This window comes from Stenotrophomonas maltophilia group sp. RNC7 (assembly GCF_030910085.1).
In the GTDB taxonomy this organism is placed as follows: Bacteria; Pseudomonadota; Gammaproteobacteria; order Xanthomonadales; family Xanthomonadaceae; genus Stenotrophomonas; species Stenotrophomonas sepilia.
Map to the genome: position 1 here is coordinate 1 of NZ_JAVFVN010000533.1, position 53047 is coordinate 53047.

Consider the following 53047-nt stretch of genomic DNA (forward strand, 5'->3'; position numbering starts at 1 on the left):
TCGCCCTGCCTCTGTAGCGGCGAGCCCCTGCTCGGCGGGGCCCGGCAAGCCGAGCGGGGGGGCGGCGCGCCCGGAAGCACAAAACCAGAAACCCCGCCGTCGCGGGGGGGGGGGTTTTCCGCCGCCAGGCGGCGCTCCGGCGCCCCCGGGCGCGGCTGCGCCTGCAACGCGGGGGGTGGGCGCGGCGCTACAGGAAGCAAAACACAAGAAACCCCGCATTCGCGGGGTTTCTTGTTTACCGCATCAAGCAGGCGATCAGTCGCCCAGGGTCAGCAGCGAGGCGTTGCCGCCGGCGGCGGTGGTGTTCACCGTCACCGTCTTTTCGGTGGCAAAGCGCAGCAGGTAGTGCGGGCCGCCGGCCTTCGGGCCGGTGCCGGACAGGCCCTGGCCGCCGAACGGCTGCACGCCGACCACTGCACCGATCTGGTTGCGGTTGACGTACACGTTGCCGACGTGGACGCCGTTGCTGATGCGGTCAACGGTTTCGTCGATGCGCGAATGCACGCCCAGGGTCAGGCCGTAGCCGGTGGCGTTGATCTGGTCGATCACCGCGTCGAGCTGGTCGCCCTTCCAGCGGATCACGTGCAGGACCGGACCGAACACTTCCTTCTGCAGCTGGCCCAGGTCCTTCAGCTCGTACGCGCGCGGTGCGAAGAAGGTGCCGTGGGCGGTTTCGGCGGACAGCTCGGCGGCGGCGATCAGGCGCGCTTCGCGGTCCATGCGCTCGGCGTGGTCCTGCAGGATCTTCAGCGCGTCGGCATCGATCACCGGGCCGACGTCGGTGGACAGCAGGCCCGGGTTGCCAACCTTCAGCTCCTTCATCGCGCCGGCCAGCATGGTCATCACCTTGTCGGCGATGTCGTCCTGCACGAACAGCACGCGCGCGGCCGAGCAGCGCTGGCCAGCGGAGGTGAAGGCCGAACCGATCGCGTCCTTGACCAGCTGTTCCGGAAGTGCCGAGGAGTCGGCGATGAAGGCGTTCTGGCCACCGGTCTCGGCGATCAGCACGCCGATGGCGGCGTCACGCGCGGCCATCGCACGGTTGATCGCACGGGCGGTCTCGGTGGAGCCGGTGAAGGCCACGCCGGCCACGCGCGGGTCGGCGGTCAGCGCCGCACCCACGGTGGCGCCGTCGCCCGGCAGGAACTGCACCACCTCGGCCGGCACGCCGGCATCGTGCAGCAGCTTCACCGCGTAGTAGCCGATCAGGTTGGTCTGCTCGGCCGGCTTGGCGATGACGCTGTTGCCGGCGGCCAGAGCAGCGGCGACCTGGCCCAGGAAGATCGCCAGTGGGAAGTTCCACGGGCTGATGCAGACGAACACGCCGCGGCCGTGCAGCTGCAGCTCGTTGGACTCACCGGTCGGGCTCGGCAGCTTCTCGGCGTGGCTGAACTGCTCGCGCGCCTGCTTGGCGTAGTAGCGCAGGAAATCCACGGCTTCGCGCACTTCGGCGATGCTGTCGGGCAGGCTCTTGCCGGCTTCCTTCACGCACAGCGCCATGAACTCCGGCATGCGCGCTTCCAGCTGGTCGGCGGCGTGTTCGAGGATGGCGGCGCGGCTGGCGGCCGGGGTGCGGTTCCAGGCCGGCTGTGCGGCCACGGCGTTGGCCAGGGCCTTCTGCACGGTAGCGGCATCGGCGGCCAGCCACTGGCCGACCACTTCGCGGGTGTCGGCCGGGTTGGTCACCGGCAGTGCGGCGCCGGCCGGGTTGGCACCCGGTACCAGCGGCGAGGCCTGCCACGGCTTCACGGCGGCGTTGAGCTGCTCGGCCAGGGCGCGCAGTTCGTTGTCGTTGGCGAGGTTGGCGCCCATGGAGTTCTTCCTGTCGTGGTTCTGGCTGCGCAGCAGGTCAACCGGCAGCGGGATCTTGGGATGCGGAATCGATTCGAACGAGGCGACCATCTCGACCGGATCGCGGATCAGGTCGGCGATCGGCACGCGCTCATCGGTGATGCGGTTGACGAAGCTGGAGTTGGCGCCGTTTTCCAACAGGCGGCGCACCAGGTACGGCAGCAGGTCTTCGTGCGAACCGACCGGGGCGTACACGCGGCAGGGCAGGTTCAAGCGGTCGGCCGGCACCACTTCGGCGTACAGGTCGTCGCCCATGCCGTGCAGCTTCTGGTGCTCGTACACGCCGCCGTTGGCGATGCTGCGCACGGCCGCGATGGTGTGCGCGTTGTGCGTGGCGAACATCGGGTAGATCGCATCGGCATGGGTGAACAGCCGCTTGGCGCAGGCCAGGTAGGACACGTCGGTGTTCTGCTTGCGGGTGAACACCGGGTAGCCCGGATAGCCTTCGATCTGCGCGCGCTTGATCTCGGCATCCCAGTAGGCGCCCTTGACCAGGCGCACCTGCAGGCGGCGGCCGGCGCGGCGCGCCATGTCGGCCAGGTGGTCGATCGTGTAGGGCGTGCGCTTCTGGTAGGCCTGCACGACCACGCCGAAGCCATCCCAGCCAGCCAGCGAGGCGTCGGAGAACACCTGCTCGATGATGTCCAGCGACAGTTCCAGGCGATCGGACTCTTCGGCGTCGACGGTGCAGCCGATGCCGTAGCTCTTGGCCAGCTGTGCCAGTTCCAGCACGCCCGGCACCAGGTCCTTCAGCACGCGCTCGCGCTTGGCGTGCTCGTAGCGCGGGTACAGCGCCGACAGCTTGATCGAGATGCCCGGCGCGTTGTTGACGTCGCCGTCCGGGCGGCCGCCGCGGGCCTTGTGATCACCGCCGATGGCGTGGATCGCACGACGGTAGTCTTCCAGGTAGCGCAGCGCGTCCTTCATGGTCAGCGCGCCTTCGCCCAGCATGTCGAAGGAGTAGCGGTAGTTCGCGTTGTCGCCCTTGTGCGAGCGCGACAGCGCTTCGCTGATGGTGCGGCCCATCACGAACTGGTGGCCCATGATCTTCATCGCCTGGCGTACGGCCAGGCGCACCACCGGCTCACCGACGCGGCCGACCAGGCGCTTGAATGCGCTGGGCGCATCGGCGCGCGTGGCGTCGTTCATCTGCACCAGCTTGCCGGTCAGCATCAGGCCCCAGGTGGAGGCGTTGACCAGCACCGAGTCGCTGCCACCCAAGTGCTTTTCCCAGTCGGCATCGGCCAGCTTGTCGCGGATCAGCTTGTCGGCAGTGTCCTGGTCCGGAATGCGCAGCAGGGCCTCTGCCACACACATCAGCAGCACGCCTTCTTCGCTGCCCAGGTCGTACTGGCGCATGAAGGCTTCGATCGCGCCCTGGTCCTTGGCACGCACGCGCACGCGGCCGACCAGGTCGGCGGCCAGCGCCTGCACCCTGGCCTGTTCTTCGGCGGGCAGGCGCGCCTGCGCCAGCAGCTCACGCACGTGGCTGGCCTCGTCCTTCAACCAGGCATCGGTGATGGCCTGGCGGAACGGGTTGGGGGGCGCCGGCAGTTCCGGCGACAGCAGCGCGCCCGGACGCGGGGCGTCGTGGGCGGCAGGGGAGGAGGAAGGTGCGTTCATGCCGGTCCGGCCAGTGGAAAACTTGGCGATTTTAATCATTTTTGCGGCCTTCGGAAGTGCCCTGCAGACACCTTCATGAAGGGCTGATAGCTACTAACGGTGGTGGATTCGGCGTGTTCAGCAAACCCGGCAAGATTTGTGCTGAATTCGTCATTCGTGCCGCCGACCTCATGCTGTGTTGCAGCATCGGAAAAAGTGTGAATGCACCCTTGCTACCGGCGAGAGGGCGGGGCTACCATCGAGACGTTTCCCGCGGCAGGAACGCGGTTGCGACATGATCGAGGTGCTTCCAGCTCCGGATGGGTCAGGTACGCAGCTGCGGCTGCGTCCCCCACGGGCGCTCGATGCCCGGCAGTTCGTCCTGTTGTTCACCGTGTTGTCGGGTGCGATGTGGCTGGTGTCCGCCCTCGGGTGGTGGGCCGGCAATGCATTCGCCCCCCTGTTCGCGCTGCTGTACAGCCTGGTGCTGGCAGCGGCGCTGCGTGCCTTGTGGCGCAGCGGTGAACGGCAGGAGGAGATCCGGGTAGTGCCGGCGTACGTGGAGGTCATCCCCGTACCCGGTGGATCGCCGGTGTTCCGGGCCCACCCGCACTGGGTGCGCCTGCTCACCGACGATGAGAGGGTCCGGCTGGCATCCAGCGGCCGGCAGGTGGAGGTGGGGAGTTTCCTCGCGCCGGCCGAACGCCAGACGCTCGCAGAGACACTTGAAAGCTTGCTCGCCGCCAGCGATGGCGGCAACCGACGACGCTAAGGGTCTAGGCAATGAAGCAAAGCAGCAGGTGGGGCACGAAGTGCGTGAACGCGGTCGCCGCGATGCTGGCGACCGGGGGACTGATTCCGGCGTCGGCCTGGGCCCAGGCGGCCGATCCCAAGCCGTGGCAGCTGAACATGGGCAAGGGGGTGACCCAGACCTCGCGCCTGGCCTGGGAATCGAACAACCTGTCGTTGATCATCTGCACGGTGATCGGCGTCATCGTGTTCGGGGCGATGGCCTACGCCATCTTCAAGTTCCGCAAATCCAAGGGCGCAGTCGCCGCCACCTTCAGCCACAACACCAAGGCCGAGATCATCTGGACGGTGATCCCGGTGATCATCCTGGTCGTGATGGCGTGGCCGGCCACGGCCAACCTGATCAAGATGTACGACACCCGCGATGCCGAGATGACGGTCAAGGTCACCGGCTACCAGTGGATGTGGAAGTACGAATACCTCGGCGAGAACGTCACCTTCACCAGCCGCCTGGATCGCGAGTCCGACCGCGTGCGGCAGAGTGGCATCGTGCCGACCCGCGAAAGCCATCCGCATTACCTGCTGGACGTCGACAACCGGCTGGTGTTGCCGGTCGATACCAAGGTCCGCTTCGTCATCACTTCCGATGATGTGATCCACGCCTGGTGGGTGCCGGCGCTGGGCTGGAAGCAGGACGCGATCCCCGGTTTCATCAATGAAGCCTGGACCAGCATCGAGCAGCCCGGGGTGTATCGCGGGCAATGCGCCGAGCTGTGCGGCAAGGACCACGGCTTCATGCCGATCGTGGTCGAGGCGGTGTCCAAGGAGGACTTCAAGCAGTGGCTGGCGCAGCGCAAGCCTGCACCGCCGGCCGAGCCCGCCCCCCCTGCGGCACCTGCAGAACCGGCTGCCCCTGCGGGCGAAGCACCGGCGGCACCTGCTGCTGCCGAAGCCGGCAACGCACCTGCGGTTGCGGCCAGCGGCGCGTGATGTAAAGCCCGCGGCCGCTCGCGGCCGTGGTGACAACCGATTCTGAGAGGTGTTTTGCAATGGCGCACTCGGCAGTTGGGCACGACGATCACCATCACCAGCAGAGTTTCTTCGAGCGTTGGTTCTTCTCGACCAACCACAAGGACATCGGCACGCTGTACCTGGGTTTCAGCTTCATCATGTTCATCATCGGTGCGGCGATGAGCGTGGTGATCCGCGCCGAGCTGGCGCAGCCGGGCCTGCAGTTCGTCAAGCCCGAGTTCTTCAACCAGATGACGACCGTGCATGCGCTGGTGATGATCTTCGGCGGCGTGATGCCGGCGTTCGTCGGCCTTGCCAACTGGATGATCCCGCTGCAGATCGGTGCGCCGGACATGGCGCTGCCGCGCATGAACAACTGGTCGTTCTGGTTGCTGCCGGTGGCTTTCAGCCTGCTGCTGCTGACGCTGTTCCTGCCCGGTGGTGCACCGGCCGGTGGCTGGACGCTGTATCCGCCGCTGTCGCTGCAGGGCGGCTACAACGTGGCCTTCAGCGTGTTCGCCATTCACGTGGCCGGCATCAGCTCGATCATGGGTGCGATCAACATCATCGCCACCGTGCTGAACATGCGCGCGCCGGGCATCGACCTGCTGAAGATGCCGATCTTCTGCTGGGCCTGGCTGATCACCGCCTTCCTGCTGATCGCGGTGATGCCGGTGCTGGCCGGTGCGGTGACCATGCTGCTGACCGACAAGTTCTTCGGCACCAGTTTCTTCAACGCCGCCGGTGGCGGTGACCCGGTGATGTACCAGCACATCTTCTGGTTCTTCGGCCATCCCGAGGTCTACATCATGATCCTGCCCGCCTTCGGCGTGGTCAGCGAGATCATCCCGACCTTCAGCCGCAAGCCGCTGTTCGGCTACCAGGCGATGGTGTACGCCACCGCCGCGATCGCGTTCCTGTCGTTCATTGTCTGGGCCCACCACATGTTCACCGTGGGCATGCCGCTGGGCGGCGAGATCTACTTCATGTTCGCCACCATGCTGATCTCGATCCCGACCGGGGTGAAGGTGTTCAACTGGGTCAGCACCATGTGGCGGGGGTCGCTGACGTTCGAGGCGCCGATGCTGTGGTCGGTGGCCTTCGTCATCCTGTTCACCATCGGTGGCTTCTCCGGTCTGATGCTGGCCATCGTGGCGGCCGACTTCCAGTACCACGACACCTACTTCGTGGTTGCGCATTTCCACTACGTGCTGGTGACCGGCGCGGTGTTCGCGCTGATCGCGGCGGTGTATTACTGGTGGCCGAAGTGGACCGGGCGCATGTACAGCGAGAAGTGGGCCAAGGTGCACTTCTGGTGGTCAATCGTGTTCGTCAACCTGCTGTTCTTCCCGCAGCATTTCCTCGGCCTGGCCGGCATGCCGCGCCGCATTCCCGATTACAGCGTGGCCTTCGCCGACTGGAACCTGATCAGCTCGATCGGTGCGTTCGGCATGTTCGTCACGCCGTTCATGATGGCCGCGATCCTGCTGTCCTCGCTGCGCAACGGCGAGAAGGCCGAAGCACGCAGCTGGGAAGGTGCACGCGGGCTGGAGTGGACGCTGCCATCGCCGGCACCGGCGCACACCTTCACCACGCCGCCGACCATCCGTCCGGGGGATCTGGCGCATGACGACATCACGCATTGAGGTGGGGCATGCATAACGAGAGCCCACTGCAGACCTGTAGAGCCGAGCCATGCTCGGCTGACGAAAAGCAGCCGAGCATGGCTCGGCTCTACAACAGCCCGGGCGACGCCCCGGAAAACGGCATCGAACAGCAGCGCCAGCGTGCCCGGCGGACGGCGATGTGGGTCGGCGCCATCGCGGTGCTGGTCTACGTCGGCTTCATCCTCAGCGGGGTGATCGGCCGATGAGCGAGGCTCCGGCCAGCACGCGGTCACCCAGTGCCGGGCTGCCGCGCCTGATCGGCGTGGCAGTGGCGGTGTTCCTGCTGACCTTCTCGCTGGTGCCGCTGTACCGCATTGCCTGCGAAAAGGTATTCGGCGTGCGCCTGGAGCGCGGCCCGGGTGGTGAAGCCAGTACGGGTGCTGCAGCTGGCAAGCGCACCGTGCGGGTGGAGTTCGATGGCGGCGTCAATTCGCGCCTGCCGTGGTCGTTCCATCCTGAGCAGCTGACCATGGATGTTGTGCCCGGCGAACTCAACGAGGCGCTGTACTTCGCACGCAACGACAGCCAGCAGGCAGTCGTTGGCAGCGCGGTGCCTTCGGTGGCGCCGGCACGCGCGTCGGGCTTCTTCAGCAAGACCGAGTGCTTCTGTTTCACCGCGCAGACGCTGCAGGCCGGCGAGAAGCGCGACATGCCGGTGCGCTTCATCGTCGATCCGGACCTGCCGCCGGAAATCAAGACGATCACCTTGTCCTACACCTTCTACCGCAACGACGCGTTGTCCGATCGGCTGCTCCCGGCCGCCACCTCGGACGGCGCGCACGCCGCACCCTGACCCGGATACCGACATGGCCCAGACACCGACCGACGCCAACGTGTACTTCGTCCCGGCCCAGAGCAAATGGCCGTTCGTGGGCTCCATCGCGATGATGGTGACCATGGTGGGTGTGGCCAGCTGGCTCAACGACGCCAGCTGGGGGCGCTGGACGTTCTATATCGGCATCGCGATGCTGGTGCTGACCCTGTTCTGGTGGTTCAGCGACGTGGTGCGTGAATCGCAGGCCGGCAACTACAACCACCAGGTCGATGGCTCGTTCCGGATGGGGATGATCTGGTTCATCTTCTCCGAGGTGATGTTCTTCGGTGCCTTCTTCGGCGCGCTGTTCTACACCCGCAACCTGGGCCTGTCGTGGCTGAGCGGCGAAGGCCGCGGGGTGATGACCAACGAGCTGCTCTGGCAGGGCTACTCCGCCGGATGGCCGACCAATGGCCCGGCGGCGATCGGTGGTGCCTTCCAGACCATCCCGGCCTGGGGCCTGCCGCTGATCAATACGCTGATCCTGCTCACCTCCGGCGTGACCCTGACCATCGCCCATCACGCACTGAAGGCCGGCAACCGCCGCCAGCTGCTGATCTGGCTGGGCCTGACCGTGGTGCTCGGCCTCGGTTTCCTGACCCTGCAGGCGGAAGAGTACATCCACGCCTACAAGGAGCTGAACCTGACGCTCGGTTCGGGTATCTACGGTTCGACATTCTTCATGCTGACCGGCTTCCACGGTGCGCACGTGCTGCTGGGCACGATCATGCTGATCGTGATGTGGCTGCGTTCGGCCAAAGGACACTTCACCCGCGACAACCATTTCGGTTTCGAAGCGGCCGCGTGGTACTGGCACTTCGTCGACGTGGTGTGGCTGATGCTGTTCCTGTTCGTCTACGTGCTTTGACCACGCACGCATCGGTGGCCTCAGCCGCCGACGCCGTGCGGCTTGATCCAGCCCATGTAGATGCTCACGATCACCAGTACGATCAACGCCACCGACACCGCGATGCGACGTGTCAGTGCGTTGACCGTGCGCTTGGTCTGGCCGCGGTCGACCAGCAGGTAATACAGGCCGGCGCCCAGGTTCCAGACGATGACGATCAGAAACGCGATTACCAGCAGGGTCTTCAGCGAATCACTCATGCGCGGCTCGAGGGCAGGGTGGGTGCGCCTATCTGACCGCGTTTGCGCGGACTTGTCATGATGCGCCAGCACACACGCGTGATCGGATGGTTGCTGGCCGTGCTGGCGATGGCCGGTTTCACTGCATTGGGGCTGTGGCAGCTGCAGCGCATGCATGCCAAACAGTCAATGTTGGATGCGCAGGGGCCAGCGGTGGCACAGGCGCTGCCGCTGGCGCAGGCCCTGGCAGCCCCCGGCGCGTTGCACGGTGTGGCCGATCACGGTCGCTTCCTGCCTGGCGTGGTGCTGCTGGACAACCAGACCCGGCATGGCCGTGCCGGCGTAAAGATCTATCGCCCGTTCCGCAGTGACGAAGGCAGCGTGCTGCTGGTCGATCTTGGCTGGCGCGCGCTGCCGCCGGATCGCACGCTGCCGGACATACCGGCGCCGCCTTCGCCGGTGGTGGTGCGCGGGTTGCTGGCGCCACCGCCTTCGGCGGGGCTGGTACTGGGCCCGGCGTTCTCCGCCACCGGTGAGGCCGGGCGCTGGCTGGCCAGCCGCTTGCCGGCCGAGGGCCTGGCCCGGGCGCTGGGGGTGCAGTCACTTCCCGATCGTGTACTGCGCCTGGACCCGGCGCTGCCCTTCGGCGACGAACGTGATCTGGACCTGTTGCCGAACACGCTGCCACCGCAGCGTCACCTGGGCTACGCCGTGCAGTGGTTCGGCCTGGCCCTGACCGTGCTCGTCGTTGCGCTGGTGTTGGAGTGGCGCAGGAGGCGCGCCGTGGCACGACCGGCATCCCGTACCCAACCATGAGAAAATGCCCCGCATGAACACTGCTACGTCCCCGCAGGCGCGCGGCTCCGGCCGCCGGACCCTGGTGCTGCTGTTTGCCGTGTTCTTCGGGGCGATGGCGCTGGCCGCGGTATTGCGCTTCTCCGGCTGGCAGCCCACCGGGCACCGCAATGCGGGACAGCTGCTGAAGCCGCCGGTCGATCTGCGCCAGCAGGCGCCGACCCTGGCCAGTGGCCAGCCCTATCCTTGGAACCCCGAGGCCCGCACCTGGCGCCTGCTGGTGGCACCACCGGCCGGTGCCTGCGACGCGCAGTGCGTCACTTTGTCGCAGGGGCTGGGCAAGGTGTGGCAGCTGTTCGGCCATAACGCCGATAATGTCGAGATCCTGTGGCTGGGTACGCCACCGGCGTCGATCGCCTCGCTGCCCGCGCTGCGGCCGCTGGCTCCGTCGCCAGCCCTGCGCGCGGCGTTGCCGGGCGTCGATGATCCGGCGGGACTGCCGGTCTACGTGATCGATCCGAACGGCTTCGTGATCATGCGCCATGCCCCGGGTTCCGACCTCGGTGGCCTGCGCAAGGACATGGCCACGTTGCTGAAACTGAAGTGAGTCCCGTTTGATGAGCCTTTCCGCGCGTCCGGCGCTGCACCGCAATTTCCACCGCCTGGCGTGGTTCGCCATGATCATGACCGCGAGCACGATCATGTTCGGCGCGTTCGTACGCCTGTCCGATGCCGGCCTGAGCTGCCCGGACTGGCCGACCTGCTATGGCCAGGCCACCTGGCCGCAGCACGTGGAAGAGACCATCGGCCACCCGGCGGCGGAGATCCGCCCGCTGGAGACCCACAAGGCCTGGCGTGAGCAGGTGCACCGCTTCCTGGCCGGCGCGCTGGGCATCGAGATCCTGACCCTGGCCCTGCTGGCCACGCGCAAGCGCCGCTTTGGAACCACGGCAGTGGTGACCGCCTGCGTGCTGGTGGCCGCTGGCATACCGCTGTACATGATGGGCTGGCATGGCACCGCCAGTGCATTGGCTCTGATCGGCGAGGCGATCCTGCTGATCGCCGCGCTGCGCTGGAGCAACATCGATCTGGCACGCGCTGCACTGCTGACCCTGGCGGTGGTGATCTTCCAGGCCCTGCTGGGCATGTGGACGGTGACCCTGCTGCTCAAGCCCATCGTGGTGATGGGCCACCTGCTGGGCGGCATGCTGATGTTCGCGCTGCTGGCCTGGATGGCCTGGCGTGCGACGCACATGCCGATCACCCTGGCCGAGGCACCGAAGCTGAAGTGGCTGCTGCGCATCGGCCTGGCGGTGCTGGTCACCCAGATCGCACTCGGCGGCTGGGTCAGTGCCAACTACGCGGCGCTGGCCTGCGGCGGCGGCAGTGCATCGCTGGACAACTTCCCGCGCTGTGCCAACCAGTGGTGGCCGCAGCACAACTTCGTCGAAGGCTTCACCCTGTGGCGTGGCATCGGCGTGGACTACGAAGGTGGCGTGCTGGATGGTGCTTCCCGTATCGCCATCCAGATGGCGCACCGCCTGTTCGCGGTGGTGGTGGCCATCTACCTGCTGTGGCTGGGCGTGCGCCTGTTCCGGTTGCCGAGCATGCGCGGCTGGGCCAGCGCGCTGATCGCGCTGCTGGTGCTGCAGGTCACCCTCGGCATCCTCAATGTGAAGCTGGCGCTGCCACTGGAAGTGGCCGTGGCCCACAACGGCGTGGCCGTTGCCCTGTTGTTCGTGCTGGTCAGCCTGCTGGCCCGCCTGCGCGCCCCGGACTGATTCCATGTTTTCCAACTACCGCCAGTACTGGGACCTGACCAAGCCCAAGGTCGTCGCCCTCATTGTCTTCACTGCCCTGGTCGGCATGGTCCTGGCTATTCCGGGCGTGCCCAGCTGGGAGCAGGTGCGCGCCGGCCTGCTCGGCTTCCTCGGCATCTGGCTGGCCGCTTCGGCGGCCGCCGCGATCAACCAGTTGCTGGATGCGCACATCGATGCGCAGATGGCACGCACGTCGTGGCGCCCGCTGGTGGTCGGCAAGGTCAAGCCATGGCAGGTGCTGGTGTTCGCCGGCGTGCTGATCGTGCTGTCGATGACCATCCTGGTGCTGTGGGTGAACCTGATCACTGCGGTGCTGACCTTCGCCTCGCTGATCGGCTACGCGGTGATCTACACCGTGTACCTCAAGCGCGCGACCTCGCAGAACATCGTCATCGGTGGCCTGGCCGGCGCGATGCCGCCGATGCTGGGCTGGGCTGCGGTCACCGGCATGCAGGGCTCGTCGGACTGGGCGTACTCGTCGCTGCTGGTGCTGATCATCTTCATCTGGACGCCGCCGCACTTCTGGGCGCTGGCGATCTTCCGCCGCGAAGACTATGCCAAGGCCGAGATCCCGATGCTGCCAGTGACCCACGGCGTGGTGCACACCCGCAAGCAGATCATGGTGTATTCGGTGGTGCTGGCGCTGGTCTGCCTGCTGCCGTACCTGGTGGGCATGAGTGGTGCGTTCTACCTGGGCGGCGCGATCGTGCTCAACGCCGTGTTCCTCTGGTATGCCTGGCGCATGCTGAACCCGCCGGACGAGCTGTTCTCGATGAAGATGTTCTACTACTCCATCGTCTACCTGATGGCGCTGTTCGCCTTCCTGCTGGTCGACCACTGGATCCTGCCCTGGTTGTGAAGCGCCACCTGTAGAGCCGAGCCCATGCTCGGCTGAGGGGGATGGAAGAGCAGCCGAGCGTGGGCTCGGCTCTACAACAGATCCACGCCATGCGTGGAGTGTTCAAGTAGATCCACGCCATGCGTGGATGTCTCCCGGTCGGGTCAGGGCTTGCGCCGCGCATACCGCTGCGCGATCACGCCGCAGACGATCAGCTGGATCTGGTGGTAGATCATCACCGGCAGCACGATGGCGCCGAGGCTGCCGCCGGCGAACAGCACCTTGGCGATCGGCACGCCCGTGGCCAGGCTCTTCTTCGAGCCGCAGAACACGATGGCGATCTCGTCCTCGCGGTTGAAGCGCAGGCGGCGGGCGATGAAGGTGATCAGCGGCATCGCGATGCCGAGCAGCACGGCGGCCACGACCGCCACGGCCAGCAGCGAGAGCAGCGGCGTCTTGCTCCACAGGCCTTCAGTCACCGCTTCACCGAACGCCGAATACACCACCAGCAGGATCGTGCCCTGGTCGGTGTAACGCAGCAGCGCGCGCTGCTTTTCCACCCAACCGGCAATCCAAGGCCGCAGCAGGTGGCCGGCCACGAACGGCACCAGCAGCTGCAGCATGATGCCGCCGATCGCATGCAGCGGGTCGTGCACGCCACCGGAGGTGCCCGCCAGCGCGGTCAGCAGCAGTGGAGTCAGGAATACGCCGAGGATGCTCGACAACGAAGCACTGCACACCGCTGCGGGCACGTTGCCATGCGCCATCGAGGTGAACGCGATGGACGACTGCACGGTGGAGGGCAGGGTGCACAGGAACAGCACGCCCAGGTACAGCTCCGGGGTCAGCAGCCAGCCCGATAGCGGCTTGAACATCAGCCCCAGCAGCGGGAACAGGAGGAAGGTGCAGGCGAGGATGGTCAGGTGCAGCCGCCAGTGCAGCATGCCGCCAATGATCGACTCGCGCGGCAGGCGCGCGCCGTGGAGGAAGAACAGCGCGGCGATGGCGACGGTGGTGACGTCATCAAGGACGATGGCGGCGGCGCCCTTCATTGGCAGCAGCGAGGCCAGGCCAACCGTGCACAGCAGGGCGAGGGTGAAGTTGTCCGGTCGCAGGCGCGACCACCAGCGGGTCATGGTGGGCAGAGTCCTTGGTGCGGAGAGTTCAGGGCGAGATGACCGGCGTGGCCAGGCGTTGGCGGGTGGCGGCTTCCAGCGAGGTCAGGCCAGCACGCTGGCCCAGCTGAAGGGCCTGTTCGGGGCTGGCATGTTCGTAGCGTGCGTTGACCAGGCCGAGCACGGCGCCAGCGCGGTTGCCGGACGCACAGTGCAGCAGCACCGGCCCCTGGCTCTGCCGCAGGGCCTGGTGCACGGCGTGCACGTTGGCGGCATCGAGCCCCTCGGCACCGGCCACCGGAATGCGCACGTAGCGCAGGCCCAATGATTCGGCAACGCGCGTTTCGTCGAAACCCCGGTCCTCGCCGGGCTGGCGCAGGTCGATCACGGTGCGCACGCCCTGCGCGGCAAGTTCGCGCAGTTGTGCGGCGGAGGGCTGGCCGCCGGCATACAGGCCCGGGCGGACTTCATTGAGCGGGCCATCTGCGGCCAGGGCCGCCAGTGGCAGGCAGAGCGACAACAACAGCAGGCAGGGCAGGCGCAGCAGCATGGTCTTCTCCGTGAAAACGTTCTGCCGCTACAGGCGCAGCCCGGCGCGGGCCTTCAGCAGCTCGCGCAGTTCGTATTTGTCAGTATCGTCCAGGCCCTGCTGGCGCTGCTTTGCCAACAACTCCTCCAGACGTTGCACCAGCAGCTGTTTCTCCAGCTGTGCCACCGCGTCGTGCAGTTCCTGGGTCCAGCTGGCCTCGGTGCCGGGCAGCGTCTGAGCGGCCAGCGTATGCAGCGACGCCTGTTCCTCGCGGCCGTCGAAGTGTTCCAGCAGGGCGCCGGTGCTGATGTCCGGGCGCTGTTCGACCAGCCCCAGCAGTTCCAGCAGCAGCTCCACGCCCGGTAGTCGCAGGCCCTGGAAGTGATGCTTTCCGCCCAGGGTCAGCGCCAGCGACGGCTGCTGCAGCAGCACGGCGATCGCGCCGCGCACCAGGCTGCGCTTGGCCACCGGCTGGATCGTCCGATGTGGCTGGCGTTGCGGCATCGGCGCGCGCGTGGCCTGGGCAGTGCCACCGAGGCCGGTCAGCTGCGCCAGCTGCTGCTTCATCAGGTCGCCGAAGGCACCGTCGGGAATCTGCGCCAGCATCGGCTTTGCACGTTCGGCCAGGCGCGCCTTGCCGTCCAGCGTGCCCAGGTTGATCTCGCGGGTCAGTTCATCGAAGAAGAACTGCGACAGCGGCGTGGCCTGCTTCAGGCGCTCGTTGAAGGCCTCGGCGCCTTCCTTGCGCACGATGGTGTCCGGGTCCTCGCCATCGGGCAGGAACAGGAAGAAGGCCTGGCGGCCATCCTTCATGCGCGGCAGCACCGACTCCAGCGCCTTCCAGCCGGCGCGGCGGCCTGCGGCGTCGCCGTCGAAGCAGAAGAACACGTCCGGTGCGTTGCGGAACAACAGCTCGGCGTGGTCCGGCGTGGTCGCCGTACCCAGCGTGGCCACCGCCTGGGTGACGCCGAACTGGAACAGCGAAACCACGTCCATGTAGCCCTCGACCACGATCAGCCGCTCGATCTTCTGGTTGGCCTGGCGCACCTGCCACAGGCCATACAGCTCGCGGCCCTTGTGGAACAGCGCGGTCTCGGGCGAGTTGAGGTACTTGGGGCCGTCGTCCTTCTCGAACACGCGGCCGCCAAAGGCGATCACCCGGCCACGGCGGTCGAAGATCGGGAACATCACCCGGTCGCGGAACTTGTCGTAGACGTGGCCGCGGTCGTTCTTCGAGAACAGGCCGGCGCGGTCGAGCAGCTTCATGCGGCGCTCGTCCTTGCCGAGCGCGTCGCGCAGGCCGCTGTAGCCGTCCGGCGCGTAGCCGATCTGGAAGCGCGCGCGGTTCTCTTCGTCCACGCCACGGCCATCGAGGTAACTGCGTGCCTTGTCGCTGCTTTCCAGGTTCTTCTGGAAGAACCGGGCGGCGGCATCCAGTGCCGAATACAGCTCGCGGCTGTCGTCCTGCTGCTGCGGGCTGCGCGGATTCTCGTTGCGCGGCACTTCCATGCCGGCGCGCTTGGCCAGTTCATCCACCGCGTCGAGGAACTCGAGGCGGTCGTAGTTCATCAGGAAGCTGATCGCGGTGCCGTGCGCGCCGCAGCCGAAGCAGTGATAGAACTGCTTGGTCGGCGAGACCGTGAACGAGGCCGAGCGCTCGTCATGAAACGGGCAGCGTGCGGCGTATTCCTTGCCCTGGCGCTTCAACGGCACGCGGCTGCCCACCACCTCGACGATGTCGGTGCGGGCGAGCAGGTCGTCGATGAAAGCGTCGGGGATACGGGCCATGGGCAACAGGGCAGGGCGCGGTGCAGGACCACGCGACGGAACCGGGGGCGGTCGGCCTAGTTTACCCCCTGTCGGGCACCTGGCTGGCGGTTGCCGGATCAATGCCGGCTGCGGCCAGGTGATGACGCGCGCGCAGGCGCTCATCGATCACCGCCGTCATCAGCGCGCCAACAAAGAAGACCACAGTCGCGTAATAGATCCAGACCAGCGAGATCACCAGCGCGCCCATCGAGCCGTAGGCACTGCCGGGGGCCACGGTGGCGATGTAGACGCCGATGCCGTAGCGGCCCAGTGCGAACAGTGCCGAGGTGATGACGCCGCCGATGAAGGCCTGGCGCCACGCCACGCGACGGTCGGGCAGGTAGTGGTACATGAAGGCGAAGCCGACTGCATACAGCAGCAGGCTCGTGACGTACCCCAGCGCGGGGAGGATCGAGGGCAGTTGCGCGAAGGCCACCTGCAGCACCGTGGTGGCGGTCATCGACAGGATCAGCAGGAAGCCCAGGGCCAGCACTACGCCGAACGAGAACACACGCTTGCGCAGCCAGGCCTTGATGCCCTCCAGGCGCTCGCCACTGGTGCGGAAGATCAGGTTGAGCGCGTTCTGCAGCTGCGCGAACACGGCGGTGGCGCCGACGAACAGCAGCAGCGTGCTCCACAGCCCCGCCAACGAGCCGACGTCGGGCTGGTTGTCGGCGTTCTTCAGGACGGTTTCGGCCACCGTAGCCGCGCTGCTGCCAGCCACCGAGCTGATCTGGCCGATCAGCGCCTGCTGTGCCGGTGGGTACAGCGAGGCGGTCAACCACAGCAGCAGCACCAGCAGCGGTGCCATCGACAGCAGGGCGTAGAAAGAAACGGAGGCGGCCTGGGTCAGCACGTCGACGTCGATGAAGCGCTTGGCCACCGCCATCGGAAAGCTGTCCTGCAGGCGCTTGAGGTACTTGTGCAGGGACACGGGAACGTTGGGCTCGGGTTCAACCATGGGTGTGGTTGTAGCAGGCGGCCAACGAAGGTGCGGTGAAGCGGGTGCATCAATGGGGTCAGAGCCCTTTCGCGTTGCGAAAGGGATCCGACCCCGTGTGCCGGATTACGCCAGCTGCTGCTTGACCAGCTTGGACACCAGGCCCATGTCGGCCTGGCCAGCGAGCTTGGGCTTCAGTGCGCCCATCAGCTTGCCCATGTCGGCCGGGCCGGAGGCGCCGGTCTCGGCGATGGCGGCCTGGATGGCGGCCACGATCTCGGCTTCGCCCATCTTGGCCGGCAGGTAGGCTTCGATGACCACGATCTCGGCGCGCTCGATCTCGGCCAGGTCTTCGCGGTTGGCCGCTTCGTACTGGCTGACCGAGTCCTTGCGCTGCTTGACCATCTTGTCGAGCACGGCGATCACGGCGGTGTCATCCAGCTCGATGCGCTCGTCCACTTCGCGCTGCTTGATGGCGGCATTGATCAGGCGGATCACGCCCAGCTTGTGCTTCTCGCCCGCCTTCATGGCGGCCTTCATGTCTTCGGTGAGCTGCTGCTTCATGCTCATGAGGAACCTCGTGGTGGTAGGTGGGGCGGGGCGGATGCCCGAACCCGGAAACGCAAAAAGCCGGCGACGCTCGCGCGTGCCGGCTTCGGCTCCATCGCGACGGGCAGGCCCGCCGCAATGAAGATGCGTCCGATCAGTACAGGCGCTGACGCTTGGTGACGTCGCGCGACGAGCGGCGCAGCTGACGCTTCACGGCAGCGGCGGCCTTGCGCTTGCGCTCCTGGGTCGGCTTTTCGTAGAACTCGCGCTTGCGGGTTTCGGCCAGCACACCGGCCTTTTCGCAAGTGCGCTTGAAGCGGCGAAGAGCAAACTCGAAGGGCTCGTTCTCGCGGACTTTGACGCTGGGCATGGAATCTCCGGGACACAGTAGAACCGGGTCACGCCCGGCGAGCCGCACATTATAGCGGCGAATCGACAAACTGCAAGCGACCAACCCTGAATACGGGCCGGCGGTTCGATAGCAGTGAGATCTGCACGTTCCCCGAGGGGACGGCAGGGGCGTCATAATAGCAGGCATGCGAGTCCTTGGCATCGAATCTTCATGTGATGAGACCGGCGTGGCGGTGTATGACACCGACCTGGCCGGCAGCGCGGCCCTGCGCGCCCATGCGGTCTACAGCCAGATCGCCCTGCACGCCGAATACGGTGGCGTGGTGCCCGAGCTGGCCAGCCGCGACCACGTCCGCAAGCTGTTGCCGCTGGTGCGACAGACCCTGGCCGAAGCCGGCCTTGGCGTGGACGACATCGACGGCGTGGCCTATACGGCCGGGCCCGGCCTGGTCGGGGCACTGCTGGTCGGCGCGGGCGTGGCCCGGTCGCTGGCCTGGGCGCTGGAGGTACCGGCCGTCGGCGTACACCACATGGAAGGCCACCTGCTGGCGCCGTTGATGGAAGACGACCCGCCGGAAGCGCCGTTCGTGGCACTGCTGGTATCGGGTGGGCATACCCAGCTGGTGGCGGTGGACGCGATCGGCCAGTACCGCCTGCTGGGCGAGACCCTGGACGATGCGGCCGGCGAGGCCTTTGACAAGACCGCCAAGCTGATGGGCCTGCCGTACCCGGGCGGCCCGCAGCTGGCCAGGCTGGCCGAGCAGGGCACGCCGGGCGCGTACCGCTTCGCGCGCCCGATGACCGACCGCCCCGGGCTGGATTTCAGCTTCTCCGGCCTGAAGACCCAGGTCCTGATGGCCTGGCGCGACAGCGACCAGAGCGAGCAGACCCGCGCCGACATTGCCCGGGGCTTTGAGGACGCGGTGGTCGAAACCCTGTCGATCAAGTGCGAGCGCGCGCTGGAAGCGGCCGGGACCAACGTGATCGTGGTAGCCGGCGGTGTAGGTGCCAACAAGCGCCTGCGCGCCCGCCTGCAGCAGATGGCCGAGCGCCTCGGCGGCCGCGCCTGCTTCCCGCGGCCTGCACTGTGCACCGACAACGGCGCGATGATCGCCTTCGCTGGGGCGCTGCGGCTGCAGGCTGGCCAGCATAGCCCGCCGAAGGTGGATGTGACCCCGCGCTGGGACATGGCGACCCTGCCGGCGGTCTGAGCCGGTGGCGCCGGGCCACGCCCGGCGGACGCTTTACGGACGACCAGCCAACGGCGAGGCCGCCAACACCGTCGTTGCCCGCTCATGGCGCTGTAGCCACCCCAGGGTGTGCGGGCAGCGCGCATGGATCAGCCGCCCGATCGCGGCGAGGTCAGCGCCGATGTCGCGATCCAGGATGGGTTCGTGGTGGGCGATGCGGTTGCGCAGGTGGCGGATGCGTCCGATATCCGCATGGATGGCTTTCCTGACGGCACTGGGATGAGCAGAGGGAGCATGCTGCAGAACCCTGCTGAGTGCGGGTATCCAAAGCGTGGAGTCGAAGCGACAGGTGAAGAGCTGCTGCCAGAACACCATCGGCAGGTTGGCGACGATCCCAGGTGTATCGGTTACGCGGCTGGCAAGTTGTTCCAGTGCCGTGCGCGGAGAAGTACTGGATGAGGTTGGCAGCCTCCGTCGGAAGGCACCATTCCAGGGCCAACGCGGGCCATGCTGCCTGGCGAGCACCGCTGCAGCGGCGTTGCGGGTGACCACTTCGCACAGATGGACCGGCATCATCAGAGCACTGCACATCCGCATGTTCCACAGGTACAGGGATTCGGCTGTGACGTCGGGGCTGCAGGTCGATGCGATTCTCTCGTAAGTGGACAGACGCTCCGCTGACAACGCGCGCCGCAGTGCATCGTGTGAAGCCATCGTGATGTGCGGTGGTGAAGAATGGATCGATGTTGGCCAGTCAGGCGGGCAACAACCATAAGGGAACGTCGTTGTCCGTGCGGCCGATTCTCTGTGTTTCGCCTCGGACGAATACCTGAGCTTGCCTGTCGGAATTGGCCTTGACCGACGATCTGGTCCTTGCCTACTCTGCGTGCCTGCGCCACCGGGACTCGCGGCTGTTCAACAGCTCCCCCCGGGGACAAACGGTAGTACCAAAGGGCCCCGCTAGCAGGGCCCTTTGTCTTTTCTGGAGCCGCGTCCCTGCCGGCCGCCCACCGCCCGTTCCGGGCAGGCTCACCGCCGTGCCGTTACCATGGCCGCCTGTATTCGTGCCGGTAAGCGCAATGGACAAGGTTTTCATCGAAGGGCTGACGATCGACGCCCTGATCGGGATCTACGATTGGGAACGACGGATCCGCCAGGACCTGGTGTTCGACCTGGAAATGGGCTTCGACAACCGTCGCCCCGCGGCCACCGATGACATCGCCCACACCCTGAACTACAAGGCGGTGAGCAAGCGCCTGGAGCAGTTCGTGCGCGAGTCGGAGTTCGGCCTGGTCGAGACCCTGGCCGAGCGCTGCGCGCAGATCGTGCTGGACGAATTCGACGTGAAGTGGCTGCGCCTGAAGCTGAGCAAGCCCGGCGCGGTGCGCGGCGCGCGCGCGGTGGGTGTGATCATCGAACGCTCGCGGGACTGACCCGGTAAATCCGGCCGCTGGCCGGAAACCCCGGTAGTGCCGGCCGCTTGCCGGCAACCTTGGCAACAACGAAACAGACAGGAGACAACTGATGGTGGACGCGGTGGTGGCGGTACAGTGGCTGGAACGGCTGCAGAACACACTGGAACCCTATCCCGGCGCCTACCTGGCGTTGATGATCTCGGCGCTGCTGATCGCCGCCGGCCTGGCTAACTGGGTGACCAAGCGCATCCTGCTGCGTGGCCTGCGGCGCCTGTTGCAGCGCCTGCCAGGTGCCGAGTCCGGCCGCGGCAGCCACTTGATGCGGGTGATTTCGCGCCTGTCCAACGTGGTGCCCAGCCAGGTGATCGCCTCGGGCATCACCCTCATCCCCGACCTGCCGCCCAGCCTGGTCAACGTCATCATCAAGCTGTGCATCGTGTGGGCCGTACTGACGGTGTCGATGGCGTTCTCGCATGCGCTGGACGCGGCCAACAGCCTGTACGAGCGCAAGCCCGATGCGCGCAGCAAGCCGATCAAGGGCTACCTGCAGGTGGTCAAGATCGTGGTGTTCGTGGCCGCCGGCCTGTCCATCGTCGCCACCCTGCTTGGGGTGAAGCTGGGCCCGCTGGTGACCGGCCTGGGCGCGGCCACGGCGGTGCTGATGCTGATCTTCCAGGACACCATCCTGTCGCTGGTGGCCAGCGTGCAGATCAGTGGCGATGGCCGCGTGCGCATCGGCGACTGGATCGAGATGCCCAGCCAGAACGCCGACGGCGACGTCATCGACATCGCGCTGCACACCATCACCGTGCAGAACTTCGACAAGACCATCACCACCATCCCGACCAAGAAGCTGGTGACCGAGTCGTTCAAGAACTGGCGCGGCATGCAGGAGGCCGGTGGCCGCCGGATCAAGCGCGCGCTGTACCTGGACCAGCACAGCGTCGGTTTCCTCGACGACGGCGACCTGGCCTTCCTCGGCGAATTCGCGCTGCTGCGTGACTATCTGCGTGAAAAGGAGCAGGAACTGGGGCAGTGGAACGGGCGCCTGCGCGAGCAGGGCGTGGCTGAGGTCAACAGCCGCCGGGTGACCAACCTGGGTACCTTCCGTGCCTATGTGGAGCGCTACCTGCGCAGCCATCCGGGCATCCATACCGACATGACCCTGCTGGTGCGGCAGCTGCAGCCCACCACCGAAGGCCTGCCGCTGGAGCTGTACTGCTTCACCCGCAGCACCGCCTGGAGCGAGTACGAGGCCGTGCAGTCGGACATCTTCGACCACCTGCTGGCGATTCTGCCGGCGTTCGGCTTGCGGGTGTTCCAGGCCTCCAGCGACGCCATGTTGATGGCCGGGCAGCGCCAGTTGGCCAGCTCGGAGTAAGCTGCGGTGCCCCCGGCGGGACCATACGGGCCCCGCTGTTGGCTGAAACTGAACGAAGAAACCTCTCGCCAAATGGCTCGGGATCGCTAGAATGCCGGGCTTGTAAACGTTTTCATCAAGGACTGCCGGTGGCCTCCGATCGCATCGAATCCCTCATTGCCCAGATGACCGTCGAGGAAAAGGTCGGCCAGCTGGGTGTCTTCGCGGACATGGTCCGCCCGTTCGCCCCGGACGTGAACCCGGAAGCCAACGTGCGCAATGCCGACCAGGTGCTGCAGCAGGTGCGCGAGGGCAAGGTCGGCTCGCTGTTCAATGGCGTGGGCGCCGAGTTGGGCCGCCGCATCCAGCAGGTCGCCACCGAGGAGAGCCGCCTGGGCATCCCGGTGATCCTGGCCGCCGACGTCATCCACGGCATGCGTACCGTGTTCCCGATCCCGCTGGGCGAGGCCGCCAGCTTCGAGCCGGACCTGGCCGAGCGCACCGCGCGCGCCACCGCCATCGAAGCCACCGCTGCCGGCCTGCACTGGACCTATGCCCCGGCCGTGGACATCGCCCGCGACCAGCGCTGGGGCCGTGGCGCCGAAGGCGCCGGTGAGGACGTGGTGCTGGGTTGTGCGTTCGCCGCCGCCCGCGTGCGTGGCTTCCAGGGCAGCGACCTGCGCGCCGCCGATTCGCTGCTGGCCACGCCGAAGCACTTCGCCGCCTACGGCGCGGTGATGGCCGGCATGGAATACAACATGGTGGACATCTCGCCGCAGACCCTGCGCGATGTGCACCTGCCGCCGTTCAAGGCCGCCTTCGAGGCCGGCGCGATCACCGTGATGTCCTCGTTCAACGACATCAACGGCGTGCCGGCCAGCGCCAATGCCGAACTGCTGACCGACATCCTGCGCGGCGAATGGAAGTTCCCGGGCGTGGTGATCTCCGATTACACCGCCGATATGGAGCTGGTCGCGCACGGCTACGCCGCCGACGACCGCGATGCCACCGCCAAGGCGTTCACCGCCGGCCTGGACCTGAGCATGCAGAGCGGCTTCTACGCCGAGCACCTGCCGGGCCTGGTCGAGAGCGGCGAAGTGCCGATGGCGGTGCTGGATGAAGGCGTGCGCCGCATCCTGTGGCTGAAGGAAACCATCGGCCTGTTCGACGACCCGTACCGTTCGCTGGATCCGGCGCGCGAAGCGGATACCTCGCATATCGCCGCGCATGATGAACTGTCGCGCGATGCCGCGCGGCGTTCGATCGTGCTGCTGAACAACCGTGACAACGTGCTGCCGTTGCAGAAGACCGGGCAGAAGATCGCGCTGATCGGCCCGTTCGTGCAGGACCGCGAGAACATCGAAGGCTGCTGGACGCTGTTCGGCGACAAGCAGCGTTACGTGGATCTGGAAACCGGCGTGCGTGCCGCCATCGGCGACGAAGCGTTGCTGGAAATCGTGCCGGGCTGCGAACTGGAAGCCGCCATTCCGGGTGGTACCGAAGCGGCGGTGGCTGCCGCGCTGCGCGCCGATGTGGTGGTGCTGGCGCTGGGCGAACCGCAACGCTACAGCGGTGAAGCACAGTCGCGTGTGGAGATCACCCTGCCGCCGGCACAGCAGGCGCTGGCCGAGGCTGTGGCGATGACCGGCAAGCCGCTGGTGGTGCTGCTGCGCAATGGCCGCGCGCTGGCGCTGCAGGGCGCGGTGCGCAATGCACAGGCCGTGGCGGTGACCTGGTACCTGGGCACGCAGACCGGCCATGCCGTGGCCGATGTGCTGTTCGGCGACTACAGCCCGTCCGGTCGCCTGCCGGTCAGCTTCCCGCAGGTGTCCGGCCAGCAGCCGTACTTCTACAACCACCCGCGTACCGGTCGACCGGAACTGCCGACCATGTCGGAGTTCAAGGCCCGCTGGCGCGAGATTCCGAACGAGCCGCTGTACCCATTCGGCCACGGCATCGGCTACACCACCTTCGCCTACGGCGTGCCGCAGCTGAGTACGGCACAGCTCGGCTGGGACGACACGCTGACCATCACCACCACGCTGACCAACAGCGGTGATGTGGCCGGCGAGGAAGTGGTGCAGTTGTACATCCACGACCGCGTGGCCAGTCGTGTGCGTCCGGTGCGCGAACTGAAGGACTTCCGCAAGGTGGCACTGCAGCCGGGCGAGTCGACCGACGTGGTGTTCACCCTGACCCGCGAGCAGTTGGCGTTCACCGGCCGCGATGGCGTGCTGCGTGCCGAACCGGGCCAGTTCGACCTGTGGGTCTGCGCCTCGTCGGCCGCCGGCGAAGCCGTGCAGTTCGAACTGCTGAAGGCCTGATCAGAAAAAGGGGACGGAGGGGATTAAGTCGTTTGTGCCACTAACGACTTAATCCCCTCCGTCCCCTTTTTGTTGCCGTCACTGTGGCGGCGCTACCATCGGGCTTCCTGTTTCGATGGAGTGCGCGTATGCGCCGGATGGCCTACCTGATTCCCGCTCTGCTGCTGGCGGCCTGTTCGCAGCCTGAGCCCCCGGCGCAGCCTGCGGCGGATGCGCCGCCGCCGATGGAAGCGAACGCGGCAGCGACGCCTGCCGCTGAACCGGCGGCGCCGGCTGCCGAACCTGCCGCAGCCGCACCGGCCGCACCGGCCGTGGAGGCGCCCGCCGAGGACGCACGTGCGCGCATCGAATCGCTGCTCGGCGATGCCGCGCAGTTCGAGAAGGTCTTCAACGCGTTCAAGACCGCCGTGGTCGGCGGTGATCGTGCTGCGGTGGTCGAGCAAGTGCGCTTCCCGTTGAACATCAGCGACGGAAAGAAGATCACTGGCCCCGGTGAGTTCCAGCGGAACTACGAGAAGATCATCACCCCGGCGGTGATCAAGGCAGTGTCCGTGCAGGACTTCGGCAAGGTCTTTGTCAACCAGCAGGGCGTGATGGTTGGCGATGGACAGGTGTGGTTGAACGGGCAGTGCCTGGACCAGGCCTGCACGCAGACCGAGGTGAAGGTCATCACCATCCAGTGAACGCAGACGGCCCCGCACGCGGGGCCGTCGCGGAAAAACGTGCCGGCCAGAGGCCGGCGGCACCTCATGCCTTCGGCGTCAGCTTCAGCAGGCGCGCCTTGCTGCCGTCTTCCAGCAGCCACAGGGCGCCATCCGGGCCCTGTTCCACTTCGCGGATGCGCTCGCCCATGTTGAAGCGTTCGGCTTCGCGCGCGCTGTCGCCATCAAAGGCCACACGCACCAGCGAGGTCGACGACAGGCCGCCGATGAAGCCGCTGCCCTTCCACTGCGGGAACAGGCTGCCGCTGTAGATCACGAAGCCGGCCGGCGAGATCACCGGCGTCCAGGTCACCTTCGGGGCGGCGAATTCCGGCCGGGTATCGTGGTCGGGAATCGGGCGGCCGTCGTAGTGGTCACCGTTGGAAACGATCGGGTAGCCGTAGTTGGCGCCGCGCACGATCAGGTTCAGTTCGTCGCCGCCGGCCGGGCCCATCTCGTGCGCCCACAGCTTGCCGTTGGCATCGAACGCCATGCCCAGGATGTTGCGGTGGCCCAGCGACCACACCTGTGCGGCAACCCCGCCCTGTGAGGCGAACGGGTTGTCGGCGGGCAGGCTGCCATCGTCGTTGAGGCGGATGATCTTGCCGAGGTTGCCGCCCATGTCCTGGGCCGGATCGAACTTCTGCCGTTCGCTGGAACTGATCCACAGCTTGCCGTCCGGGCCGAAGGCAAGGCGATGGCCGTAGTGGCCCTGGCCGCTGACCTTGGGAGTCTGCCGCCAGATTACCTTCAGGTCCTTCAGCTGGCCAGCCCCGTTCGCATCCAGCGCCAGCGTGGCACGGGCCACGGCCGCACCGCGGGTATCCAGCGTGCCTTCCTCGGCATAGCTGAGGTAAACGACGTGATTCCGGGCAAAGTCGGGGTGCAGGATGATGTCGCCGAAGCCACCCTGGCCACCGTAGGCGACCTTCGGAACGCCGGTGATCTCATGCTTCTGGCCGCTGGCCAGATCCAGGTGCTGCAGCTTGCCGCGCTTCTCGGTGACCAGCAGGCTGCCGTCAGGCAGGAAGGTCATCGCCCAAGGCTGGTCAAAACGGCTGACTTCGGTGGCGGTGAACGGACGCTGGTCGGCGGCGGAGGAGGCTGCGGGCGCTGCGGTCTGGGCGCCGTTGGCGCCAGGATCGGCGGCGTTGCAGGCGGAGGTGGCGAGGATCGGCACGAGGCCGAGGGCGAGCAGCAGGGGCGTACGGGTCATGGGTATCTCCAGGGCGGGGATGCGGATGGCCGGGCTGCCCCTTGTATACCACCGCAGCCGTGACCGTCGTGGCCCGAAGGTCCTGCGCCCCCTGTGCGACGACGGCGGGATCGTCTAGGGTGGGCACGCCCGGGCAAAGCATGCCCGTCTGCCTGCCAAGGACCTGCAATGAATACTGCCATGCCTCACAAGCCCTCCACCGCCTTCATCGCCGCCTCGTGGGTGGCCCTGCTGCTGGGTGCGGCGGCGTACCTGATCGGCCTGTTCAATGCCACGATGGCGCTCAACGAGAAGGGCTACTACCTGACCCTGCTGCTGTTCGGCCTGTTCGCGGCAGTGTCGCTGCAGAAGAGCGTGCGCGACCGCGTCGAAGGCATTCCGGTGAGTGGCCTGTACTACGCGCTGTGCTGGTTCGCGTTGCTGTCGGCGCTGCTGCTGCTGCTGGTCGGCCTGTGGAACGCCACGCTGGCACCCAGCGAGAAGGGCTTCTACGGTATGGCGTATGCGCTGTCGCTGTTCGGTGCAGTGGCTGTGCAGAAGAACACCCGCGACCTGATCGCCGCCGGTGGTGGCGAGCGCAAGCGCAGCGGGATCGTGCCGCCGCTGCCGGAACAGGAATGATCGATCCGGTGTAGAGCCGAGCCATGCTCGGCTCAGTCGAGCATGGCTCTACGTTACAGACGTGGTGCGGGAGCCGAGCGTAGGCTCGGCTCTACAGCAGCCTGACGCTATCGCTTCAAGCGCGGATCTGCCAGCTGCGCTTCGTCCCAGCCACGGCGCACGGCGTTACGTGCCTGCGCCCAGTCCAGGCGACTGCGGCCACGTTCGTTGGCCCAGCGCGATTCCAGTTCGGCTTCGACCTGCTCGTACGCGCGGATCATGTCCTGCGCGCGCGCGGCGTGGCCGATCCGGTAGGCCGGCTCGTAGTCCTCGAAGAACAGCTGGTCGTCGTAATACGGCTCGGCGGTGTAGCGCTCGCGCCAATAGTCGCTGACTGCGTCGCGCGGCGTGCTGTCGTCCGGTACGCGGCCGGGAATCTGGTACTCGGTCATGGAAGGCTCCGTTGTGGACGAAGCCTGATCGTGCCTGTGTGGCGGTTAACGGCCCGGTCCGGCAGCGTGATCGCCAGATCAATCCGCCGGGCCTGTTGCGGCGTTACCGATCATCCGGCGTCGGCGTCCTTGCGCGGCAGCTTGTAGATCACCGCGCCGATGGCAAATGCCACCAGTGCCGCGGCGATGTTCTGCCAGCTGGCACTGGCGAACAGGGCCAGGCACAGCAGCAGCGCCAGCACCGGAATCAGCGGGCCACCGGGCAGCTTCAACGCACCTGGGCGATCCGCGTAGCGCTTGGCCAGCACCAGGACGGCGGCAGCGGTGCCGATGTAGGCGAACAGGCGCGTGGTCATCGACAGCAGGGCGAGCTGCACGAACGAACCGGACAGCGCCAGTCCGAGCGCGATCAGGCCCTGGCACAGGATCGACGCGGCCGGCGTATGGAAGCGCGGATGCACCTGCGCCAGGATCTTCGGCCCGTAGCCATCGCGGGCCAGTGCGAACAGGAAACGCGGGCCCATCATCATCGTGTTGCTGTTGGTACCCAGGATGGAGATGGTCGCGCCGATGGTGAGGATCAGTGCCAGGGCCTCGCCGCCGAAACCGGCTGCGGCGTCGGCCAGCGGCGTGGCCGAGCTGGCCAGGCCGGCCAGCGTACCCTGCGCCACCACCTGCACCGCGCCATAGATGACGGTGACGGTGATGATCATGGTGATCAGCGCGAACGGAATATCGCGGCGTGGATTGCGGTACTCGCCGGCGGCGGCCGGGATGTTCTCGAAGCCGGCGTAGGCGTACAGCAGCAGCAAGGCGGCCTCGCCCATCCGTTGCAGGTCATGCGGGTCCGGGCGCTGGCCGGAGAAGGCCAGCTGTGGATCGATATAGAACGCACCGACAGCCACGAACAGCAGCAGCGGCAGCATCTTGCCGATCACCAGTACCACGCCGGTGCGCGCGGCCGAGCGCACGCCGATGATGTTGACGCCGGTCAGGAAGCCCAGCGACACCACGATCACCGCGATGCGGCCCATGCCGGCGCCGGCCCATGGCCAGAAGCGCGCGACCGCATCGGCCAGCGCGTTGCTGAGTGCGGCCGCCGAACTGATGCGGGTCAGCCAGATCATCCAGCCGATCTCGAATCCGGCGAAGCGGCCGAAGGCCTCGCGTGCGTAGAGGTAGCTGCCACCGGGTTCATCGAAGTAGCTGGCGGCCTGCGCGTAGCACAGCACCAGCAGCGCGACGACGATGCCAGCGGCGACCACGCCCCACAGACTGAAGGGGCCGAGCAGGGCGACGGTGGCGGCCGGCAGCAGGTAGATACCGCTACCGATCACATCGTTGATCGACAGGCCGACGATCTGCCAGCGGCTGACCGCGCGCTGCAGCTGTGGTTCGTCCTGCGCGCTCAACGGGCGTCTCCGCTCAGCGCGGGCAGCTGCCACTGGGCCTGCAGGCGTGTGTATTCGGCGCGCGGCAGCAGCACGAAGCGCGGCGCCTCCTGCGGCCGCAGCCAGTCCAGCAGCGCCTGCATGCGCGCCTGCGGCATGGCGGTGCAGCCGGCGGTGGCCTCGCCGGGCGTGCGCCACAGATGGGCGAAGATGCAGCTGCCCTTGCCGGGCTGGTTGTCCGGGTTGTGGGCGATGACGAAGCCCTCCCGGTAGCGCACGTCGCCCTTGTTGTGCAGGTCCAGCCGCATCGGCTCGGTGGAGTCCTTGACCACTGCGCTGCCGACCTTCTTTTCATCAACGATGCGGTTATAGAACGGCGAGCTGGGCACGTCCATGCAGTAGCTGCTGTCCAGCATCGGCTGGTAAGGCATCGCGGTGCCGGGGCGTGTGACGGCATAGCCGAACGCGCTGCCGAGCGCGAACACGCCCGCCGGGCTGCGGCCATCGCCTTCCTGCTTCTGCGGGCCCTCGGCCTGCGCCGGGTGCAGGCCCAGGCCCCAGGCACTGCCGGTGCGGCCAAGCGCCACCGGGAACGCCTGTCCATGTGCGTGCCAGCCCTTGCCATCGCGCACATAGGCCTGCAGCTGCCCCTGGGTACTGTCCCAGCCCTCGCTGGTGACCACGATCAGCTGGCGCGCGCCATCCAGCGGCGCCGCGTGAACGGACACCGTCGCAGCAAGCAGCAGCGCAGCGGTAGCGAGGCGAACCAGCGATTTCATCAACAGGTGCTCCGGTCAGGAATCCAGCAGGTGGTCGATCCGCTCCAGGTTCACCGCCAGCTGCTGCTGGCGGTCCGGATTGGTGTGGCAGAGCAGCACGAACAGGAAATCGAGCAGGGCGTGCATGGCGCTACGGTACAGCAGCTGCGCGACCTGCGGCGTGCGGTCGTGCGCGCAGACCGCCAGTGCCGCATCAGCATGCGCGCGCAGCGGGTTGGCAGTGTGGCGGGTAATGGAAATCACCTTGCCACCCATGTCCTGGAACTGCCGCGACAGCTGCGAAAGCTGCGGCAGGTTGCCGAATTCGGAGAACACCAGCAGCACATCGCCGGGGCGTGCGGCCGACAGGTTGGCCAGCATCAGGATCGGGTCGGTGTGCGGCACCACCAGCAGCCCGAGCAGCGACAGCCGCATGGCGAACTCGCGGGCATACAGGCCATCGTCACCCAGGCCATGGACGAACAGCTTCGGTGCGCCGTCGAGCAGCTGCACGATGCGCTCGATCTCCTCGCGCGGATTGGCCTGGCGTGTTTCCTCCTCCGCCTGGGCCTTGCTGCGGCGCAGGGCCTCGCCCAGGCGCAGGTAGTCATCGCCGCTGTCGGGTTCGCTGGGCAGCTGTTGTGGATCGGCACCGGCGCGGGCCACGTCCTGGCCGATCGAGTACTTCAGGTCCGGGTAGCCCTTGAAGCCGAGCTTCTGGCTGAACTTCACCACGCTGGACTGGCTGATGCCCAGCGCACTGGCCAGCTGCTGCGACGAGTAGTCGCGCAGCAGGTGGGCGTTGTCGAGGATGAAGTCGGCGATGCGGCGCTCGATGGCCGACATCTGCCCGCGCTCGGAACGGATCTTCAGCAGGGGCGGCATGCGGGGTGTCCGGGCATGTGTGGGCGCGTTGCGGCTGGCAGCGTAGAGCGTGTCATGGAATGGGTCGAGCGGGTTCCAGCCTCGAAGAGGTTACGGAGCGCAGTTGTTGCTTTTGACGTTGAGTCCGCCTTCAAGCGAGCCGAGCACCGCAGGTCCGGCGAGGGCGAAGAGGCGCGGGTGTCTGAGCGCAGCGAGTTCCGCGCCGTCCCTCGGCGGACCGAGGAGCGCAGGGCACCGACGTGCGCAGCACGTCGGCTCGCGGCCGGCGGAGCGTTTCTTTTGGTTACTTTTCTTTTCGCGAAAAGAAAAGTAACGCCCGAACCAAAGTCGGTTTTACGCCAGGCCAGCCGCAAGGCAGGGGTCACCCCAGCATCTCCAGCCCACGCACTTCAGTAATACCCAGCCCCGGCACGTCGCTGATGCTGATCTCCGATTCGTTGAAATGCACACCACCGCTGACCGGGTCGAACTGGCCCAGCGAGGGGCCGTCCAGATCAACCTTGGTGATCACATCGCTCTTGGCCACGGCCAGGTGCACAGCCGCAGCCACGCTGATGCTCGATTCGATCATGCAGCCGATCATGCACGGCACGCCGTAGATGCCGGCGATGTCGGCGATGCGGATCGCGTTGGACAGGCCACCGGTCTTCATCAGCTTGATGTTGATGATGTCGGCCGCGCGCTGCTGGATCAGGTCCATCACCTGGCTGGGGCTGAACACGCTTTCGTCGGCCATCACCGGCGTGTTGACGCGGTCGGTGACGTACTTCAGGCCGCTGATGTCGGCGGCCTTCACCGGCTGCTCCAGCAGCTCCAGTACCACGCCGGCTTCCTCCAGCGTGCGCATTGCATGCACCGCCTGCTTGGCGGTCCAGCCCTGGTTGGCGTCCAGGCGCAGCAGGGCGCGGCCTTCCACGGCGGCATGGATCGCCTTGACCCGTTCGATGTCCAGTCCGATGTCCTTGCCAACCTTGATCTTCAGCGACTCGAAGCCGCGTTCGATCGCCGACAGCGAATCGGCCACCATCTTGTCGATGTAGTCCACGCTGATGGTGATGTCGGTGGTGATCACCGGGTCGCCGCCACCGAGCATCTGGTACAGCGGGGCACCGTGCAGCTGCGCCCACAGGTCGTACAGCGCGATCTCCACCGCGGCCTTGGCGCTGGTGTTGCGCTCCATCGCGGTCTGCACCAGCGTGCACAGGTGGTTGAGGTTGACCACGTCCTGGCCGATCAGGCGCGGGGCGATGAAGTGGCGGATCGCTTCGATGATCGAGCCGTGCGTATCGCCGGTGATCACTGCGGTGGCCGGGGCTTCACCATAGCCGGTGTTGCCGCTGTCGGTGCGGATCAGCACCACCACGTCTTCCACGGTCTCCACCGTGCGCAGCGCGGTCTTGAACGGTGTCTTCAACGGCACGCGCAGCATGCCCAGTTCGATGGCGGTGATCTTCATTCAGGAGTCTTGGCCCGCAGGCGCTGGATGTTGGTGATTCGGTCGATGTAGCGGACGGTGTCGCTGGCCATCATCGGCTCCAGCGGCGTGACCGAAACACCATTGAGATGGGCCTGCACGCGTTTGCCGTCGGTACCGAACCAGCTGCCGCCTGCCGTATCGTGGATGACCCAGGTGCGGCCGTCGACGTGGCCGATGGCCATCATCACATGACCGGGAATGTAGACCAGGTCGCCCACCTGCAGGCGGGTGACGGCACGGTCGCGCACCGTCTTGCCGTCCTTGCCGTTGAACGGCAGGCGATCCAGCGCCGGACTGACCGCCTGCGCGCTGGTATTGCGTGGCAGCAGCACGCCGAAGCTGCGGTAGATCTCGGAGACGAAACCGCTGCAGTCGCGGGTGTCGTAGTCGTGACCCCAGCCGTAGCGCTCGCCCAGGAACTTGAAGGCCTGCTGCAGCAGCAGGCGCGGGGTCAGCGGCAGGTAATCGGCGGCGGTGTCCTGCGAGCGCGGCAGCAGCGCCGGCACCAGCTTCAATCGACCATCGGCTTCGCGTACCGGCAACTGCACCACCCACGAGGCGTGGGCCTGCTGGCCGTTCACCGGCTCTGACGCGGGCCAGTCGGCCAGCACCGGCAGGCGCACGCCCATGTCCAGCTGCAGGCGCGAGACGCGCGGCTCCTCCGGGGTATAGGCGGTCTGTGCGGTGGCACCGGTGACGATCCGGTACGGTCCCTTCGCGCCGTAGCCGAGCACCGTGGCCTTGTCGCCGCGGGCAATGGCGTCGGCTTCGATCCACGCGCTGTAGCGCTCGCTGTGCACGAACAGCCAGCGGCCGTCGGCACTGCGATGGACCACGGCGACCTTGTCACCGGGGAACAGTGCCGATTCCTGGAAGCGGTCGATGTCAGTGTCACCGACGCTGCTGAAGACGCGCTCGCGGGTGGGGAAGGTGCGCAGCGCGGCACGCTTCACCACCAGCCCATACTGCGCTGCCACCTGTGTGGGAATCGCATCGAGGCCGAGGTTGGCTTCGATCGCGCTGCGCAGCGCGGGTGCGATCGCCTGGCCCTTGTCGTTGTAGAGGGCGCGGGTGGGCCAGCTCGACAGCGCGGCGATGCTGGCACGCACCGCCGCCGCATCAAGCTGGGCGGGCAGTGCGGCGATGTCCTGGATGTGGCTGTCCTGCGCCCGCATCCGCGCGTTCTGTGCTTCGATCTGCGCGCGATCCAGAATCGGCGCATCGGCGTTGTCCAGGCGCGCGGCCCAGTACTGCGGGGTCAGATAGGCCTCGTGCAGGCCGATCACATAGGGCAGCGGCGCACCCGGGTCGGGCGGTGGGGCCGCCTGTGCAAAGGCCGGAGCGGCCAGCAGGCACAGGGCCAGGGTCAAGCGGCGCGGCCAATGCCGGCGCCGTTCGCGGAAAGCCAGGCTCATGCGGTGCACACCCTCCTCGAATGCCTGTTGGAATATTTATTCCTTTTGGCTACGAAAGCAAGAATAAATTATTGACCGACATCCCGGCCCGTGTTACACAGCCGTTACCACCCGCGCTGGGGAAGTGTCGCTGTGGATCCTGCCGTTCGCAAACCGCGTCTGACTGCCGCCGGCCTGTGTGCCGTGCTGCTGCTGTGGGCGTCTGCAACGCAGGCGACGGATGGGCATAGCAGCCAGCAGCAGGCGCGCCAGACGCAGGTGATCGACCTGATCGACAGCGGCCGTTTCCGCGACGCCGACGCGCTGCTGGCCACTACACCCGCCGCCACTGACGAAGCGTTCCAGCGCGAGCGCATGCGCCGCATCCGCCTGGATTTCGCCCTCGACGAAAACGCCGCCAAGGACGCCGTACGGCGCGGCATTCCCGATCTGACCGACGAGGAATTTGCGCGCTGGGACCAACTCGGCCTGATCGAGCATCTCGATATCGATGGCGAGCGTTGGTACTTCAAGCGCGCACCCTCGAACCTGTTCCTGCTCAGCGACGAAGCACGCGCGCGTCGCCGCGCGGATGCACCGATGCCGCCTCCGGGCCCCAACGAAGTGCTCAATGCCCACCACGCAGGCGTGGTTGCTGCGGTCGAACAGAGTGGCCAGGCGTCGGTTCTGCCGCAGCGCTATGAATTCACCCAGTCGCTCACGGTGAAAGCCGATGTGGTGCCCGCCGGTGAAACGATCCGCGCGTGGATTCCGTACCCGCGCGAGATCCCCGGCCAGCAGGAGCAGGTGCAGTGGCTGGGCAGCGCGCCCGGTAAGGCACGCGTGGCGCCAGCCAGCACCCTGCAGCGCACCGCTTATCTGGAAGCCAAAGCTGTGGCCGGGCAGCCGACCCGCTTCGAGATCCGCTACGCGGTGACGATCTTCGCGCGGCATACCGCGATCGATCCCGCCAAGGTGCAGGCCACACCGAACGATCCCGCATTGAAGCCCTACCTGGCCGAGCAGCTGCCGCATGTGCGTTTCACTCCCGCGCTGAAGCTGTTCTCCGACCAGGTGCTGCAGGGTGAAACGCGCCCGTATGAAGTGGTGCGGAAGCTGTTTGCTACGGTCGACCGCATTCCCTGGGCTGGTGCGCGCGAGTACTCCACGATCAGCAACATCAGCGATTACGCGCTGCGGGCCGGCCATGCCGACTGCGGGCAGCAGACCCTGCTGCTGATCGCGCTGCTGCGCCTGAACGGTATTCCTGCACGCTGGCAGTCGGGCATGGTGTTCTCCGGCGACGGCAGCGGCTACAACAACCTGCATGACTGGGGGCAGGTCTACCTGGCGCCGTATGGCTGGTTGCCGATGGACGTGACCACCGGCGCACTGGCCAGTGATGTGCCGGCTCTCCGTGACTTCTACCTGGGTGGCCTCGACGGCTACCGCATCGCCTTCAACGACGATTTCGGCCAGCCCTTCGTGCCGGCCAAGCAGCACTTCCGCTCGGAAACGGTCGACTCGCAGCGCGGCGAGGCCGAGTGGGCAGGCGGCAACCTGTACTTCGACCAATGGAGCTACGACTTCCAGTGGCGGGTACTGCCAGCCAGGCAACGCTAGCGCGACACATCGCATTCCACACCATTCAATTCTTGCAGGAGAGAGCAGGGGATGAAGGCTTACAGCATCAAGCGGGCGGCGTTGTGCGTCGCCCTTGGGGCGTGTCTGGGCGTAGTGCTGCCCGGCATCGCGATGGCACAGAACGTGAGCGGCGCAGTTGCCGGCCGTGCAACCGCGGGTGACCAGGTGACCGTGGTCAGCAACAGTACGGGTCTGACTCGTACCGTCACCGTCGGCGCCGACGGCAGCTACCGCCTCGGCCAGCTGCCGGTAGGCGACTACCAGCTGCAGCTCAGCCGAGATGGCCAGAAGCTGGGCGATCAGGTTGCTGTCAGTGTGGCGGTAGGCGGTACCACCACGGTCAACCTGGCCAGTGGCGGCGGCGTCACCAATCTTGATGCCCTGCAGGTGGTCGGCACCCGAGTGGTCAACCGCGTGGACGTCTACTCCACCGAGACATCCTTCAACATCAACCGTCAGGAAATCTCGCGGTTGCCGGTGGCGCAGGACCTGTCTGCGGTCGCGCTGATGGCGCCGGGCGTGGTCGGCGGCAACTCGTCATTCGGCGGCCTGTCGTTCGCCGGTTCATCGGTGGCCGAGAATGCGGTCTTCATCAACGGCCTGAATGTCACCGACATGTACACCCGTCGCGGCTTCAGCACCGCGCCGTTCGCCTTCTTCAAGGAATTCCAGGTCAAGACGGGTGGCTACTCGGTCGAGTTCGGTCGCTCCACCGGTGGCGTGATCAATGCCGTGACCCGTTCGGGCAGCAACGAATTCGAGGGCGGCGTCGAAGTCACCGCCGAGCCCAGTGCATGGCGCGCCAGTGGCGGCGACCACTTCCATCGTGATGGAACCCCGCATTCGTATGGCAGCCGCGACAACAACTCGTTCCTGAAGACCAACGTCTGGGGCTCGGGGCCGATCGTCAAGGACAAGCTGTTCCTGTTCGCGATGTACGAAGACCGCAACGACAAGGGACACAACACCTCGTCCGACGGCAGCACTTGGTTCAAGAATGATTCCGGCAACGGCTTCTGGGGCACCAAGCTGGACTGGAACATCAACGACAATCACAGCCTGGCGCTGCTGGCGTTCTCCGACGAGGGAGACGTCACCAATGCCTCCTATGGGTACAACTGGAACGCAGACGAGCTCGGTGCATGGGGCGGTGATTCGGTCACCGAGACGGGGGGACGCAACTGGTCGGCGACCTATACCGGCCACTTCGGGCAGAACTTCACCGCGCGCGCCATGGTCGGCCAGAACAACCAGCGTGCCTTCACCAATTCATCGCTGGATCAGGCCTGCAGCCCCGTGTTCACCGACAGTACCTACGGCCCGCGCCTGAGCAAGCTGCAGGGCCTGCGCGCAGGCTGCCACCCCACGGGCACGGCAGTGGCCGAGCGTGACGATACTCGTGACGTGGCGCGACTGGACTTCGAATGGCAGCTGGGTGACCACCTGCTGCGCTTCGGTGTCGACCGTGAGCTGATGACCACAAAGCAGTCCACCCGCTACCCCGGCCCGACGGAACTGAGCTACACCGCCTACGTGGCGCGACCCGGCGATGAAGTCTGGGACGGTGCCAATGCCTACGTACCGGCTGGCGTTACCGAAATGCTGCGTGCGCGCAACCGCAAATCGGGCGGCACGTTCGAGACTGAAGCCAATGCCTTCTACGTGGAGGACATCTGGAACATCACGCCGAACCTGATGCTCAACCTCGGCGTGCGCTGGGACCGTTTCGAAAACCGCACCGCCGCCGGCAAGGCGTTCATCAAGATGGATGACCTGATCGCACCCCGTGTCGGCTTCTCGTGGGACATGCGTGGTGATGGCAGCACCAAGCTGTTCGGCAACGCCGGCCGCTACTACCTTCCGGTTACCAACAACATCAACGTGAATTTCGCCGGTGGCCTCACTGACGAATACAGCTACTACGTGCTCAACGGCTGGGAGCGGAAAACCTCGCCGACAGGCTCACCGTACATGGCACCGATCGTCGGCCAGCAGATCGGCCCGACCGACACCCGCATGAACACCGGCGGTGCCGATCTGCGCCAGAGTGTGGATCGCGACCTCAAGGCGGTCTACCAGGACGAGTACATCCTGGGCTTCCAGAACATGATCAACCAGGCATGGTCGTGGGGCGTCAACGCCACCTATCGACGGATGACCCGTGCGCTGGACGACATCCGCATCAATTACACCCCGTGCGGCCCGACCCCGAGCACGCTGTGGCCGATCGCCAACCCGGGCGAGAGCCTGACGATCTGGGGTGACAAGAGCATCGGCTGCGCCAACGAGGGCTGGATCACCATCGATACCGCCAACAGCGGTTATCGCAAGGGTGGCAGCGGCGAGGTGATCGGTTACTCCAAGCCCAAGCGCACCTACAAGGCACTGGAGTTCCAGATCGACCGTGCATGGGACGAGAAGTGGATGTTCAACGCGTCCTACCTGTGGTCGAAGAGCGAGGGCAATTTCGAAGGCCCTGTGAATTCCGATACCAACTACGGCGACACGGGCATGGTTCAGTTCTGGGACCATCCGGCCACCAACGAGCGCTATGGCGTGCTGTTCAACGACTTCCGCCACCAGTTCAAGCTGCGTGCCGCTTACGCGCTGAACAAGCAATGGTCGTTCGGAACCACACTGCAGGTGCAGTCCGGTGGTCCGATCACGGCCTACGGCGTGATGTGGCCAAACGATTCCATCGCCGGTGGCAGTACCTCCAGCGAAGGTAGCGGCGGTGGCACCGGCTGGCTGTGCGTGGCCAACTGTTCCGGCCCGTACAACCAGCGGCAGTTCGAGTACAGCCCACGCGGTGCGTTCGGTCGCCTGCCGTGGACCTGGACCATGGGCGCCAATGTGACCTGGCGTTTGCCGGTGGAAGGCATCGACCTCAGTGCACGGCTGTCGGTGTACAACCTGTTCAACAACCAGAAGACCATCAACGTGCATCAGCGCTATGAAGCGCAGCCCGGCCAGTACCGCGAGGCGACGTTCGGCACCGGGACGCGCTGGCAGGCCCCGCGCTACACCCAGCTGGTGGTGACCTGGAACTTCTGAGGCCACGATCCGCGCCGTCCACCGGTGACGGCGCGGGCAATGGAGGGGCTGCGCGCATGTACCACCTGCTGATCGTCGCGGCGGCACTGGCCGCACCGTCCGCTTCGGCGACCGACATCGCCTCCCTCGATGCCGACGTCGCCGCCGTGGTCCAGCACGAGCACCTGCCCGGGCTGGCCATGGCGGTGGTCGAGCAGGGGCGTGTGGTGTACCAGCATGCCGAGGGCGCGCGCGGCGACGGCGGCCGCATCGACCAGGACACGCTGTTCAAGATCGCCTCCAACAGCAAGGCGATGACCGCCGCGCTGCTGGCGCGGCTGGTGCAGCAGGGCAAGCTGCACTGGGATGATCCGGTGCAGCGGCACTTGCCCAACTTCCGCATGCACGATGCGTGGGTGGGCGAGCAGATGCAGGTGCGCGACCTGTTGATCCACAACAGCGGCCTGGGCCTGGGCGCCGGTGATCTGATGCTGTGGCCGGAGCCGAACACGTTCACCCGCGCCGACATCATTGCCGGGCTGGCGCACCTGAAGCCGGTCAGTAGTTTTCGCAGCCACTACGCCTACGACAACCTGATGTATGTGGTGGCAGGTGAAGTGGCGGCGGCGGCGGGTGGCAAGCCGTATGACCAGCTGATGCGCGAGCAGGTGTTCGAGCCACTGGGCATGACCCGCTGCCAGGTGGGGGCGTGGTCGGTGAAGCGGGTGGGCAACGTGGCGCAGCCACACGCTTGGCATGGCGACTACAATGCGGTGGTGAACGCCGATGGTGCGATCAGCCCGGATCTACCGTCGATGGCCGCCGGCGGCATCCGCTGTTCGCTGCGCGACATGACGCGCTGGATGCAGGTGCTGCTGGATCCTGCTGTGGTGCCGGAATGGCTGGGAAGCGAGCAGCGGCGCACGCTGTGGACCCTGCACATGCCGATGCCACTGGGCGAGCGCCAGCGGCGCTGGGACAACGCGCATTTCTACGGTTATGGGTATGGCTGGCGCGTGTCGGACATGGACGGGCAGTGGAAGGTGGCGCACACCGGCACGCTGTCGGGCATGTATTCGTCGCTGGCGCTGCTGCCCGACCGCAGGGCGGGCGTGGTGATGCTGATCAACGGTGAAGGCGAGGATGCGCGCACCGCATTGATGCAGGCCGCGCTGAAGCGCTTCACCGCCCCCGATGAGGCGCGTCCGGCACTGGCGTACCTGGCCGAACTGAAGGCGGACCAGGCCGCTCGTGCGGCAACCGGGCATCAGCGACCTGTGACTTCATCTGCGCAGCGACTCGCGGCTTCCGATCTGCCGCGCTGGCAGGGCCGCTACACCGATCCGTGGCTGGGGCCGGCCTCGCTTTGCCCGGGCAAGGACGGCCTGCGCTTCAGCGTGGACAAGTCGCCCCGGCTGCAGGGGGCTGTGCTGCAGCTGCAGGGGCGCTGGCTGCTGCGCTGGGATACGCTGGGCGAAGACGCGCAGGCGTGGCTGCAGCCGGGTGAGGGCCTGGCACCGACACTGGACCTGCGCGCCATCGATCCGGACATCGACTTCAGCTATGACTTCCAGGACCTGCATTTCACTCGTACTGGCGATTGCCCTGGCAGCGACCACCCGCGCCGCTGAGCCACCGCGCGTTTCACCGGCCACCGACGCGGCCAGCGCCGGGCTGGTGGAGATCCGTACGTTGTCGCCGCGCATCGACCTGGATATCCGCTATGCGGGTGCCAACAACTTCACCGGCGCGCGCGTGCCCGGCTACGAGGCGCCTTCGTGCTACCTGCTGGCGCCGGTGGCGAAGGCGCTGGCCCAGGTGGAGCAGGACCTGCGCGCCGATGGCCTCGGCCTGCGCGTCTACGACTGCTACCGGCCGGTGCGTTCGGTGCAGGCCTTCATGGCCTGGGTGAACGATCCGCGCGAGCTCTCGCGCAAGGCACAGCAGTATCCGGACCTGGACAAGCCACGCCTGCTGGCTGACGGCTACATCGCCGAGCGCTCCGGCCACAGCCGCGGTGCCACGGTGGATCTGGGCCTGCTGGATTGCCGCAGCGGTGCATGTGCGCCGTTGGACATGGGCACTGACTTCGACTTCTTCGGGCCGCGTGCGCATACGCAGACGAGCGGGCTGAGTGAGACGCAGCAGGCGAACCGGCGGCAACTGGTGCAGGCAATGGCACGGCGTGGTTTCGTGAACTATCCGCAGGAGTGGTGGCACTACACGTTCCAGCCGGAACCGGATCCCGGTACCGCGTACGACGTTCCGGTACGGTAGGGGTATCGGCAGGGCACCGCCCAGCCTCTGACAGTTTCCCGCGCGGTCCGTTGTAGGGCCGAGCCCATGCTCGGCTGCTCTTTGTTCAATCGTCGAATTATTCGATCTCGATGGAGACTCATCCACGCATGGCGTGGATCTACTGTGGCTGCCGATTGGGTCCGAAGCAGATCCCTTACACTGGCCGCCTCTTCATCCCTGCCCACCCGATGAACCTTCCCCTGCACTTCGGCCTGCTCGGCACCCTGGAAGCGGGCGCCATCGCCCTGCTGGTCGGCCTGCTCGTGTACCTCCTGTGGTCGCAGCTGTGCCGCCTGCTGCGGTGGTCGATGGGGCACGCGATCGGCTGGTCCTGCGTCATCGCCGTGATCATCGCCGCCGGCATCGATGCGTGGAAGCTGTTCTACATGGGCATCGTGCGGCTGGAATCGCCGCTGTACGCGCGCATCTTCCTCGCCACCATCCACGATCCGAACGAACTCGGCAGCCGTGTCGTTCTGGAAATCGCCGGTGCGCTCGCCGGTGTTGCTCTTGCATGGGTGTTGTTCAGTTCGCGGTCATCGGAAAAAACCGTCGACTGACGCAGGTTTTTCGTTGCCTGCCGGTTAAATGCAGAGGCGCTGAATGCGCATCTTATGAGCCACTCACTTCACCCTAACCACCGCGCTAACGCATGCGTGGAGGCGAGTGGTTAATCGCCTGTGTGCGGGCCGGTCGCGGCGCAAAATCGATTCAGAAACGCGGTGGCAGGGTAGTGCCGTGCGGAATCAACACGCCGCGCAACACCACCCAATCGGTAGGAGACACCCCTGATGACTATTCGCAACCGCAAGCCCCTGATCGCCCTGATCGTCGCCGCCGGCAGCGTGCTGGCCATCCCGGCGATGGCCCAGTCGGCCAAGCAGCAGGCCGCGCAGGCGCAGAACGAGGCCGCTCAGGCCCAGCAGGCGGCTGCACAGGCCGGCCAGGCCGCCGACCAGGCGACCAATGCGGCCGCAGCGGCATCGGCACAGGCCAATGGCGGTGGCCAGACCTGGGCCAGCATCGATACCGATGGCAACGGCACCATCAGCAAGACCGAGGCGCAGGTGAACGCCGGCCTGGCCCAGGTGTTCGACCAGGCCGATACCAACAAGGACGGCGAGCTGAGCGCCGATGAGTACAAGGCCTACGTGGCCGCCCAGCAGGCCGGTGCGGGTGGCGCAGCGCAGGGTGCGCAGGGCAGGTAAGACCTGCGTCGGGGCGTATGGGAACCCGGGCGGCTTCGGCCGCCCGGGTTTTTTTCGCCACCATGGCCCCTGTATCCTTGCGCGATGAACACCCCCACGCCTGCGCCGTCGCGCGCCATCGGCCTGGTCGGTTTTGACGGTGACGATACGCTGTGGAAGAGCGAGGACTACTACCGCAAGGCCGAGCAGGATTACCTTGACCTGCTGTCGCGCTATGTCGACGTGCATGACACCCAGACCGCCCGCCACCTGCTGGAAGTGCAGCAGCGCCACCTGGGCACCTTCGGCTACGGCGTCAAGAGCATGACCCTGTCGATGATCGAAGCGGCCATCGACATCACCGGCCAGCGCATCGAGGCCAAGGACATCCAGCGCATTCTGGAGATCGGCCACGACACCCTGCGCCACCCGGTCGAGCTGATCGATGGTGTACGCGAAGCGGTGGCGGCCATCGCCGAGCACTACCCGGTGGTGCTGATCACCAAGGGCGACCTGTTCCACCAGGAAGCGAAGATCAAGGTCGCCAACCTGGGCGAGCTGTTCCCGCGCATCGAGATCGTTTCCGAGAAGGACCCGGAGACCTACGCCCGCGTGCTGGCCGAATTCGACCTGCCGATGGAGCGCTTCGTGATGGTCGGCAACTCGCTGCGCTCGGACATCGAGCCGGTGGTGACGCTGGGTGGCTGGGGCGTGCATACCCCGTACGCAGTGACCTGGGCCCACGAGACCCAGCATGGCGTGGCCGACGACGAACCGCGCATGGTCACTGCCGATACCGCCCACGACTGGCCGGCCGCACTGGCGGCGATCGAGGCCAAGGCCGCTGCGGCCTGACAGGGCCCGTCGGCTGCGGCAGAATCGGGGCATGAACCACCGATTGCGCGCGCTGATGTTGTCCCTGCTGCTGGCGCCGGCCACCGTGCTGGCCCAGCAGACGGCTGAGCGTTCGGCCACCTATGAAGTGGACACCGGCGACAGCTGGGTCGATGCCCAGCTGCAGGACATCAACCACTACGCCGAACGCTACCCCGACGCCTTCCTCGACGAAGTGTCGCGCTATGCCGACGTGCCGCGCGGCTACATCAGCGCGCTGTTCACCACCCACGGCTGGCAGGCCGGAGACATCTATTTCGCCTGCTTCTGGGCCAAGGCCAGTGGCCAGACCTGCCGCGACAGCGTGCGTGCCTTCAGCCAGGACCCGGAGGGCGGCTGGGAGGCGGTGGTCAAGCGCATGCCCACCAAGCCGGACAATCTGCACTACCGGGCTGTGCGCCATGCCATCGTGGCCAGCTACCAGCACTGGGACCGGCCGATCACCCTGGATGCCACGCTGAAGCGCCAGTTGAAGCGGTAATGCCGGCCGCTGGCCGGCAATTGCATCCTTTCCAGGCATCCGGGGTTGCCTGCCAGCGGCCGGCACTACCCGGTCATGTTGCTCTGCGTATCGCCGCCGCCGCGCGCTCCGGCGACAATACGGGTCCGAGCTGTTCCCCGTTCCCGTAATCGAGTGACTGATGAGCGCCTCTTTCGTTTCGCCTGATGTGATCCGCCGCCTGTTCGCGCAGGCCATGTCCCGCATGTACCGCACCGAAGTGCCGCTGTACGGCACGCTGGTGGAACTGGTGGAGCGGATCAACGCGCAGGTGCTTGCCCAGGACCCGGCGCTGGCCGCGCAGCTGCAGCGCAACGACGAGCGTGCGCGGCTGGATGAAGAGCGTCATGGCGCGATCCGCGTCGGTACCGTGCAGGAACTGGCCACGCTGCGCCGCCTGTTCGCGGTGATGGGCATGTACCCGGTCGGCTACTACGACCTGTCGGTGGCCGGCGTGCCGGTGCACTCCACCGCGTTCCGCCCGCTGACCGGCGCGGCGCTGGCGCAGAATCCGTTCCGCGTGTTCACCTCGCTGCTGCGCCTGGAGCTGATCGAAGACGAAGCCCTGCGTGCCGAGTCGGCGAAGATCCTCGCACGCCGCCGCATCTTCACCGACGGCGCGCTGGCGCTGATCGACCAGGCCGAGCGCGACGGTGGGCTGTCGCAGGCCGATGCCGAGCGCTTCGTCGATGAAGCACTGGAAACCTTCCGCTGGCACGGCGATGCCACGGTCGATCTGCCGACCTACCAGGCACTGCACAACGCGCACCGCCTGGTGGCTGACGTGGTCAGTTTCCGCGGCCCGCACATCAACCACCTGACCCCGCGCACGCTGGACATCGACGCTGCACAGGTGGCAATGATCGAGCACGGCATGGCGGCCAAGGCGGTGATTGAAGGCCCGCCGCGTCGTGCCTGCCCGATCCTGCTGCGCCAGACCAGCTTCAAAGCGCTGGAAGAGGCCGTGCACTTCCCGGATGCCGAAGGGGGTGATGCCGGCACCCATACCGCGCGCTTCGGCGAGATCGAACAACGCGGCCTGGCGCTGACCCCGAAGGGCCGCGCGCTGTACGACCAGCTGTTGTCGCAGGCCCGCGACGCCGGTGGCGAAGGCAGCACCGGCGGCGACTACGGCCAGCGCCTGCAGGCGGTGTTCGCCAGCTTCCCGGATGACCATGACACCCTGCGCCAGGAAGGCCTGGGGTATTACCGCTACCAGCTGACCGACGCCGGCCGCGCCGCGCCGGAGCGCGTGGCCGATCTGCCCGCTGAAGTGCTGGTAGCCGCCGGCCTGGCCACGGCCGACCCGATCGTCTACGAGGATTTCCTGCCTGTCAGTGCCGCGGGCATCTTCCAGTCGAACCTGGGCGGCGAAGAACAGCGCGCCTATGCCGCGCATGCCAACCGTGAGGCCTTCGAGCAGGCCTTGGGCGTGGCGGTGAACGACGAGTTCGAGATCTACGAGCGGCTGCAGGCCGAATCGCTGGCGGCGCTGCGCGGGTAAACCGCTTGCCGTGGAGCCGAGCGTGGGCTCGGCTCTACAGGGATTCTGCGGAGCGGCCCCTTTGTAGAGCCGAGCCATGCTCGGCTGCACAGGGAAGGAGAGTCGAGCATGGCTCGACTCTACAGACGCGGGCCTCAGCCCTTCATCGTGCCGGTATCCAGCCAGCGCTGGTGCCACGACAACGCTTCCGGCAGCAGGTGCGGGGTGTGCTTGCCGTAGCTCTCACGGCTGGCACGGTCGAAGTAATCCTGCAGCTGCGGGCGGAAGTCCGGGTGGGCGCAGTTGTCGATCAGCACCTGCGCGCGCTTGCGCGGGGTCAGGCCGCGCAGATCGGCCAGGCCCTGTTCGGTCACGATCACCGACACGTCGTGCTCGGTGTGGTCGACATGGCTGGCCATCGGCACGATCGCCGAGATGGTGCCGTTCTTGGCGGTGGAGGGGCTCAGGAACGCCGACAGGAAACCGTTGCGGGCAAAGTCACCGGAACCGCCGATGCCGTTCATGATCCGCGTGCCCATCACGTGCGTCGAATTGACGTTGCCGTAGATGTCCACCTCGATCATGCCGTTCATGCCGATGCAGCCCAGGCGGCGCACCAGTTCCGGGTGGTTGGAGATTTCCTGCGTGCGCATGATGATGCGCTCGCGGTAGAAATCGATGTTCTCCTTGAACGTCTCGTTGGCCTGCGGGCTCAGCGCGAAGCCGGTGCACGAGGCGTAGCTCAGCACGCCGTCGCGCAGCAGGTCGAGCATGCCGTCCTGGATCACTTCGGTGAACGCGGTCAGGTCGCGGAAACCACTCTTGGCCAGGCCGGCCAGCACGGCGTTGGGGATGTTGCCCACGCCCGACTGCAACGGCAGCAGGCTCGGCGGCAGGCGACCCTTCTTCACCTCGTGCTTGAGGAACTCGATCAGGTGCGAAGCGATCTGCTCGCTGGTCGCGTCGATCGGGCTGAACGGGCTGTTGCGGTCCGGGCCGTTGGTACGCACCACGGCCACGATCTTGTCCGGGTCGCAGCGCAGCGCGGTATCGCCGATGCGGTCGTTGGCGTTCACCAGCGGAATCGGCTTGCGATGCGGCGGCAGCGCGGTGCCGTAGTAGATGTCATGCATGCCGTCGACGCCGGCCGGCTGCCATTCGTTGACCTCGACGATCACCTTCCTGGCCAGGTCCAGCCAGGTCTTGTTGTTGCCGACCGAGGTGGAGGGCACCAGCGAACCATCTTCACGGATGGCCGAGACTTCGATGACGGCGGTATCGATCTCGCCATAGAAGCCGAACCACACGTGCTGGGCGACGTGGCTGAGGTGGATGTCGATGTAATCCAGCTTGCCTTCGTTGATGCGGTTGCGCGCATCCGGGTCGCTCTGGAACGGCATGCGCATGGCGATGCCATCGGCCTTGGCCAGCGCGCCATCGAGTTCCGGCGCGGTCGAGGCGCCGGTCATCAGCTTGATCTGGAAGGGATTGCCCTGGGCATGCACCGCTTCGATGCGGCGGGCCAGTTCGACGGGAACGGCCTTGGGATACCCGGAGCCGGTAAAGCCGCTCATGGCCACGGTTTCACCGGGCTGGATCAGCGCGGCTGCGGCCTCGGCGGAGACCACGCGGTCACGGAGACGCGCGTTGGCGATGCGATCAACAGACATGACGACAGTGTTTCTGGGGGGAATCCCGATTATCGGCCATCCTCATCCGTACGGGGGGTTCTACCTTTGTGGAATGGCTTTTCCCCCAGGGGCTCACCCATACCCACCGGTTCTGTTTTGCAGTGCAGCGTGCAAAGTGCTTTCGCAGCCCGCACGATGGCCCTGCATCCCGACGTGGGGGAGGGAGCAGAGCCCGCTGGCAGTTCGCTGCAAGCGGGCTTTTTTATTGCCTGTCGCCCAGTATGAATACGCGGCTCCCGGTATCGGTAGTGCCACCCGGCGGCCGGCAACCCCCAGTAACCTTCGGCAGGATCATCGGATTTGCTGGCCAGCGGCCGGCACTACCGGGTCCGTTGCGCCCCAGCCGGGTCGATACAATCAGACCCATGACCCTCGCCCCCGCTGACCTGCCCGCCGCCCTGCAGCCTCTTGTCGACCGCGCGCTGGCGCGCCTGGCCCAGGTCCTGCCCGAGCCCATCCCGACCGATCTGCTGCCGCTGCTGAGCCGGTTGGCGGTGACCAGCGACTTCGCGCTGGACACCCTGGTGCGGCAACCGGCCCTGCTGGCGCAGCTGGCCGCGCCCGGCTGCCCGCCGATCCCGCCCCCGGTGCTCGATCCGCTGCAGCCCAGCGACTGGCCGGCGCAGATCCGGCGCTGGCGTACTGCCATGTCGACGCGGCTGATCTGGCGCGACCTGACCGGTCTGGACGACGTGGCACAGACCCTGGCTGGCGCCACCACCCTGGCCGAGGACTGCCTGCGGCTGGCGCTGGACGCGCTGCAGCAGGAATTCGCCCAGCGGCACGGTGTGGTCCGCGATGGCGAAGGCGCCGCGCAGCAGCTGGTGGTGTTCGGCCTCGGCAAGCTCGGCGGCGGCGAGCTCAACTTCAGTTCCGATATCGACCTGGTCTACGCCTATCCGCACGGCGGCGAATCCGACGGCCCGCGCGCGCTGGCCGCCGAGGAGTATTTCGCCCGCCTCGGCCAGCGCCTGGCCAAGCTGCTGGACGAAACCACCGTCGATGGCTTCAGCCACCGCGTCGACCTGCGCCTGCGGCCGTTCGGCAGCGCCGGCCGCGTCGCGCTGTCGTTCGCGGCGATGGATCAGTACTTCCAGCGCGAAGGCCGCGACTGGGAGCGCTATGCGTGGCTGAAGGCGCGCTCGGTGGCCGGTGATATCGAGGCCGGCGAAGCGTGGCTGCAGACCCTGCGCCCGTTCGTGTACCGCCGCTACCTGGATTTCACTGCGCTCGATGGCCTGCGCGAGATGAAGGCGGCGATCACCGCCGAAGTCGCGCGCCGCGAGTTGCACGAAGACATCAAGCGCGGCGCCGGTGGCATCCGCGAGATCGAGTTCCTGTGCCAGGCGCTGCAGCTGATCCGCGGTGGCCGCGAACCTGCGCTGCGCGAGCGCCGCCTGCTGGTGGCGCTGGACGCGCTGGTGGCTGCGGGGCAGATCGCGCCCGAGGACGGCAGTGCGCTGCGCGAGGCCTACCTGTTCCTGCGCCGGCTGGAGAACCGCCTGCAGATGCTGCGCGATGCGCAGACCCACGTGCTGCCCAGCGATGCACTGGACCGGCAGCGCATCGCCGTCGGCCTCGGCTACCCGGACTGGGACGTGTTGCGCGCGGCGCTGGCCGAACAGCAGCAGCGGGTCAGTACCGAATTCGCGGCGCTGCTGGCACCGCGCAAGGGCCAGGCCGCGCCCGACGCGCTGGCCAACTACTGGCGTAGCCTCCCCGAGGGCAGCAACACACCGCTGCTGGCTGAAGCCGGTTTCCTCGATGCCAACGGCGCCGACCAGTCATTGCGTGATTTCGCGCAGGGCACCGGCGTGAAGTCATTGTCCGATGCCGCGCGTGCGCGGCTGGATCGCGTACTGCCCGCGTTGCTGCATGCGGCCACGCGTTCGCCGCAACCCGACGCCGCGCTCAGGCGCGTGCTTGGCCTGCTGCAGGCGGTGCTGCGCCGGACCAGCTATCTCGCGCTGCTGGACGAACAACCGAGCGCGTTGGCGCGGCTGGTGGATGTGCTGGCGCGCAGCGCGCTGCTGGCTGAGCGGCTGGCCGCGTACCCGCTGCTGCTGGACGAACTGCTGGACGTGCGCGTGTCCGGGCCGATGCCCGATGCGGCCGGCATGCTGGCCGAGTGCCAGCAGGTGCTGGCGGTGGAAGACCCCGAATCCGCACTGCGCTGGCTCAATGAGACGCGGCTGGCGCTCAGCTTCCGCATGGCGATGGCCACGCTGGATGGCCGCCAGGGTGCGGTGGACAGCACGCGGCAACTGGCCGAGCTGGCGCAGGCGGTGGTCACCACCGTGCTGGCGATGGCCGAGGCGGACATGCGCGCCGCGCACGGCGGGATTCCCGGTGGACGTTTCGCGATCATCGGCTACGGCAGCCTCGGCGGGCTTGAGCTGGGCTTCGGTTCCGACCTGGACCTGGTGTTCCTGCACGACAATCCGGCTGGCGTGGAGGCCAGCGACGGCGCACGTCCGCTGGAACCGGGGCGCTGGTATGCACGACTGGCACAGAAGGTGATGGCGCTGCTTGGTGCGGTCACCGCCGCCGGGCGCCTGTACGACATCGACGTGCGCCTGCGCCCGGACGGTGGCAAGGGTTCGCTGGTGTCTTCGTTGGCCAGCTACACCGAATACCAGCGCGAACGCGCGTGGACCTGGGAACACCAGGCCCTGGTGCGCGCACGCGGTGTGGCCGGTGATGCCAGCCTGCTGGCCGATTTCGAACAGGTGCGTGCACAGACGCTCGGGCGTGAGCGAGATCCGGCCACGCTGTATGCCGACGTGTTGAAGATGCGTGGCCGCATGCGCACTGAACTGGACCGCAGCGATGCCGCGCGGCTGGACCTGAAACAGGGTGCCGGTGGCGTGGTGGACCTGGAGTTCCTGCTGCAGACAGGCGTGCTGGCGCTTAGTGCGCAGCATCCCGCGCTGCTGCAGCCGCGCGATACACCGTCGCTGATCGATGCGTTGGCGGTTGCCGGTTTCCTGCCGGAAGACACTGCGCAAGCACTGCATGGCGCGCATGCCACGCTGCTGGATGTCGGCCTGGCCTGCACGCTGGACCGGCGCCCGCGACTGGCACCGACCACGCCCGCGATTGAAGACGCGTGTGCCGCGATTACGGCAGCGTGCAGAGCGGCAGAGCTGCCGTTCGCCTGAGTGCCGGATGGCGGAGGACTGCAGTTGGTAGATGCCAACCTTGGTTGGCATGAATGCCAAGCGCCAACCAAGGTTGGCGACTACCGGATCAATGGCCCTGCGATGGCCCGCTCCTGGTAGGTGCCGACCGTTGGTCGGCACAATCTGTCGGCAGCGATGAGTTCTGCAGGGCGTGCCGACCAACGGTCGGCACCTACCAGAGCATGCGCGGTCAGCTGGTCGCGCGCAGCGGCGCCATCTTCCACAGCAGCGCGCGGAACGGGGCCAGCAGGCAGACGCCGATCGCCAGCTTCACCGCCAGGTCCCCGGCCGCCCAGCTCACCCACGGCAGGGTGGAACCGGCAAACGCGATCGACCAGAAAATGGTGGTATCCACCGTCGCACTGCAGGTCGTGGCCACCATCGGTGCGCGCCACCAGCTGCCACGGCGCAGGCGGTCGAACACGGTGATGTCCAGCAACTGCGCCACGATGAAGGCCGAGCACGAGGCAACGGCGATGCGCGGCGTGGCCACCCAGATCGACAACAGCACCGCCACCGCGAAGCCGATCCACGCTACGCGGCGCGCCGGGCCCGGGCCGAAGCGGCGGTTGATCAGGTTGCTGACCAGGAACGCGACCGGATAACTGAAGGCCCCCCAGGTCAGCCAGTCGTTGATCGGGTACTGCACCAGCACGTTGGACAGCAGCACCACCGCGCCCATCGCCAATACCGCCAGCACCAGGGCGCGGGCGGTCAGCGGGGCAAACACAGGGGCAGGACGCACGGACATCGCGAGCCAGGGGGGACAAAGGGGATCGCCCATTATCCGCCCGGCCCGCGGCAAAGCCAAAACCGCTTGTTCAGCTTTACAGCGCTTCGCTCATCACATCGCCCGCGGCATAGGCGGTGGGGACGTAAGCCAGGGCCTGGCCCTGTGCGCTCTTCACGGTCCAGCCGGCACCGGCCTCGGTGGGGGCGAAATGCACCTGCTGGCCGACCACGAAGGCCGCCGTCTGGTCTTCATGCACGCGCGCCGGCCAGCGCAGGGTGGCGGTTTGATCGGCCTTGTCGGGCACCTGCAGCTGCACCTGGCGCTCGCCCGCCGCCGTGGTCTCCACCTTTTTCACTTCCATCGGTGGCAGCGGCACCGCCTTGGTGCGGGCAACCCTGCCATTGCGTTCGCTGGCCTTGAACGGCGCCTTGGACAGTTCGGACAGGCCCGCCGACGCAGCGAGCGGCACCGAGACCACGATCAGCGAGGTGATCAGCACGCTGGCTTCGCTGCTGTTCAACTGCGGCGCGGCGCCGGCATGGACGGTGGGCACCAGCAGCGCGGAGAGCAGCAGGGCAGAAGCGGGAACGCGCAGGCAACGGAACATGGAGACCTCCTGGTCAGCGTGGGGACGGCGGCTCAGCGCCGGGTATCGAAGATATTGCGCGGGCCGGTGGCCTCGGGCAGGTATTCCAGCGGGCGGCCCTGGTTGTCCTTCAGCTGCCAGCCCTGGTCGTTGCCGGTCGGCTCGAAATTCACGGTCTGGCCTACGGTGAACTGCACGGCCGGGTCGCCGATGCCGCGCGGATACTGCATCGAGGCGGTGTTCTGCGGATCGTTGGCATCACGCAGCAGCACTTCGCGGCGGCCATCGACGGTGGTGGCGATGGCACTCACCTCCATCTGCGGCAGCTTGATCTGCTGCGGGCGGGCCAGCGGCCGGCCGGCGTCGGCCGCGTCCTGGGCTTCCTTCGCTGCTGCGGCGCGGGCCGAGGCCACCATCTGCGTGGACATTTCCAGGCTCGGTCCCTGCGGGCCCGGGTCATGGATGATCACGATGCGGCGTTCGGCGTGGGCGGCCGTCGACCAGGCCAGGCCGGTGACGATCACCATCGACAACACAGAGGCAAGCAGCGGACGCATGTCGTTCTCCTAGCGGAATTCAGGGGGCGGCGGCAGTGGCACCGGCCACCGGCACGTGGGGGATCACCAGTTCCTGCTGCAGCTGGCTGCGCTGGTGCAGGAAGTCGAACACCGATTCCACCGTCACCACCGAATAGTTGCCGGAGATGCGTTCGCCGGCCGGATGGTCGGTGGTGGTGGCGTTGGCCACGAACAGGCGCGCACCCACGCGCTTGCCGAGGCCGATATGCAGCACGCTGGGCTGGTACTTCTGCTGGCGCAGCCACTGCTGTGCCTGTTCGCGCTTGACGATGGCCGGCGCGCCTTCGGCCTGCGCCATCGCCGCCGCCAGCACTTCCAGCACCCACTGGTTGGAGTTCTGGTAGTCGGTGGCGAACGGGTAGGCGACCACGTTGTACTTCGCTTCGTGCAGCGCCTTGGGCTGGATCGAGGGCGGCACCAGCATCGCGCGAAGCGCCGCACGCAACGGCGCCGACGGCACGCCGATGCGCAGGTCGGTATGGCCGCCGCTCTCGCCGACGAAGTTGCCCAGGCCCTCGTGGTACAGCTGCGAGCGGTCGGTCTTGCAGCGGTTGAGCAGGTGCATCGCGCGCCAGCGGCCGTCGTCCTCGCGCAGCAGGAACGCCAGGTGGCTGTGGCGCAGGCCGTAGCGGCTCAGGTCCTGGCCACCGCGCGCGGCCACCGCCACGTCCACCTCGGGCAGCGCGTCCAGGCGTTCGGCGGTGGTCCAGGCCACATCCAGCATCGCCGCCTGCGAGGCCACGCTCGGGTAGCGCTCGCGGCAGGCGGTGCTGTCGGCCCAGGCCGGTGCGGTCGCCAGCAGGCTGGCGATCAGCAGCGCGGCGCGGCGCAGGCGGGAAAAACGATCCATGTCGGTACCTTCAACGGCGGGCAGGCCCGCGCGCCGATCATACGCTGCTCAGCGCAGCGGGCGATCGACGCCCTTGCGCTGGAGTTCCCTGTCGCAGGCATCGCTGATCGGCGCGATCGGCAGCGGCGGGCGCTCGCCCGTCTTCGGATCGCGCAGCGCCGGCTGTTCGCGGTACGCGTCCAGCTGCTGCTGGCATTGATAGGAGATCGGGTCCAGCTCGGTGGGCGCGGTCGAACACGCGGCGAGCAGGGCCAGGGGCAGCAGGAGCAGGGTACGCATGAAGGCATTCGGTCCGATGGGGGACACCGGACTCTAACGATATGGGTGGATTGAAATGTTCAGAAATCGCCTCTATTTATAAACACGTTACAAAAGATTACCCACCAACGTTCATCACAGATGGAAATACTGCATCATTTGAAGATCAAGCTAAAGCATTAGCTTCTACTTTACAAAATAAAGGAGTACCTGTAGATACACTTTTCTTTGATAAAAATATCTCTGGCGAGTTAGCGCATGAATTTCAATTTAAAATGAACACGCCAGCAGGTCAAGAAGCTTTTAACCAAGTTCTTAAATTTCTAAATGAAAATAAATAATATATCTACTATTAACTTTTTATAAGCTTAGTTTAATACCAAATATGAGCGGACAAAAATATTGTACTAATAATCTAATGGTAGCAAGATAATTTTGATAAGAAGTATATAGTAAGAATGATTTGGAGATACAGATGGGGATATAACTATTTTATTTAGGATGGTGCACTTAAAATGGATTTACAGAAAGGGAAATTATATTGGAACACAACTTTTTCTAATACACCTTCTTACCCCCGTTTGGAAGAAGATATAAAATGTGACGTACTCATAATAGGAGCAGGAAGTTCGGGTGCTCAATCCGCATACTATTTGAGTGAATCAGATTTAAATATTGTTATCGTTGATAAAAGAAAGGTAGGACATGGAAGTAACCTTACAAATACAGCACTTATTCAATATTTAGGTGATAAGATGTTTTTTGAACTTGTAAATACATTTGGAGAAGAGTATGCAGTTAAGCATATGAAATTATGTGAACAAGCTATTAATGATATTGAATATGCTGATCAAAACTTGCCTTATTGCTCTGACTTTAAACGACGGGACAGTTTATATTATGCAAGTTATGAAGAGGATATAAAGAAATTAGAAAAGGAACTGTATTATTTACATAAGCATGATTTTAAAGCGGCTTGGTTATCAGAAAAACAAATTGGACAGAGATATCCATTTAAAAAACGTGCAGCTATTTATACGTATAATGATGGTGAAATAAACCCTTATAAATTTACACATAGTTTATTAGAACAAGCCTCTAATAAAGGAGTTCACATTTATGAAGATACAGAGATTGTTGGCAAAAAGTTAGAGAAAGAATGTGCTATCTTTTATACAAAGGGAGGCAATTCTATTACTGCCGATAAAGTAATTGTGGCTGCAGGATATGAAGGATTGGAATTTAAAAAGGAAAAGAACGCTACACTGATTAGCTCATATGCAATTGTTACTAATCCTGTAGAAGATTTATCTTCTTGGTATAAACGTACTCTCATTTGGGAAACTGCGAGACCATATATTTATATGAGAACTACTGCAGATAACAGGATTATTATAGGTGGGTTAGATGAAGATACAAACATTGCTCAAGAAAGAGATTC

The 53047-nt window shown here is 66.0% G+C and carries 50 protein-coding genes; 28 read left to right on the plus strand and 22 right to left on the minus strand.

Annotated features, from left to right (window positions below; genetic code table 11):
• Positions 1-255: 255 nt before the first annotated feature.
• Positions 256-3474, minus strand: a complete 3219-nt coding sequence (putA, locus tag RCF13_RS10390; RefSeq protein WP_231352488.1) for a bifunctional proline dehydrogenase/L-glutamate gamma-semialdehyde dehydrogenase PutA — start codon at positions 3472-3474, stop codon at positions 256-258.
• Positions 3475-3748: 274 nt separating this feature from the next.
• Between putA and RCF13_RS10395 the strand changes: the two genes are divergently transcribed.
• The 6 genes from RCF13_RS10395 to RCF13_RS10420 are packed head-to-tail and all read left to right on the plus strand — an operon-like array spanning position 3749 to position 8563.
• On the plus strand, positions 3749-4225 hold the full coding sequence (locus RCF13_RS10395) for a DUF2244 domain-containing protein (protein ID WP_021202927.1): 477 nt from the start codon (positions 3749-3751) through the stop codon (positions 4223-4225).
• An 11-nt stretch (positions 4226-4236) separates the two neighbouring features.
• On the plus strand, positions 4237-5193 hold the full coding sequence (coxB, locus tag RCF13_RS10400; RefSeq protein WP_134969262.1) for a cytochrome c oxidase subunit II: 957 nt from the start codon (positions 4237-4239) through the stop codon (positions 5191-5193).
• A gap of 59 nt (positions 5194-5252) precedes the next feature.
• Positions 5253-6860, plus strand: coding sequence for a cytochrome c oxidase subunit I (gene ctaD / locus RCF13_RS10405; RefSeq protein ID WP_004153896.1), 1608 nt, complete (start codon positions 5253-5255; stop codon positions 6858-6860).
• 8 nt (positions 6861-6868) lie between these two features.
• Positions 6869-7087 carry a hypothetical protein gene (locus RCF13_RS10410; RefSeq protein ID WP_134969263.1) on the plus strand — a complete coding sequence of 73 codons (219 nt, stop codon included), beginning with the start codon at positions 6869-6871 and terminating at the stop codon, positions 7085-7087.
• Complete coding sequence (locus RCF13_RS10415) at positions 7084-7674, plus strand: cytochrome c oxidase assembly protein (protein ID WP_061480363.1); 591 nt, start codon at positions 7084-7086, stop codon at positions 7672-7674. The genes RCF13_RS10410 and RCF13_RS10415 overlap by 4 nt, the downstream gene beginning before the upstream one ends.
• Positions 7675-7687: 13 nt before the next feature.
• Positions 7688-8563 carry a cytochrome c oxidase subunit 3 gene (locus RCF13_RS10420; RefSeq protein WP_005407793.1) on the plus strand — a complete coding sequence of 292 codons (876 nt, stop codon included), beginning with the start codon at positions 7688-7690 and terminating at the stop codon, positions 8561-8563.
• Positions 8564-8583: 20 nt separating this feature from the next.
• On the opposite strand, the gene RCF13_RS10425 is transcribed toward RCF13_RS10420, so the two are convergent.
• The gene (locus RCF13_RS10425) at positions 8584-8802 is read right to left on the minus strand and encodes a twin transmembrane helix small protein (protein WP_049416782.1); all 219 of its coding nucleotides are present in this window, start codon (positions 8800-8802) and stop codon (positions 8584-8586) included.
• 57 nt (positions 8803-8859) lie between these two features.
• On the opposite strand from RCF13_RS10425, the gene RCF13_RS10430 reads away from it, so the two are divergent.
• Genes RCF13_RS10430 through cyoE form a run of 4 tightly spaced genes read left to right on the plus strand, consistent with a single transcriptional unit; the run spans position 8860 to position 12255 of the window.
• Positions 8860-9597, plus strand: coding sequence for an SURF1 family protein (locus RCF13_RS10430; RefSeq protein WP_180869234.1), 738 nt, complete (start codon positions 8860-8862; stop codon positions 9595-9597).
• A 13-nt stretch (positions 9598-9610) separates the two neighbouring features.
• Positions 9611-10183: a hypothetical protein gene (locus RCF13_RS10435; RefSeq protein ID WP_061480361.1), complete on the plus strand. Its 573-nt coding sequence runs from the start codon at positions 9611-9613 to the stop codon at positions 10181-10183.
• 10 nt (positions 10184-10193) lie between these two features.
• Entirely contained in the window at positions 10194-11357 is a 1164-nt protein-coding gene (locus RCF13_RS10440; RefSeq protein ID WP_061480360.1) for a COX15/CtaA family protein, read from the plus strand.
• 4 nt (positions 11358-11361) lie between these two features.
• Positions 11362-12255, plus strand: a complete 894-nt coding sequence (gene cyoE / locus RCF13_RS10445) for a heme o synthase (RefSeq protein WP_061480359.1) — start codon at positions 11362-11364, stop codon at positions 12253-12255.
• Between the two features lie 143 nt (positions 12256-12398).
• Here the strand turns inward: cyoE and RCF13_RS10450 are convergent, their stop codons facing one another.
• The 6 genes from RCF13_RS10450 to rpsU form a co-directional block, all read right to left on the minus strand.
• Complete coding sequence (locus tag RCF13_RS10450; protein WP_049453414.1) at positions 12399-13370, minus strand: bile acid:sodium symporter family protein; 972 nt, start codon at positions 13368-13370, stop codon at positions 12399-12401.
• A 28-nt stretch (positions 13371-13398) separates the two neighbouring features.
• Positions 13399-13899, minus strand: coding sequence for a protein tyrosine phosphatase family protein (locus RCF13_RS10455; protein ID WP_134968966.1), 501 nt, complete (start codon positions 13897-13899; stop codon positions 13399-13401).
• Between the two features lie 27 nt (positions 13900-13926).
• Positions 13927-15666, minus strand: a complete 1740-nt coding sequence (gene dnaG / locus RCF13_RS10460; RefSeq protein WP_134968965.1) for a DNA primase — start codon at positions 15664-15666, stop codon at positions 13927-13929.
• A gap of 61 nt (positions 15667-15727) precedes the next feature.
• Positions 15728-16648 carry a YihY/virulence factor BrkB family protein gene (locus RCF13_RS10465; RefSeq protein ID WP_134968964.1) on the minus strand — a complete coding sequence of 307 codons (921 nt, stop codon included), beginning with the start codon at positions 16646-16648 and terminating at the stop codon, positions 15728-15730.
• Between the two features lie 105 nt (positions 16649-16753).
• Positions 16754-17197, minus strand: a complete 444-nt coding sequence (locus RCF13_RS10470) for a GatB/YqeY domain-containing protein (RefSeq protein ID WP_005415013.1) — start codon at positions 17195-17197, stop codon at positions 16754-16756.
• Positions 17198-17330: 133 nt separating this feature from the next.
• On the minus strand, positions 17331-17546 hold the full coding sequence (gene rpsU / locus RCF13_RS10475) for a 30S ribosomal protein S21 (RefSeq protein WP_002808376.1): 216 nt from the start codon (positions 17544-17546) through the stop codon (positions 17331-17333).
• 166 nt (positions 17547-17712) lie between these two features.
• Here rpsU and tsaD point away from each other — a divergent pair, with 166 nt between their 5' ends.
• The gene (gene tsaD / locus RCF13_RS10480; protein ID WP_134968963.1) at positions 17713-18738 is read left to right on the plus strand and encodes a tRNA (adenosine(37)-N6)-threonylcarbamoyltransferase complex transferase subunit TsaD; all 1026 of its coding nucleotides are present in this window, start codon (positions 17713-17715) and stop codon (positions 18736-18738) included.
• A 33-nt stretch (positions 18739-18771) separates the two neighbouring features.
• On the opposite strand, the gene RCF13_RS10485 is transcribed toward tsaD, so the two are convergent.
• Positions 18772-19431, minus strand: coding sequence for a hypothetical protein (locus tag RCF13_RS10485; protein WP_134968962.1), 660 nt, complete (start codon positions 19429-19431; stop codon positions 18772-18774).
• Positions 19432-19796: 365 nt separating this feature from the next.
• Here RCF13_RS10485 and folB point away from each other — a divergent pair, with 365 nt between their 5' ends.
• The 4 genes from folB to RCF13_RS10505 all read left to right on the plus strand — a co-directional run bounded on the left by folB (position 19797) and on the right by RCF13_RS10505 (position 24499).
• Entirely contained in the window at positions 19797-20150 is a 354-nt protein-coding gene (gene folB, locus RCF13_RS10490; protein ID WP_005415016.1) for a dihydroneopterin aldolase, read from the plus strand.
• Between the two features lie 91 nt (positions 20151-20241).
• The gene (locus RCF13_RS10495; protein WP_134968961.1) at positions 20242-21513 is read left to right on the plus strand and encodes a mechanosensitive ion channel domain-containing protein; all 1272 of its coding nucleotides are present in this window, start codon (positions 20242-20244) and stop codon (positions 21511-21513) included.
• A gap of 128 nt (positions 21514-21641) precedes the next feature.
• Complete coding sequence (locus RCF13_RS10500; RefSeq protein ID WP_061480354.1) at positions 21642-23816, plus strand: glycoside hydrolase family 3 N-terminal domain-containing protein; 2175 nt, start codon at positions 21642-21644, stop codon at positions 23814-23816.
• Between the two features lie 128 nt (positions 23817-23944).
• Positions 23945-24499 (plus strand): hypothetical protein, encoded by a 555-nt coding sequence (locus RCF13_RS10505; protein WP_308141135.1) that lies wholly within the window; start codon positions 23945-23947, stop codon positions 24497-24499.
• A gap of 64 nt (positions 24500-24563) precedes the next feature.
• Here RCF13_RS10505 and RCF13_RS10510 read toward each other — a convergent pair whose 3' ends face one another.
• Positions 24564-25733: a PQQ-dependent sugar dehydrogenase gene (locus tag RCF13_RS10510; protein ID WP_134968562.1), complete on the minus strand. Its 1170-nt coding sequence runs from the start codon at positions 25731-25733 to the stop codon at positions 24564-24566.
• A 168-nt stretch (positions 25734-25901) separates the two neighbouring features.
• Here RCF13_RS10510 and yiaA point away from each other — a divergent pair, with 168 nt between their 5' ends.
• Complete coding sequence (gene yiaA, locus RCF13_RS10515) at positions 25902-26354, plus strand: inner membrane protein YiaA (protein ID WP_134968563.1); 453 nt, start codon at positions 25902-25904, stop codon at positions 26352-26354.
• 107 nt (positions 26355-26461) lie between these two features.
• On the opposite strand, the gene RCF13_RS10520 is transcribed toward yiaA, so the two are convergent.
• From RCF13_RS10520 to RCF13_RS10545, 6 genes are all read right to left on the minus strand, one after another.
• Positions 26462-26785 (minus strand): hypothetical protein, encoded by a 324-nt coding sequence (locus tag RCF13_RS10520; protein ID WP_134968564.1) that lies wholly within the window; start codon positions 26783-26785, stop codon positions 26462-26464.
• A gap of 110 nt (positions 26786-26895) precedes the next feature.
• Positions 26896-28197 carry an amino acid permease gene (locus tag RCF13_RS10525; RefSeq protein WP_061478555.1) on the minus strand — a complete coding sequence of 434 codons (1302 nt, stop codon included), beginning with the start codon at positions 28195-28197 and terminating at the stop codon, positions 26896-26898.
• Complete coding sequence (locus RCF13_RS10530) at positions 28194-28955, minus strand: L,D-transpeptidase family protein (RefSeq protein WP_231352490.1); 762 nt, start codon at positions 28953-28955, stop codon at positions 28194-28196. The genes RCF13_RS10525 and RCF13_RS10530 overlap by 4 nt, the downstream gene beginning before the upstream one ends.
• 15 nt (positions 28956-28970) lie before the next feature.
• A complete protein-coding gene (locus tag RCF13_RS10535) occupies positions 28971-29819 on the minus strand; it encodes a MurR/RpiR family transcriptional regulator (protein WP_134968565.1) in 849 nt (282 codons plus the stop codon).
• A gap of 361 nt (positions 29820-30180) precedes the next feature.
• Complete coding sequence (locus tag RCF13_RS10540) at positions 30181-31275, minus strand: dipeptide epimerase (RefSeq protein WP_005415027.1); 1095 nt, start codon at positions 31273-31275, stop codon at positions 30181-30183.
• Positions 31272-32711 (minus strand): SH3 domain-containing protein, encoded by a 1440-nt coding sequence (locus tag RCF13_RS10545; protein ID WP_134968566.1) that lies wholly within the window; start codon positions 32709-32711, stop codon positions 31272-31274. The genes RCF13_RS10540 and RCF13_RS10545 overlap by 4 nt, the downstream gene beginning before the upstream one ends.
• Before the next feature lie 132 nt (positions 32712-32843).
• Between RCF13_RS10545 and RCF13_RS10550 the strand changes: the two genes are divergently transcribed.
• The 9 genes from RCF13_RS10550 (at position 32844) to RCF13_RS10590 (ending at position 43749) form a co-directional block, all read left to right on the plus strand.
• The gene (locus tag RCF13_RS10550; protein WP_308141136.1) at positions 32844-34313 is read left to right on the plus strand and encodes a transglutaminase-like domain-containing protein; all 1470 of its coding nucleotides are present in this window, start codon (positions 32844-32846) and stop codon (positions 34311-34313) included.
• Positions 34314-34364: 51 nt separating this feature from the next.
• A complete protein-coding gene (locus RCF13_RS10555) occupies positions 34365-37388 on the plus strand; it encodes a TonB-dependent receptor (RefSeq protein WP_134968568.1) in 3024 nt (1007 codons plus the stop codon).
• A 56-nt stretch (positions 37389-37444) separates the two neighbouring features.
• Positions 37445-38998, plus strand: a complete 1554-nt coding sequence (locus tag RCF13_RS10560; RefSeq protein ID WP_134968569.1) for a serine hydrolase domain-containing protein — start codon at positions 37445-37447, stop codon at positions 38996-38998.
• Entirely contained in the window at positions 38931-39644 is a 714-nt protein-coding gene (locus RCF13_RS10565) for a M15 family metallopeptidase (protein ID WP_229298504.1), read from the plus strand. Before RCF13_RS10560 ends, RCF13_RS10565 begins: the two co-directional genes overlap by 68 nt.
• Positions 39645-39853: 209 nt before the next feature.
• The gene (locus RCF13_RS10570) at positions 39854-40225 is read left to right on the plus strand and encodes a hypothetical protein (protein ID WP_049413267.1); all 372 of its coding nucleotides are present in this window, start codon (positions 39854-39856) and stop codon (positions 40223-40225) included.
• Between the two features lie 231 nt (positions 40226-40456).
• Positions 40457-40873 carry an EF-hand domain-containing protein gene (locus RCF13_RS10575; protein ID WP_019662197.1) on the plus strand — a complete coding sequence of 139 codons (417 nt, stop codon included), beginning with the start codon at positions 40457-40459 and terminating at the stop codon, positions 40871-40873.
• 84 nt (positions 40874-40957) lie between these two features.
• Positions 40958-41707, plus strand: coding sequence for an HAD family hydrolase (locus RCF13_RS10580; RefSeq protein WP_061478563.1), 750 nt, complete (start codon positions 40958-40960; stop codon positions 41705-41707).
• 31 nt (positions 41708-41738) lie between these two features.
• Positions 41739-42227, plus strand: coding sequence for a hypothetical protein (locus RCF13_RS10585; protein ID WP_061478564.1), 489 nt, complete (start codon positions 41739-41741; stop codon positions 42225-42227).
• Positions 42228-42387: 160 nt separating this feature from the next.
• Positions 42388-43749, plus strand: a complete 1362-nt coding sequence (locus tag RCF13_RS10590) for a VOC family protein (RefSeq protein ID WP_134968570.1) — start codon at positions 42388-42390, stop codon at positions 43747-43749.
• 134 nt (positions 43750-43883) lie between these two features.
• On the opposite strand, the gene RCF13_RS10595 is transcribed toward RCF13_RS10590, so the two are convergent.
• Complete coding sequence (locus RCF13_RS10595) at positions 43884-45398, minus strand: acetyl-CoA hydrolase/transferase family protein (RefSeq protein ID WP_061478566.1); 1515 nt, start codon at positions 45396-45398, stop codon at positions 43884-43886.
• A 386-nt stretch (positions 45399-45784) separates the two neighbouring features.
• On the opposite strand from RCF13_RS10595, the gene glnE reads away from it, so the two are divergent.
• Positions 45785-48580 carry a bifunctional [glutamate--ammonia ligase]-adenylyl-L-tyrosine phosphorylase/[glutamate--ammonia-ligase] adenylyltransferase gene (gene glnE / locus RCF13_RS10600; protein ID WP_154350123.1) on the plus strand — a complete coding sequence of 932 codons (2796 nt, stop codon included), beginning with the start codon at positions 45785-45787 and terminating at the stop codon, positions 48578-48580.
• 211 nt (positions 48581-48791) lie between these two features.
• Here glnE and RCF13_RS10605 read toward each other — a convergent pair whose 3' ends face one another.
• The 5 genes from RCF13_RS10605 to RCF13_RS10625 form a co-directional block, all read right to left on the minus strand.
• Positions 48792-49352, minus strand: coding sequence for a queuosine precursor transporter (locus RCF13_RS10605; RefSeq protein WP_005415040.1), 561 nt, complete (start codon positions 49350-49352; stop codon positions 48792-48794).
• Positions 49353-49428: 76 nt separating this feature from the next.
• On the minus strand, positions 49429-49941 hold the full coding sequence (locus RCF13_RS10610; protein WP_111201278.1) for a hypothetical protein: 513 nt from the start codon (positions 49939-49941) through the stop codon (positions 49429-49431).
• 32 nt (positions 49942-49973) lie between these two features.
• On the minus strand, positions 49974-50477 hold the full coding sequence (locus RCF13_RS10615; protein WP_134969361.1) for a hypothetical protein: 504 nt from the start codon (positions 50475-50477) through the stop codon (positions 49974-49976).
• A 19-nt stretch (positions 50478-50496) separates the two neighbouring features.
• Entirely contained in the window at positions 50497-51348 is an 852-nt protein-coding gene (locus tag RCF13_RS10620) for a DUF2145 domain-containing protein (protein WP_061478570.1), read from the minus strand.
• 48 nt (positions 51349-51396) lie between these two features.
• A complete protein-coding gene (locus RCF13_RS10625) occupies positions 51397-51627 on the minus strand; it encodes a hypothetical protein (protein WP_005415044.1) in 231 nt (76 codons plus the stop codon).
• A 41-nt stretch (positions 51628-51668) separates the two neighbouring features.
• Between RCF13_RS10625 and RCF13_RS10630 the strand changes: the two genes are divergently transcribed.
• Positions 51669-51947 (plus strand): hypothetical protein, encoded by a 279-nt coding sequence (locus RCF13_RS10630; protein WP_308141137.1) that lies wholly within the window; start codon positions 51669-51671, stop codon positions 51945-51947.
• Positions 51948-52121: 174 nt separating this feature from the next.
• Positions 52122-53047, plus strand: a 926-nt coding sequence (locus tag RCF13_RS10635; RefSeq protein ID WP_308141138.1) for an FAD-dependent oxidoreductase, incomplete at its 3' end; no start/stop codon positions are given.

Bases quoted from the DNA above. Each gene is read 5' to 3' on its own strand.
- putA (WP_231352488.1), bottom strand. From the start codon at position 3,474: ATGAACGCACCTTCCTCCTCCCCTGCCGCCCACGACGCCCCGCGTCCG.
- RCF13_RS10395 (WP_021202927.1), top strand. From the start codon at position 3,749: ATGATCGAGGTGCTTCCAGCTCCGGATGGGTCAGGTACGCAGCTGCGG.
- coxB (WP_134969262.1), top strand. From the start codon at position 4,237: ATGAAGCAAAGCAGCAGGTGGGGCACGAAGTGCGTGAACGCGGTCGCC.
- ctaD (WP_004153896.1), top strand. From the start codon at position 5,253: ATGGCGCACTCGGCAGTTGGGCACGACGATCACCATCACCAGCAGAGT.
- RCF13_RS10410 (WP_134969263.1), top strand. From the start codon at position 6,869: ATGCATAACGAGAGCCCACTGCAGACCTGTAGAGCCGAGCCATGCTCG.
- RCF13_RS10415 (WP_061480363.1), top strand. From the start codon at position 7,084: ATGAGCGAGGCTCCGGCCAGCACGCGGTCACCCAGTGCCGGGCTGCCG.
- RCF13_RS10420 (WP_005407793.1), top strand. From the start codon at position 7,688: ATGGCCCAGACACCGACCGACGCCAACGTGTACTTCGTCCCGGCCCAG.
- RCF13_RS10425 (WP_049416782.1), bottom strand. From the start codon at position 8,802: ATGAGTGATTCGCTGAAGACCCTGCTGGTAATCGCGTTTCTGATCGTC.
- RCF13_RS10430 (WP_180869234.1), top strand. From the start codon at position 8,860: ATGATGCGCCAGCACACACGCGTGATCGGATGGTTGCTGGCCGTGCTG.
- RCF13_RS10435 (WP_061480361.1), top strand. From the start codon at position 9,611: ATGAACACTGCTACGTCCCCGCAGGCGCGCGGCTCCGGCCGCCGGACC.
- RCF13_RS10440 (WP_061480360.1), top strand. From the start codon at position 10,194: ATGAGCCTTTCCGCGCGTCCGGCGCTGCACCGCAATTTCCACCGCCTG.
- cyoE (WP_061480359.1), top strand. From the start codon at position 11,362: ATGTTTTCCAACTACCGCCAGTACTGGGACCTGACCAAGCCCAAGGTC.
- RCF13_RS10450 (WP_049453414.1), bottom strand. From the start codon at position 13,370: ATGACCCGCTGGTGGTCGCGCCTGCGACCGGACAACTTCACCCTCGCC.
- RCF13_RS10455 (WP_134968966.1), bottom strand. From the start codon at position 13,899: ATGCTGCTGCGCCTGCCCTGCCTGCTGTTGTTGTCGCTCTGCCTGCCA.
- dnaG (WP_134968965.1), bottom strand. From the start codon at position 15,666: ATGGCCCGTATCCCCGACGCTTTCATCGACGACCTGCTCGCCCGCACC.
- RCF13_RS10465 (WP_134968964.1), bottom strand. From the start codon at position 16,648: ATGGTTGAACCCGAGCCCAACGTTCCCGTGTCCCTGCACAAGTACCTC.
- RCF13_RS10470 (WP_005415013.1), bottom strand. From the start codon at position 17,197: ATGAGCATGAAGCAGCAGCTCACCGAAGACATGAAGGCCGCCATGAAG.
- rpsU (WP_002808376.1), bottom strand. From the start codon at position 17,546: ATGCCCAGCGTCAAAGTCCGCGAGAACGAGCCCTTCGAGTTTGCTCTT.
- tsaD (WP_134968963.1), top strand. From the start codon at position 17,713: ATGCGAGTCCTTGGCATCGAATCTTCATGTGATGAGACCGGCGTGGCG.
- RCF13_RS10485 (WP_134968962.1), bottom strand. From the start codon at position 19,431: ATGGCTTCACACGATGCACTGCGGCGCGCGTTGTCAGCGGAGCGTCTG.
- folB (WP_005415016.1), top strand. From the start codon at position 19,797: ATGGACAAGGTTTTCATCGAAGGGCTGACGATCGACGCCCTGATCGGG.
- RCF13_RS10495 (WP_134968961.1), top strand. From the start codon at position 20,242: ATGGTGGACGCGGTGGTGGCGGTACAGTGGCTGGAACGGCTGCAGAAC.
- RCF13_RS10505 (WP_308141135.1), top strand. From the start codon at position 23,945: ATGCGCCGGATGGCCTACCTGATTCCCGCTCTGCTGCTGGCGGCCTGT.
- RCF13_RS10510 (WP_134968562.1), bottom strand. From the start codon at position 25,733: ATGACCCGTACGCCCCTGCTGCTCGCCCTCGGCCTCGTGCCGATCCTC.
- yiaA (WP_134968563.1), top strand. From the start codon at position 25,902: ATGAATACTGCCATGCCTCACAAGCCCTCCACCGCCTTCATCGCCGCC.
- RCF13_RS10520 (WP_134968564.1), bottom strand. From the start codon at position 26,785: ATGACCGAGTACCAGATTCCCGGCCGCGTACCGGACGACAGCACGCCG.
- RCF13_RS10530 (WP_231352490.1), bottom strand. From the start codon at position 28,955: ATGAAATCGCTGGTTCGCCTCGCTACCGCTGCGCTGCTGCTTGCTGCG.
- RCF13_RS10535 (WP_134968565.1), bottom strand. From the start codon at position 29,819: ATGCCGCCCCTGCTGAAGATCCGTTCCGAGCGCGGGCAGATGTCGGCC.
- RCF13_RS10540 (WP_005415027.1), bottom strand. From the start codon at position 31,275: ATGAAGATCACCGCCATCGAACTGGGCATGCTGCGCGTGCCGTTGAAG.
- RCF13_RS10545 (WP_134968566.1), bottom strand. From the start codon at position 32,711: ATGAGCCTGGCTTTCCGCGAACGGCGCCGGCATTGGCCGCGCCGCTTG.
- RCF13_RS10555 (WP_134968568.1), top strand. From the start codon at position 34,365: ATGAAGGCTTACAGCATCAAGCGGGCGGCGTTGTGCGTCGCCCTTGGG.
- RCF13_RS10560 (WP_134968569.1), top strand. From the start codon at position 37,445: ATGTACCACCTGCTGATCGTCGCGGCGGCACTGGCCGCACCGTCCGCT.
- RCF13_RS10565 (WP_229298504.1), top strand. From the start codon at position 38,931: ATGACTTCCAGGACCTGCATTTCACTCGTACTGGCGATTGCCCTGGCA.
- RCF13_RS10570 (WP_049413267.1), top strand. From the start codon at position 39,854: ATGAACCTTCCCCTGCACTTCGGCCTGCTCGGCACCCTGGAAGCGGGC.
- RCF13_RS10575 (WP_019662197.1), top strand. From the start codon at position 40,457: ATGACTATTCGCAACCGCAAGCCCCTGATCGCCCTGATCGTCGCCGCC.
- RCF13_RS10580 (WP_061478563.1), top strand. From the start codon at position 40,958: ATGAACACCCCCACGCCTGCGCCGTCGCGCGCCATCGGCCTGGTCGGT.
- RCF13_RS10585 (WP_061478564.1), top strand. From the start codon at position 41,739: ATGAACCACCGATTGCGCGCGCTGATGTTGTCCCTGCTGCTGGCGCCG.
- RCF13_RS10590 (WP_134968570.1), top strand. From the start codon at position 42,388: ATGAGCGCCTCTTTCGTTTCGCCTGATGTGATCCGCCGCCTGTTCGCG.
- RCF13_RS10595 (WP_061478566.1), bottom strand. From the start codon at position 45,398: ATGTCTGTTGATCGCATCGCCAACGCGCGTCTCCGTGACCGCGTGGTC.
- glnE (WP_154350123.1), top strand. From the start codon at position 45,785: ATGACCCTCGCCCCCGCTGACCTGCCCGCCGCCCTGCAGCCTCTTGTC.
- RCF13_RS10605 (WP_005415040.1), bottom strand. From the start codon at position 49,352: ATGTCCGTGCGTCCTGCCCCTGTGTTTGCCCCGCTGACCGCCCGCGCC.
- RCF13_RS10610 (WP_111201278.1), bottom strand. From the start codon at position 49,941: ATGTTCCGTTGCCTGCGCGTTCCCGCTTCTGCCCTGCTGCTCTCCGCG.
- RCF13_RS10615 (WP_134969361.1), bottom strand. From the start codon at position 50,477: ATGCGTCCGCTGCTTGCCTCTGTGTTGTCGATGGTGATCGTCACCGGC.
- RCF13_RS10620 (WP_061478570.1), bottom strand. From the start codon at position 51,348: ATGGATCGTTTTTCCCGCCTGCGCCGCGCCGCGCTGCTGATCGCCAGC.
- RCF13_RS10625 (WP_005415044.1), bottom strand. From the start codon at position 51,627: ATGCGTACCCTGCTCCTGCTGCCCCTGGCCCTGCTCGCCGCGTGTTCG.
- RCF13_RS10630 (WP_308141137.1), top strand. From the start codon at position 51,669: ATGGGTGGATTGAAATGTTCAGAAATCGCCTCTATTTATAAACACGTT.